A 57,671-nucleotide genomic window follows, 5' to 3' on the forward strand; every position below is an offset into this window, starting at 1 on the left:
TATTACTCTGGCATTTTGATATATACGCTGAATATCGGCGTGTATTACTTTACCTGGCAAGCCATTTATGGCAGCAGTGGTGAACTTGGCGGCTTTACGGCAGCACAGATGACAACCTACATCGCTGTATCCTGGATGGCACGTGCCTTTTACTTTAACAACCTGGACCGAGAGATTGCCGCAGACATACGGGATGGCTCCATTGCGATTCAATTCATCAGGCCAATCAATTACGTTATGGTCAAAATGATGCAGGGTCTTGGCGAAGGCATTTTCCGCTTCCTGCTCCTCATGATTCCGGGGATGCTCATTGCCATTCTGCTGTTCCCGGTTGAACTGCCTACGGCGCCGTCGGCGTGGATTGGCTTTCTCGTCATGCTGTTCTTCAGTTTCCTCATTAATTCCCAGATTAATGTGATCACGGGACTGGCGGCATTCTTTGTGGAAAATAATGAAGGCATGATGCGCATGAAACGCGTCGTGGTTGATTTGTTCTCCGGTCTCATCATCCCGATCAGCCTGTATCCAGGCTGGATGTCCGCGGTGATGAAGGTATTGCCTTTTCAGGCCATTACGTATCTGCCCGGTTCGGTCTTCACTGGAAGAGTGGAAGGTACCGCCATCTGGAATGTACTCGGTATTCAGGTGTTCTGGTTTGCCTTGCTGCTACTTCCGATGGTACTGATCTGGCGTAAGGCGCGCAAGCGTCTGTTCGTGCAAGGGGGATAACAGAATGTACTATATGGGTCTGATCTGGGAATATTTGAAGAACTACATGAAAACACGACTCACGTACCGTGCTGATTTCTGGGTGGAGATCCTATCGGATCTGCTGTTCCAGGCAACCAACCTGATCTTTATCTTTGTGGTCTTTCGCCATACGGATAACCTGGGCGGCTGGAGTGAGAGTGAAGTGCTCTTTGTTTATGGATATTTTATGGTGCCCTATGGCATCTTCAGTTGTTTTATCAATCTGTGGGGATTCAGTGAGCGGTATATCGTCAAAGGCGAGATGGATCGTATCCTGACACGCCCTGCACATAATCTGTTCCAGATCTTGCTTGAAAATGTAGACCCGCCTGCACTCGTGGGCTCGTTTATCGGCTTGATCATTATGATCTTCAGCGGAGCAGAGATGGGCCTGGTGCTGGAATGGTGGCATATTCCTGCCTTGATTATTTTGGCGCTTAGCTCAGTCATGATCTATGCCGGAATCTATACCACACTGACTTCGTTGTCCTTTTATTCGGACGCACCAACAGGTATTCTGCCATTGATGTATAACATCCAGGGATATGGGCGTTACCCGGTAACGATCTACAACCGTGCTATTCAGGTGCTGCTGACCTGGGTCATTCCGTTTGCCTTTGTTGGCATTTATCCAGCGGCACTGTTCCTGGAAAGGTCCGAGATGCATCGCATGGCACTGCTGACACCTGTGATGGGGTTGGTGTTTGGTTCCGTGGGTTTGCTTTTGTGGAATTATGGCGTGAAACGGTATCGTGGAGCAGGATCATAAAATGCCCTCAACGCAATTCGTGGGCCAGACTAGGGAGGAACTGACATGACGTTAACTGTAGGCGAATTGGCACCGGATTTTGAGCTGCCGTCCAGTACGGGGGAGACGGTGAAGCTTTCCGATTACCGCGGACAGCGGGTGCTGCTTTATTTTTATCCCAAGGATATGACCTCGTCCTGTACGCAACAGGCTTGTGATTTCCGGGATCGACATGCTGAATTTGAAGGGCTGAACACGGTCATTCTCGGGATTAGTGTTGATCCGATGAAACAGCATGACAAGTTTATCGCCAAATATGGACTGCCGTTCACCTTGTTGTCAGATGAAGAGCACGCTGTAGCCGAGCAATACGGTGTATGGCAACTCAAGAAAATGTATGGCAAGGAGTATATGGGTATGGTTCGCTCCACTTTTCTGATTGATGAAGAGGGGAGATTGATCCAGGAGTGGTCCAAAGTTCGGGTCAAAGGACATATTGAGGCTGCTCTTGACGCAGTGAAGGCGTTGTAATGTAATAACCGGGACATGTATGAATGAATACATCTTATCCGTTTCATCACCAAAGGCTGTGTTTCGCGGGATTTACCGTGAACACAGCCTTTTTAGGTGGGCAATCGTTTATGACTGGATGAATTGTTCTTACTCTTGCCAGAACGAAGCCGATGCACAAGCAGAAGGAATAGCGGAATAATAAAGCTTACAGTGATATCCCAATCCACCCAGGCGGGCATGATCGTATTGGTGTAGAAAATGACATTGGGAGATATCAATACAGCTAAAGCGAATAATAACATGGCTGATGGCAGGATGAGAGGCTTGTATGTTTTCAACCGAAATAGTTGTGCTATTCCAATGACAAAAGAAAACATGTACAGCAGGCTTTTGAAATAGGTGGCAATCAACCAGGCGGTCGCCATGAACGCCTCAATTCGCTCAAAAAAATTGCCAATATTAATTTTTTGAGACAGGGTATAGGAGATGTAGATGTCATGTTGGGTCAGAAAGGGACCAAAGATCATCAGGGAAATGAGCAGCAGAGTGGTTAACATTAAGCCTCCACATAAGGTAGCGAGTAACATGTCCCGTTTGATATGAGGTCCTGACACAACATACGGGAGAACCATGGTAATCACGATTAGTTCACCAAAGGAAGTGAAAGCCCCCCTAATGGTAGATTGAATCAGTTGGAGCCAGGGGGTGTTCAAGAAAGGCTGTAGATGTGAACTTTTCACTTGGGGTATCAGGCCCATGAATAACAGGATCATAAATGCAACAACGATCGGCGTCAGCATTTCACTGCTTCCTCCTATTGTATTCAAACCATGCATAACTCCCCAGATAAGAGCGCACATAAGTATAATCAGAATGACCCGGATGGGGGTCTGAAGATAGATCTGTGTGGTCATGAAGTCGCCAACTTCACGGATACATATGGCAGCACCTATGGCGAAATAGAACAGATAAGCAGATGACAAAACAGCTCCTACCCATCGGCCAAGTATTTTTTGGCAGATTTCAATAAGTGACAGATCAGGATGTGTCTGATGAAGTTTGTAAAGAACCCATATAATGAGTAAGCCGATCGGCTGACCGATAAGAGAACAGAACCATGCATCCTGCTTACCGGAAGCAGTAACCACGGAGGGATAGAGCAGAATCATGTCTCCGACCATGACCAGGAAGGTGAGCAGTGTAAATTGCCTAATGGTGATTTTCTCCTTAATTAACATAGACCGTATACTCCTTCACTAAATTCAGCATGGATGACATTCGTTGATGAACTTCAATTATTCATCTATACCAGGCTCCTTCCCGTAAAAAGTATTCATTCCTGTGAGGAGTTGTTGTGAGTAACCGATGATTTTCTGTTCGACTTGAGCAACTGGATCAGCAGGAGACAGCCGGGCAGAATGATCCCCAGCGTAGTATCCCAATCTACCCAATAGGGAACAACGGTAATTACGATAAAGGTTACGCTTGGTGAGACAAGATTGGCTAATCCAAAAACGAGTAGCGACGCTGGGAGCACAAGCATCCGATACTGCTTAAGCTTGAACAGTTCCGCACAACCAACAATAAAGGCGTATAAGTATATCATCGCTTTGAAGTAAGTGGAGATCAGCCAGGAAGAGGCCATAACAGCTTCAATACGTTCAAAGAAGCTTCCAATACTAATTTTCTGGGATAAAACAAAAGAAGCATATATGTTGTGTTGTGTGAGAAAGGCACCCAAGACCAGCAGGGATATGGTGACAAGTGTTGCCAATACCAGATTGCCTAGGCCTGCTGCGATAAGTACGTCCCTTGTTCGATGAGCCTGCTTGGCAACGTAGGGCAGAATCATCATGATGGGGACGACTTCACCAATTGGATATATAATGCTTACCAGAATGCCCTGTGAAATAGAGACCATATTCGTATCACTTACTGGTTTCAGATTGCTGGCATCAATCTGGGGAAGCAGGCAGAATGCAAGGACGACAATAAACACAATAACAACAGGCATCAGTAGTTCACTGCTTCGACCCATCGCCTCTAATCCGTGGAATACTCCCCAGCCGATCACGATGACAAACATCAGAATGATGATACGAATGGGAGTGTACTGGAAGATTTGAGAGGTCATGAAATCGCCGACTTCTCTCGTATGAGTGGAAGCACCAATAATAAAAAAGAACAGGTAGAAGCAGGAAAAGAGAGTACCTGGCCAGAACCCCAGAATGCTTCGTGCCATTTGTACCAGATTCTTTTCTGGGTGCAAACTGCACAACTTCAGGATCATGGCCAGTAGTGCCATTCCCAGAGGAATGCCTATGAAAGCACAGATCTAGGCGTCTTGTTTTGCGTAGGATGTGATGACTGAGGGGTAGATCAGCATCATATCTCCTACCACCATCAAAAAAGTGAGAGTGGTCAATTGTCTTGTTCCAAGGCGCCCGTGTTCAAGCATAATCGTCCTCTCCTTTTTCTAGGTTCCCGTCAGATGCGCCAAGAATTGATTAACAGGTTCATAGATCCACATGATGATATAGAGCGGACTCGGAAAATCCCACAGGTTTGCTGCGATCACACTAAACCCTGTGGCAATAATGAGCATGCCGCTATACACAGCTGTTTCCCTCCATTCCTTACGGCGGATAAGACCCGGCAGATCAAACAAGCCTATAAGGCCCGCTATGACAATGACAGTAATTGTAATCAACATCCGAGCTCACTCCTTCAAATCCTCCTTGAATGAATCATCCAGTGTACCGACCCGTTTGATCTGAACATTGGCTTCATACGTGACATCCAGGTTCTCAAAATATTGATCCCAATCCTTCTCAATCTTTTTGAAAAATCCAGGATCGGCATGATATACTTCCTGACCAAATCCAAAAATATCGGTATGGAATTTTCGCCGAACCGATTTCACTGATTTTTCCATCAGCTCGATCAGCCGCTCCTCACTGTCTTTTTCCAACTCTTTGAGCGTTTTCATTGAACCAATTCGGATTCCGCACTCAACTGCACCAATGGAAGACACATTTTTTATTTTGATATGAATTATTGGCTGGTCATGGATAACCTTCGCTTTTCGTTTCGTCTTGGTACGAAGGGTTTTGAAAGTCACATTACCGCCCTTTTGGCAAGGCAAGTGACCTATGGTAGATACCACGTTGTTGCGAATATAGTTGTATCCTTTGGATTCATCTTCAGTTAACCAGCCGATTAGTTTGTCCTTCTTGAAGACACTTAATCCCGTCGAATTGAGACGAGCGGGGGACGTGATTGTCGAGATATTATCTTTGCTTCCGCTTCTCGTAGTATTGCCTACAACCTCTACACCGGTGATTACGGGCTGTATTCCGGGAGCCAGCATATACTCCATCAACTGATCGCCAGTGACAGTAGTTGTGGGTGACCAGGTTTTGGCGGAGACGTCGAGGGAATTAAATATCTTCTCTGCAGGTAAATTCTCCAATGGAGTAAGTGTATCCAGTACCTTGGAAGCTGTTGTATTTCGAGCAACGATAACGTAATAATCGGGTCTCGCAGTAGGTTCTCTCATTAACGCTTCAATGACATCGTAGATGCCTTCTTTGCGGGCATATTCCTCACCGAACACCAGTATACGGATATGGGCCATGAATATGCGGCGCGGACTTGTCTCAGTCAGCTTTTGAATTGCTTCAAACAGTGTGGATGCGGAGGCTTCATACTGTGTGACAGGAGTACCATTCCCTCCGCCCGATTTGGAGGATACTTCATTCGGTACAACGACCTGAGCGCTCACTTTAATCAGATCACCATCCTTATCTACACCAAGACCCAGCATAATGCCAAGTTCATTCAATTCCTGGCGGTCCCAGCATCCGGTAAGGAGAGGGAGCAGGAATGTAATGCATAGGATTAATCGGAAGCACTTGTTCATACATTATTCTCCTTACCGAATTAACGCTTCGTTTTTTTGCTGGCTTGTCTTGTTTTGTTCGGTGTACCTGTAGAGAGTGGACGTGTTTTCATATGGGACCAAGGTACACGAAACAGAGTATCCTTCAGATCTTTCTGAATGAAAGGTGCAAAGGGAGACATATAAGGTACGCCAAAAGAACGCAAGCTGCATAGATGGGTAACCGTAATGAGCAGAACAATGAGAATACCGTAGAAACCAAATGCTGCCGCAAGTATCATCAATACAAATCGCAGAATTCGAACAGAGATGGATAGTCCATTCTCTGGAATGACATAACTGGATATAGCCGTAATTGAAACAATAATAACCATCGCAGCGGAGACAACCCCTGCATCAACGGCGGCTTGGCCGATAACCAGTGTCCCGACGATGGAGACGGCTTGACCAACGGTTTTCGGAATTCGTATGCCTGCTTCCCGCAAAATTTCATAGGTCAATTCCATAAGTATAGCTTCAATGAATGCGGGAAAAGGCACGCCTTCACGTTGAGCTGCCAGACTAATAAGCAGATTGGTGGGCAGCATCTCCTGGTGAAATGTGGTAATAGCGATATAGAAGGATGGGGCCAGCAGAGCGATGAAAAAGGACAGATAACGAATCATCCGAATCAATGTGCTAATATCGGCCCGTTGGTAGTAATCCTCAGGTGACTGGAAGAAATGTACGAACAATGCCGGAACCAGGAGCACAAAAGGCGTTCCGTCCACAATGATGGCTACTCTCCCCTCAAGCAAGGCAGCACAAACCGTATCCGGACGTTCACTGTTGTACACGGTAGGGAATAGCGTGCCTGTTTCATCTTGAACAAGTTCTTCGATATACCCGCTTTCCAGAATCCCATCAATATCGATCTCATCGAGCCTTCGCCTTAGTTCCTCCACCACACCTGCATCAACGGTATGTTTCAGATATAAGACAGCAACTCTTGTTTTGGTGATGCGACCAATCTCTCTTTCTTCGATCCAGAGATGAGGGTCCCGAATCCGTTTGCGGATCAAGGCTGTATTCGTACGCAGATTTTCATTGAATCCCTCCATGGGACCCCGGACAACGGTCTGTGAGATGGGTTCACCCACAGCACGGTCTTCCCAACCGGCGGCAGCAATTTTCAATCCACGTACACAACCTTCGATCAGCAGAATGGCCGATCCTGACAGGAGAGCATTGAGCACATCCTCCATGTCATCCACCAGAATGACATTGCTCGCGGCTAAAATATCATTCTGGATGTAGCTTAGATGCTCTTCATCTGCCGAGAACTCCGGGAGTTCATGTGTCTTTAACAGGGACTCCAGGATGGAATGATTCAGGATCTGCACATCCACTAATCCATCAATGTACAACATGACGGCAGGCCATTTATGGAGGCACTGGAGAGGACGCATCATTAAGTCATTGCTGTTCCCCATCACTTGCTTGCAGTAATCCATATTTTCGCTGAGATTCGGTGAGATTTGCCTCTGATCTTGATGCTCCACGTTTGGTTCACTCATACCTTCACCCCCTATACATCCTATATTTGCAAGTTAGTATGACCTGGATGATTTCGGATTATCACAAAAAATGAATGATAGTTCATCATTGTGTTTGAGGAAGTGTGTATTTTGGAGGGAGGAAGTGTTTACAGCGTTTTTTGAAAAAAGCGATAAAAAAAGAGCTGCGATTATTCGCAACTCCTTGATAACTTATTATCGATGGACGTTTGTCCCAATTTACTTTTGTCTTTGTCGTACAGGGGCTGGCTTGGATACGGCGGATCTTGATGCCCATGCTTTGCGGTAGCGGTAAAGCACGGCAACAATAAGCAATAATCCAACTCCTCCCACGATATATGCTGCATATTGATGAGCCAGATGGAATACGGCATTCCACTGGGGCCCGAATATTTTGCCAATGCCCAGAAACAGGACAACCCAGAACAGCGCACCTGAGTAGGCGTAGAGAGCGAACTTGCGAAAAGGAACAGCGGCTATACCCGCAAAATATCCGGTGAAATGCCGAACTCCCGGAATGAAATAACCGATGAAGATTAAAGCATTACCATATTTGGCGAACCATTTTTGCGTTTTATCGAGCTTGTCCTGCTTCAGCAGAAACCATTTTCCGTATCGTGTTATAAAGGGCAGTCCAGCTTTGGCTCCAATAAAATAAGTAATTGTCATGCCGATCGTTGTTCCCAGAAAAGCCAGTATGGTGAGGATTCCGAAGTCGAGATGACCCTTGTAAGAGAGAAACCCTGCGTAAGCCATCGTTGTTTCACCAGGAAAGGGAAGTGCGATGAATTCAAGCAACAAGCCAAAAAACAATACGCTATATCCGTAGGAACCAAACAGATGTTGGACCTTCTCAAGCAATTCCAATAGATTTCACTCTCCTGAAGACGGGGTGGGAGCATGAATCTCTCCAAGGTGTTGTGTATACGTTATACCTGTCCATTATGCTACCTAATCTGAAGCGAAGAATCAATCACACACCATACCAAATTGTGAAAAAATATTAAACAAAAAGGCGTCTTTTTTCAAGAAAGCCTCCATATAATTCTAACAAATCTGCTGAAGTCTATCAGCAAATTCACTAGAGACGGTGGAGGGCGATTCGTAAATGGTACAGAGACCGGAATTAAGAATCAAGGGAAAAGGGGAAATTCCCGTAACATCCATACATACGTTTTTATCTGGACAATGGTCTGTCATTCTCGTGCGAGTTGCGATATTGCTATGTGTGTTCGCTGTATACGCTGGCACCGCGTATGCATCTTCTGCTTCTGGCTCAGATGATTCGATCAGGGAAGATAAGAATACGCAAGACAAGGTCGTCTATCTGAGTTTTGACGACGGACCGGGTAACCATACCCGAGAAGTATTGGATATTTTGCGCAAAGAGCAGGTTCTGGCCACTTTTTTTGTGCTGGGTGAGCAGGCAGAGCGTTATCCCGAGTTAATCCGGTCGCTAGTGGAGGATGGACATGCTCTGGGCAATCATACGTTTAATCATCAATACAAACAGCTGTACAGTGATTTTAAAGTGTTCTGGAACCAGATCAAACAGACAGAAGACGTGCTGGAGCGTATAACTGGTTTCCGTCCGAATCTGGTGCGAGCGCCAGGAGGTACCTACGGACATTTTGACCAGAGTTATTTTGATCTGCTGCAATTGGGTGGATACACCGTCATGGACTGGAACGTCGATAGTGGGGATTCCAAACGAAAAGGTGTTCCGGCCAAAGAAATCCTTAAAAATTCCACTAAAGTACCTGCGGGAACACGTTCGGTGATTGTCCTGATGCATGATGGAGGTGCGCACGCTGAAACGGTAAAAGCACTTCCGGGTATTATCAAATATTATCGTGATCACGGATACCGTTTTGACATCATAAAGAGTTCGGATCAGCCGGTTCAATTCCGAGTTCATCCCGATGCTAAGTATAAGTCCCGCAAGGCTCCGGGAAAGGCATGGATCGCAGAGCATGTAGAAGGTAATGCTGCGTTGTGGCTCACAAGCAAGAAGCTGAAGATAGAGGTAGGATTGGCTGCGGCAACCTTACAACCTGGAGAATTCCGAATGGATGGGCAGCGAATCATGGTGCCTTTGCGTACATTCATGAAAAAGTTCGGGGGCAGCACGCGCTGGGACCCAGAGACAAGGACAGCCACAGCAGTATGGAAGGAAAGAACGATTCATGCAGACAGTGTGAGCGGAACACTGAGCTCAACAGGGGTAATTGAAACAGGAGCAGTACAGAGTCAGGGGGGAACCATCTGGGTTCCGTTACGTGAGTTACTGGAGCAGATGGGGTTAAAAGTGAATTCCTTAACCAGTAATAAGGCAGAGTGGACGGTAAAGGCGGGCGCTTCCAGGTCCATTTCGGCAATGAATCTCATATTTAAGTATAAAATGATCTGAAGAAAGTCATGCTTGCAGGACTATTCTCTCTACTTCCGGGCAACACTGAATCATAGATTACTATGGTTCAGAAATGCCGATGGACGGAAGGAGATCAGGAGAAATGTCTTATATCCGAATGGAACATGAACATGCGGTTGAATTGTTAAACAGGGTCATGAAGCGTGTTGAAAGTGTGATTGTTGGCAAAAAAACAGAGATTCGTTATGTTCTCACTGCAATGCTCAGTGGGGGGCATGTACTTCTGGAAGATGTGCCGGGTACCGGTAAAACCATGCTGGTTCGTGCCGTTGCTTCCGCGTTGGACTGCTCCATGGGCCGGATTCAATTCACGTCCGATGTCATGCCGGCAGATGTTACGGGCACTTCAATCTATCATCCACATACAGCTGAATTCAAGTTTCGCCCCGGACCTGTCATGTCCAACGTTGTCTTGGCGGATGAAATAAACCGGGCTTCACCCCGGACTCAGTCTGCCCTGCTGGAGGCAATGGAGGAACGACGTATTACGGTTGATGGAACAACCTATGCCTTGCCACGCCCCTTCTTTCTGCTGGCGACACAGAATCCGTTACAGTTTGAGGGTACGTACCGGCTGCCTGAAGCGCAGCTGGATCGATTTATCATGAGGATTGGACTGGGGTATCCCGATCCGGAACAGGAATTGGAATTGTTAAGTCGGATGCAAGGTAGAGAAGAGCTTGATGAACTTCGCCCTGTCCTGCTTGCTGAAGAAGTCGTAGCCATGCAGCGTGAAGTCAAACAGGTACATGTTGACCCGGTCGTCAAACAGTATCTGGTGGCCGTTGCTGTAGCCTCTCGCAGCCTTCCGGCGGTCAGATTGGGCATCAGCCCGCGTGGAACACTGGCCTGGATGGCTGCGGCGCAGTCGTTTGCCTACCTTCAAGGACGCAGTTATGTCATTCCCGATGACGTGAAAGAGTTGGCAGTGCCTGTTCTCTCACATCGAATTCAATTGAAGGCCCAGAACAGAGCGGAGGTTTGGGGACAAGTCCAAGTCATTGAAGAAGCCTTGTCATCGGTCCCTGTTCCTGTACAAATGGCATCACTGGGAAGGGGACGGAGGCAATGACTGCTCTGGGACAACGGATGTTGAGTGCTGTCCTGGTGGTGGCTTTGGCTTCCTTATATCAGTGGCATGGTGGCAAAGCGGCGTTGTTTCTATCCATTATGGCTTGCTTGATGTTCATAGGAGGTCTGCTTCTCCATTGGTTCGGACCACGGCGTATTCACATCCGTCGGAAAATACATGCGAATCGGATTGAGGCAGGCGAGCGGGTGCGGGTTCAAGTCGAACTGGAATTCGAATGTCGTATTCCACTGTTATGGATCGTTCTATGTGAAAATTCACCTGCAGGTGTTCATCGCAAATTAATTTTCCCGGGAACTCGGCGGCAATTTTCCTATCAATATGAATGTTCCGGTTTACGTAGAGGGGTCTACAGATGGGATACGGGCAGATTGTACTGGGGAGATCTGTTTGGCTGGAATACTCTCTCTGCAGAGACCGCAGGCGGCACCCCCTTGATTGTTGTTCCTCAAGCATCGGCTTGGGGGGAGGGGGATTCAGCAGAATTCGCAGCGATGATCGAAGGGACTCTGTCGGAGAGAAGAAATAGCCAGGGAAACCGTAGCCCCGAGTTCCGTGAATATCAGCAGGGTGACCCGCTGGGACGTATTCATTGGAAAAGCACAGCCAAAACGGGGCAACTTCAGACCTTTCTGCCCGATACCACAGATCTGGCTTCGCTGGGCATCCTTGTGTATGAAGGCGCATCGGGTTATGAGGTAAAACAGCCAGAGACTATGGAAGCACCTGCTTTTGAACGAGTGGTGGGTGCAGCCGCCCGCTGGATTCATACGGCTGAGCGGGACGACATTCCTTATCATCTGTGGATGGAAGGCGGAGATAAGAGTCGTAATGAACAAGATCAATGGCGACATGGGTCATTCCAGGCAGATGATGAGTGTCATGGTCTGGACAGACTAGCAGGAGCACGAATATCCACAGCCCAATCCGTGTCGGTTTCACTCCGAACGGAGATGCTGGATGGACTGGCGCGCGGTTCGCGAATTGTGGTTCTCACAGGCAAGATCGATCAGGTTCTGACCGAATGGATTATAACTGCAATGGGTTCAGGTTATCGTGTAGAGGTGCAATTGGCTGAAACGAACCAGCTAGGATCAAAGGATAGATTCATGACTGGAATTGAGCATGACAGCTCAAGTATAGAGCGGCTTCGTCACACCGGGGTATTGATTCAAGCGGTTACAGACGTTGCGTTATCTTCATTGGGAAAGGTGGAGGTAACGGATGTGGGAGCGTAATAAAAACCAGGAACCCAATTCCACTGTGGCGGCTGACAAAGCGTCAACAGCCCGTCTGAGATTAGAATCGGTCCATTCTGTAGTTAGGAATGTGAACCACACTTCTCTTACAGAGATAAAGGATGAGGGATCTGTTAGAGTGCCGGTTCTGTATAGGATATTTATTTCGGCCATTTTACTTATACTGTCTCTGGAGTGGATATATCCTGTTACGTCATCAGGTCAGCAGGGCAGTGAACGTTTCTTGTCCGTAATGGCGGGGTTAACTGGAGCATTGCTGCTCGCAGGGTTAATTCGTACAGGGTGGATCACCGGAATACTGATCCGATTATTTATTGCACTCGCTGCGCTATGTCTGATGTATGGAGGAAGTGATCCTGCCCGTTGGGCGGTTGCATACCCGGGAATACTTTCAGCGGATATGGACACCTTTATGGATAACTGGCGATTCCACTCGATTAGTACAGAAACGAGAGGACTGTTCATGATGTGCGGTTGGAGCATGCTCATGGCTTCTGTGCAATCCCTTGTATTGCTGCGTAGAAGCGTTATGCTGTTTGGCAGTGCAACGCTGGTATACTTGCTTCTGCTTGAATCCTTTGCGGGGTTGGATGTATATGCTTCAGTAATACGGTCTGTGTTATGGACTTTTCTAATTCAGGCTCTGCTTCAGCTAGTACGCCTCAACGGAGGAGTAACTACCCCGAGTTATCGTGGCAGTCCCTATGGCCGTTGGAGCGTTATAACCATTGTTGCTTCCACAGGTATGGTCCTTTTCTCTGCGTTACCTGGTCAGTTCGCTTCCATACCTCAACCGGAACGCATATCCCTGGAGCAGATGGGTGAACGCATAGCTCGCTGGGCAGGTTATACACAGCACAGTAGCATCCCTGCTGCAACGGCGGTAACGGGATATAGCACGGCAGATGCGCCCATGGGAGCACCTCTGGTGCAGGGGAATGCCCTCTTTTTTACAGCGAAGAGTCCGGAAGTGACGTATTGGCGAGGAGAGACTCGTTCATATTATAACGGTAGTACTTGGAGTGACCCAGAGCAAAGCTTTGAAACGGCCAGTCCTTACGGAGTCCTGCGTTCTGATGGTTGGGAGAATCAAACCTATTGGAAACGTATCCGCCAAACGGTCACGATGAAACGGGAATGGAAAGGGCCGAATCCGTTATTTACCGGGGGAATCCCGCTGAATGTATCGTTTCAAGATAAGAACAGCAATAATGAGGAGAACATGCTTACGTTGTTATCTAATCGAGATTCCGCAACGTTGTGGCTTGCAAACGCCGGCGAAGATCATATGGTTAAAAATTATACGGCAGACGTCATGTTTCCTGTGGCCTCGCCGGAACAGTTACGTCTGTTAGGGAATGTGAATAAAGGGAAAGATCCTGCCTCTATACGGAGGACATATCTGCAATTGCCCACCTCTCTCCCGGGTCGGGTGCAGACGCTCGCCAAGGAAATCATTCAAGGCAGTGAGACTCGGTATGACGCTGTACAAGCCGTCAAGACTTATCTGGCTGCTCATGCCGAGTATACGCTCGATACCCGTATGCCACCGCGTGGAACAGATTTTGTGGACGATTTTCTATTCGTCACACGGCAGGGGTATTGCAATCATTTCTCCACAGCCATGATTGTGTTGCTGCGTGCAGAGGGAATTCCGGCACGCTGGGTTAAAGGCTTCGGGTCTGGGATGGCTGACCCGAATATACCAGGTCAATATATCATTTCCCAAGGAGATGCACATTCTTGGGTAGAGGTGTATTTTCCGGGGGCAGGGTGGATGCCGTTCGAGGCTACGCCGGGCTTCACCATGGCGCAAGGCGCGGGCGAAGATGTGGCAGCGCTCGCCGGGCCGCAGCCTGTTGTAGAGACTCCGCCGTATATGAGCGGCGGATGGGCTAACGCGGGCGCATGGCTGCTCGCCCGCGCACGGGCCATTGCCGCGGAGCCGGGGCTCGCGGCAGCCCTTGTCGCAGCGGCCCTTGTCGCAGCGGCCCTGCTGGGCGCCGCTGCTGTGATCCGCATGCGACGGCTACGCCCCGCGCTGCGGATCAGGCTGCTGCTGGCATGGCCGCGCAGCAGCTTTCCAGACCGCGAGCGGCTGCTGGGCGCCGCCGCTCCGGTCTGGGCCGCGCTTGCGTGCCGGTACGGCCCGCGGCCGCCGGGGATGACGCTGCGAGAATATGCAGCATCACCGGCATTGGCCGCATGCGCGGACGGCGCGGACATCGCGCGGTTTGCAGCCGACTGGGAACGGCTGCTGTACGGGCCAGACCGTCCGCTGCGCGCAGACAGTCTGGACTTCCTGCGCCGGGCACTTCGTTTGGCCCGGCGATTGCAGGCGTTGTAACCCAAGGATGTTACAACAAGGGCGCACACAACCTGCCGGTGATTGAACTCTCGCTATCGCTTCCGATACAGCTTGGCAGGTTGCAGCAGCAGATGATCACCACTGGCGCATCTATTCTATTGTGCTTCGGTTGTCCATTGTTGCATGTTACACATAAGACGCCTTTCGCGCTCCGCTGCGAACGAGGCGTCTTTCCACGATCATACACTTGAACCAGCATCTTGCTGCCATGTTTTCTGATCGGAATTTCATATTTAGAGGTATTTGGTAATCCTGTTTTGATATGTCGAAAAAAGGAGTTTCGCCTTTCCTTGACGGTATGTTTTGTCGTTGCGTATAATTAGTTTCATTGAATTGAGGGAGGCACGGTTATGAATAAGCAGAATGAGATTGTGGTTGTCCTTGACTTTGGGGGCCAATACAACCAGTTAATCGCCAGAAGAATCCGGGATCTTGGCGTATACAGTGAGCTTTTGCCGTATAATACACCGGCGGAGAAGATCGCAGAATTGGCACCAAAAGGGATCGTATTTTCAGGTGGGCCGTCCAGCGTATACGCTGAGAATGCTCCACACGTGGACCCGGCTGTCTATGACCTGGGCTTGCCGATCTTCGGGATCTGTTACGGGATGCAGCTTATGGCTCAACAGCTCGAAGGTAAAGTAGAGCGTTCCGAGAAGCGTGAGTATGGTAAAGCAGACCTTGAATTTGCTGCTGGATCTGCACTTGCAAAAGGCATTGAAGGTGAACATACCGTATGGATGAGTCACGGTGACCACGTGGTTACACTTCCTCCAGGTTTCAAATTGGATGCAGGCACGGAAAGTGCGCCAATCGCTGCCATGAGCGACGATGAGCGTAAATTGTATGCTGTTCAGTTCCATCCGGAGGTACGTCACTCAGTTCGAGGTAACGACATGATTCGCAACTTCCTGTTCGAAATCTGTGGTTGTGAAGGCAACTGGACGATGGAAACATTCATCGATGACACGATCAAAGACATTCGTGAAAAAGTGGGCGACAGTAAAGTACTATGTGCTCTTAGCGGCGGCGTAGATTCTTCCGTTGTTGCTGCATTGCTTCACAAAGCCATTGGTGATCAACTGACATGTATGTTTATCGACCACGGTCTGTTGCGCAAAGGCGAAGCTGAAAGTGTAATGGAGACGTTTGTTGGCAAATTCGACATGAAAGTTGTCAAAATTGATGCTCAAGAACGCTTCATGTCCAAGCTGGCTGGCGTGGATGATCCAGAACAAAAACGTAAAATTATCGGTAACGAGTTTATTTACGTATTTGACGAAGAGTCCAAGCAGTTCGATGATTTTGCATTCCTGGCGCAAGGTACACTGTACACGGACATCGTGGAAAGTGGCACAGCGACTGCACAGACGATCAAATCCCACCACAACGTGGGCGGTCTGCCTGAGGACATGAACTTCAAACTCATCGAGCCACTGAGCACGTTGTTCAAGGATGAAGTACGTAAAGTCGGTACCGAGTGTGGCCTGCCGGACGAAATTGTACACCGTCAGCCATTCCCTGGTCCGGGTCTTGCGATCCGTGTTCTGGGTGAGGTTACTGAAGAGAAACTCAAAATTGTTCGTGATTCGGACTACATCCTGCGCGAAGAGATTGCCAAAGCCGGTCTCGACCGCGAAATCTGGCAGTACTTCACAGCCCTACCGAACATGAAGAGTGTAGGCGTTATGGGTGATGCTCGTACGTATTCCTACACTGTAGGTATCCGTGCCGTAACATCCATCGACGGTATGACTGCGGACTGGGCACGTATCCCTTGGGATGTGCTGGAGAAAATCTCCGTACGGATCGTTAACGAAGTCGATAACGTCAACCGTATCGTTTATGATGTAACATCCAAACCACCTGCAACGATTGAGTGGGAATAGGATATACGCCTTAACAATAGATTGAAAAAAGACTCTCTTTTATCTGCGGTGTTTAGCAAATAGAAGGGAGTCTTTTTTATTGCGTATCGTACCGTATGAGTAAACATTAATCCAGGCGCTGTTCCTTATTAATAATCTCTAGAATTTCATCCCATTTTAAAGTTCATTTCATGATTCTTTCAGGTCCAGGCTGTACAATAAGGATATACTAAGAGCTAATATGGCTACTGAAAGGAGATTGAATGTATGCGTAAAACCGACTATATGAGCAAATGGAAAATGGGCATTGGAAGTGCATTTCTGATGGTGATGTTGGCAGGGTGCGGTTCAGGTATGCAAGACCTGGCTTCCGGTTCAGGAGACTTTCCACTTGTGAACTTAGAGGCAGCGGATGCTTCTTCCGATCAGACCAGAAACCCGGACTTAACAACGAACACGAATCAGGAACAACAAGAGGGACAGGATGCTCCACAGACAGAGGTTTAACTAACATAGGACTGATCCGGTAAATAGCTCCGGAACATGTCGCCAATTGCTCCATATACCTAATTAACATTGACTATTCACCTGATTGCCAAAACGCATCAGAAACATAAGCTGGCCAGATTAGAGCGCTTTTCGCCCTTTGATCAGGCTAGCTTTTTTATGTTAAACTGCTGAACTTCCTAGTCTGACAGAATGAACATATTCCCTAGAGATTTCACCGAAAAAAGCGCATACAATTGGGTTGTAAACCGCTGAACTGGTTCAATCTGTTAAATAATACGAACGATATTATAGGATATCGATATTAACATTCGTTTTTATGATTGACAAAAACATACTGCCCTCCTAAAATAGTGATGGGAAACAAACAAATAGCGCATACTAATTCGTATAATCTCGGGAATTGGCCTGAGAGTCTCTACGAGATCACCCTAATGATCTGGCTACGAAGAGGAGAAGGCTGAGCACAGGAATTCTACATGATTGCGGGACATCACGCACATTAGAATTTTTTTTGTTCTTAGTAAATGGCATCGTGCCGCTCCTTGTCAGCTGAACCCTGGGTGAAGAATATTCATCAGGGTCATTTGTCGTTTTTCAATATGGCTTCAACATCTCTAAGGGGGAGTTAGTGAATTATGGATCGTTTTTTTAAATTAAAAGAAAACGGAACAAATGTTAGAACGGAGATTGTTGCGGGTCTTACTACCTTTATGACAATGGCTTACATTCTTTTCGTAAATACGTTGTTCTTGGGACAGGCCGGAGCGGGGATGTCGGATAATGCAGTATTCTTTGCAACAGCCGTCGGTGCCGGATTAATGACTATTATTATGGGATTGTTCGTGAATATTCCAATCGCGCTTGCACCAGGTATGGGATTGAATGCGTACTTCATGACTGTTGTTCTAAGTTCGAACGGGGCGATTACTTGGCAGGCTGCTCTCGGAGCGGTATTCCTTTCCGGTATCGTGTTCATTATTTTGACCGTGACAAAGATTCGGCAAATGCTGCTTGTGGCAGTTCCGCAGTCGATCAAAATGGCCATTACGGTGGGTATCGGTCTCTTTATTACCATCATCGGTTTCAAACTTGCTAATCTCGTGGCGGTAACCGTTAATGTCGCACCAGACGCAGACCTGAGTCAGCCGATTCCGGGTAGCAGTTTTAACCTGTCATTGGGCAACTTTGTAACACATCACGATGCATTGCTGGCTCTGATTGGTTTGCTCCTGATTGCTATACTGATGGTTATGCGTGTCAAAGGCGCTCTGCTGATCGGGATCGTAGTAACAACGCTGATTGGTATTCCAATGGGTGTTACGAATCTGAGTGGTCTTTCAGGCGCAAGCTGGTTGCCTAACTTCAGCGATCTGGCAGTTGGACAACTGGATTTGAAAGGTGCTATCAGTCTCGGATTGTTCGAGATCATCTTCATCTTCACCTTCGTTGAATTGTTCGACACGTTCGGTACGATGGTAGGTACGGCAACACGTATGGGGATTATGAAGGACAAGAAAAAAGGCGAGAAAACGATCGGTAAAGCGATGCTCGTCGATGCAGTTGGTGTCAGTGCAGGTGCTGCACTGGGTACAAGTACAATTACGGCATACGTTGAAAGTGCTTCAGGCGTTGAGGCGGGTGGACGTACAGGACTGACTTCGGTAACGACAGGTTTGTTGTTCATTTTGGCCCTGTTTATCGCTCCGCTTGCGCTGGTTGTTCCATCCGCTGCGACAGCTCCGGCATTGATCATCGTGGGTGTGCTTATGATGAGTCAAGTACGTAGCATCGAGTGGGATGATTTCCTGCAAGCTTTCCCAGCGTTCCTTACCATTGTATTGATGCCTTTCACAGGCGGAATTGCAAACGGGATCTCCGCAGGTATCGTATCTTATGTGATTCTGGCGGTGTTCAGTAACTTGGTTACAGAGCGTAAAGTTAAAATTCACTGGCTCATGTGGATCTTGGCAATCATTGTAGTCTGCCGATACGTATTTATTGGCGGGGAGTAAGCATACAATAGTTGTGAGGAAGAATACTGTATTAAGTATGTAGTCTTATATATGAAAGAAAAGCGGAAGCCACGGGATCTAAACCCGGAGCTTTCGCTTTTTTTGTTTTCTTTTCTTGAGTAAAATGAATTTCAAAATTGTTTTCCTTCTATAATAGAAGGAATGAGTATAATGCTCTATGATCTGTTGATTATTTATCCAATGAGATCATACAGTTAGCATGTTTCTATAAGTATGAAGATTCTATACTATTCTTTCTTTTACAATGAAGGATAATAGTGAAGTGAACTTCTCGTGATCTGAATGTCATTAGCGCAATTGTGGTAGCGTGTATACAAAAGGAGTTTTCTCTACAATAGGCTTGGATAATCATACGGGAGTTTTTTTTCATAAGTATTATACGTCCGACACTAAGGAAATGCTTGTTAAAGGACTATGGATAATATATTTGAAGAAACTAATCTTATTCGAAAAAAAGACTTGCATCCGATAACTGTACATGGTATATTCTAATTCCGGCCAAGAAAACACGAGATACACGGTGCGGCAAGCGAATGAAATGAGCTTCGAAAGAAACTTAAAAAAAGAGCTTGCAAAGTTGGTTCGGACATGATATTATATAAGAGTTGCTGAAGAGAACGGCATTCGGTAACGAAACAAGTTTGATCTTTGAAAACTGAACAACGAGTGAGTAAACATTCTGCTTGCAGAATGAACGCGAAAGTTTGAAACAAGCCTCGGCTTGAATCGACTGGAGCACAAATGAGATGTTTAATCTCGTCAGATTCAAAATGAGCTTATCGCTCTTTTCAATACTTTATTGGAGAGTTTGATCCTGGCTCAGGACGAACGCTGGCGGCATGCCTAATACATGCAAGTCGAGCGGAGTTGATAAGAAGCTTGCTTCTTTGATGCTTAGCGGCGGACGGGTGAGTAACACGTAGGCAACCTGCCCTCAAGTTTGGGACAACTACCGGAAACGGTAGCTAATACCGAATAGTTGTTTTCTTCGCCTGAAGGAAACTGGAAAGACGGAGCAATCTGTCACTTGGGGATGGGCCTGCGGCGCATTAGCTAGTTGGTGGGGTAACGGCTCACCAAGGCGACGATGCGTAGCCGACCTGAGAGGGTGATCGGCCACACTGGGACTGAGACACGGCCCAGACTCCTACGGGAGGCAGCAGTAGGGAATCTTCCGCAATGGGCGAAAGCCTGACGGAGCAATGCCGCGTGAGTGATGAAGGTTTTCGGATCGTAAAGCTCTGTTGCCAGGGAAGAACGCTTGGGAGAGTAACTGCTCTCAAGGTGACGGTACCTGAGAAGAAAGCCCCGGCTAACTACGTGCCAGCAGCCGCGGTAATACGTAGGGGGCAAGCGTTGTCCGGAATTATTGGGCGTAAAGCGCGCGCAGGCGGTCATTTAAGTCTGGTGTTTAATCCCGGGGCTCAACCCCGGATCGCACTGGAAACTGGGTGACTTGAGTGCAGAAGAGGAGAGTGGAATTCCACGTGTAGCGGTGAAATGCGTAGATATGTGGAGGAACACCAGTGGCGAAGGCGACTCTCTGGGCTGTAACTGACGCTGAGGCGCGAAAGCGTGGGGAGCAAACAGGATTAGATACCCTGGTAGTCCACGCCGTAAACGATGAGTGCTAGGTGTTAGGGGTTTCGATACCCTTGGTGCCGAAGTTAACACATTAAGCACTCCGCCTGGGGAGTACGGTCGCAAGACTGAAACTCAAAGGAATTGACGGGGACCCGCACAAGCAGTGGAGTATGTGGTTTAATTCGAAGCAACGCGAAGAACCTTACCAGGTCTTGACATCAGCATGACCGGGCTAGAGATAGTCCTTTCCTTCGGGACATGCTAGACAGGTGGTGCATGGTTGTCGTCAGCTCGTGTCGTGAGATGTTGGGTTAAGTCCCGCAACGAGCGCAACCCTTGATCTTAGTTGCCAGCATTTCGGATGGGCACTCTAAGGTGACTGCCGGTGACAAACCGGAGGAAGGTGGGGATGACGTCAAATCATCATGCCCCTTATGACCTGGGCTACACACGTACTACAATGGCCGGTACAACGGGCTGTGAAGCCGCGAGGTGGAACGAATCCTAAAAAGCCGGTCTCAGTTCGGATTGCAGGCTGCAACTCGCCTGCATGAAGTCGGAATTGCTAGTAATCGCGGATCAGCATGCCGCGGTGAATACGTTCCCGGGTCTTGTACACACCGCCCGTCACACCACGAGAGTTTATAACACCCGAAGTCGGTGGGGTAACCGCAAGGAGCCAGCCGCCGAAGGTGGGATAGATGATTGGGGTGAAGTCGTAACAAGGTAGCCGTATCGGAAGGTGCGGCTGGATCACCTCCTTTCTATGGAGAATCGTTTCCCGTAGCGGAAACATTCAAATATGCAGCTTAGCTGCAAACTACTCACTCGTTGCTCAGTTTTGAGAGCTCAAACTCTCAAACAGCTTGCTTTTGCATGGAGCTTGTTCTTTGAAAACTAGATATCGAAACGAAAGTAAATGCGAATTAGAACATTCCTTTTTAGCTGAACTTGTGTTAAACAAGTTTCAATAAAAACGGTAGATTGCTGGAGCGAGTGATCGAAATGGAGCGACTTTTGGATTTGCGCAAGCAAACCAAGCGGAGCGACAGCTCGAACACGAGCGCAATGGTTAAGCTACTAAGAGCACACGGAGGATGCCTAGGCGCTAGGAGCCGATGAAGGACGTGGCGAACAACGAAACTGCCTCGGGGAGCTGTAAGCAAGCTTTGATCCGGGGGTGTCCGAATGGGGAAACCCAGCTGGGGTAATTTCCAGTTACTCACAACTGAATACATAGGTTGTGTAGAGGCATACCAGGGGAACTGAAACATCTAAGTACCCTGAGGAAGAGAAAACAATAGTGATTCCGTCAGTAGCGGCGAGCGAACGCGGAGAAGCCCAAACCAGAGAGCTTGCTCTTTGGGGTTGTGGGACGTCTCACATGGAGTTACAAAGGAACCGGTTAAGCGAAGAGGTCTGGAAAGGCCCGCCAAAGAAGGTAAAAGCCCTGTAATTGAAAGTCTGTTCCCTCCGAGACGGATCCCGAGTAGTGCGGGGCACGTGAAACCCCGTATGAATCCGGCAGGACCATCTGCCAAGGCTAAATACTTCCTAGCGACCGATAGTGAAGCAGTACCGTGAGGGAAAGGTGAAAAGCACCCCGGAAGGGGAGTGAAATAGAACCTGAAACCGTGTGCTTACAAAAAGTCAGAGCCCGTTTTAGGGGTGATGGCGTGCCTTTTGTAGAATGAACCGGCGAGTTACGTTCCCGTGCAAGGTTAAGGTGAAGAGCCGGAGCCGCAGCGAAAGCGAGTCTGAATAGGGCGACATAGTACGTGGACGTAGACCCGAAACCGGGTGATCTACCCCTGTCCAGGGTGAAGGTGCGGTAACACGCACTGGAGGCCCGAACCCACGCACGTTGAAAAGTGCGGGGATGAGGTGGGGGTAGCGGAGAAATTCCAATCGAACTCGGAGATAGCTGGTTCTCCCCGAAATAGCTTTAGGGCTAGCCTCGGAAAACAGAGTCGTGGAGGTAGAGCACTGATTGGGTGCGGGGCCCGCAAGGGTTACCAAGCTCAGTCAAACTCCGAATGCCATAGACTTACTTCCGGGAGTCAGACAGTGAGTGCTAAGATCCATTGTCAAAAGGGAAACAGCCCAGACCATCAGCTAAGGTCCCCAAGTGTGTGTTAAGTGGGAAAGGATGTGGAGTTGCACAGACAACCAGGATGTTGGCTTAGAAGCAGCCACCATTGAAAGAGTGCGTAATAGCTCACTGGTCGAGTGACTCTGCGCCGAAAATGTAACGGGGCTAAACACACCACCGAAGCTATGGCTTGATGCTTGCATCAGGGGTAGGGGAGCGTTGTATAAGGGTTGAAGGTGTACCGTAAGGAGCGCTGGACATTATACAAGTGAGAATGCCGGTATGAGTAACGAAAAGATCAGTGAGAATCTGATCCGCCGAAAGCCTAAGGGTTCCTGAGGAAGGCTCGTCCGCTCAGGGTAAGTCGGGACCTAAGGCGAGGCCGAAAGGCGTAGTCGAAGGACAACAGGTCGAAATTCCTGTACCACCGTAAGCCGTTATGAGCAATGGGGGGACGCAGTAGGGTAGTGACGCGGACTGATGGATGTCCGTCTAAGCAGTGAGGCTGATGTGTAGGCAAATCCGCACATCGTAAGGCTGAGCTGTGATGGGGAGCGAAAATTGTAGTAGCGAAGGTCATGATCTCACACTGCCAAGAAAAGCCTCTAGCCAGGTGAAGGTGCCCGTACCGCAAACCGACACAGGTAGGCGAGAAGAGTATTCTAAGGCGCGCGGAAGAACTCTCGTTAAGGAACTCGGCAAAATGACCCCGTAACTTCGGGAGAAGGGGTGCCCCGGTAGTGTGAATAGCACGAGGGGGCCGCAGTGAAAAGGCCCAAGCGACTGTTTAGCAAAAACACAGGTCTGTGCGAAGCCGTAAGGCGAAGTATACGGGCTGACGCCTGCCCGGTGCTGGAAGGTTAAGGGGAGTGGTTAGGAGCAATCCGAAGCTGTGAACCGAAGCCCCAGTAAACGGCGGCCGTAACTATAACGGTCCTAAGGTAGCGAAATTCCTTGTCAGGTAAATTCTGACCCGCACGAATGGCGTAACGACTTGGGCGCTGTCTCAACGAGAGATCCGGTGAAATTTTAATACCTGTGAAGATGCAGGTTACCCGCGACAAGACGGAAAGACCCCATGGAGCTTTACTGCAGCTTGATATTGAATTTGGGTACGATCTGTACAGGATAGGTGGGAGCCTTTGAAACGTGAGCGCCAGCTTGCGTGGAGGCAACGTTGGGATACCACCCTGATCGTATCTAGGTTCTAACCTGGTACCGTAATCCGGTGCGGGGACAGTGTCAGGTGGGCAGTTTGACTGGGGCGGTCGCCTCCTAAAGAGTAACGGAGGCGCCCAAAGGTTCCCTCAGAATGGTTGGAAATCATTCGAAGAGTGCAAAGGCATAAGGGAGCTTGACTGCGAGACCTACAAGTCGAGCAGGGACGAAAGTCGGGCTTAGTGATCCGGTGGTACCGCATGGAAGGGCCATCGCTCAACGGATAAAAGCTACCCTGGGGATAACAGGCTTATCTCCCCCAAGAGTCCACATCGACGGGGAGGTTTGGCACCTCGATGTCGGCTCATCGCATCCTGGGGCTGAAGTAGGTCCCAAGGGTTGGGCTGTTCGCCCATTAAAGCGGTACGCGAGCTGGGTTCAGAACGTCGTGAGACAGTTCGGTCCCTATCTGTCGTGGGCGTAGGAAATTTGAGAGGAGCTGTCCTTAGTACGAGAGGACCGGGATGGACGTACCGCTGGTGTACCAGTTGTTCCGCCAGGAGCACCGCTGGGTAGCTATGTACGGACGGGATAAACGCTGAAAGCATCTAAGCGTGAAGCCCCCCTCAAGATGAGATTTCCCAGTATGTAAGACCCCTTGAAGACGACGAGGTAGATAGGCTGGGGGTGGAAGTGCAGCAATGCATGGAGCTGACCAGTACTAATCGGTCGAGGGCTTATCCAATAGCAAGTGATAGTTCGCATGTTTCGTTTCGAATCTAGTTTTCAGAGAACGATCTCTGAAATGAAAATTGGTACATCACAGAATGTGTGTATGATTTTCAGTTCCATATCTGATTTCAAGAAGCTATGCTTCGACAAATCGCGTTTGGTGGCGATGGCGGAGGGGTTCCACACGTACCCATCCCGAACACGACCGTTAAGCCCTCTAGCGCCGATGGTACTTGGACCGCAGGGTCCTGGGAGAGTAGGACGCCGCCAAGCAATCGAAGGACACACTTGATCATATCGAGTGTGTCTTTTTTTATTTTAATCCTAAATACTTATATAAACCTTAACAGCCCTGGTAAATAACCAAGGCTGTTTTTTATTTCAATATTTATGAGAATGATAAATAACTTTAAAAGGATCATTTCTCTATCAGAGATTTAAGTACAACATTTGTCTAGCTTTTCATTTGATTGCAAGCATTCTCAAGGATTGAAAGGGAGTTCTGCAATGCATGCTGGGTTTCCGAATCAATGATGACGCCTTGTTTGTTCATTTTCAATGTAATATGAGGAATGGTTAAACAGCCCTCCTGTAGAACTTGTGCATTGATCATGTTTAGTGTCAGCAATAAGGAAGCATGGGCTTTGTCACCTCCCATGGGGCTTGGGGAAGCAGCGATGGCAATAGTGGGTTTATTGAGCCATTCTCCAGAAGATACAACCCAATCTAGTGCGTTTTTTAAGACCCCGGGAACGCCATTTCCATACTCTGGCGTGCAGATAAGGACACCGTCCGAATGCTTAAGTTGGGCTCTCAAGTTCTGTATGTACACTGGACCCTCCTCGACATCGAGATCAGGGTTAAAATGTGGCAGATCATTTAATCCATCATATACTTCAAACTTAAGGTTAGTGTGAGCCAGCTTAATTATGGCGTGCATTAGTAACGTATTGGAGGACTGATTACGCAGACTTCCGGAAATGGCAAGGATATTTAATTCTTTCATGGGTATAGGTCATCTCTATTCTTTAGTAATGTAGGGTAATCTGTTTATTTTCCCCCTGTTGGAATGAACTGTCTATAAAAAACGCATTTAATTAAGACATTCTTCATGTTAGTCAGGGGATATTCACAATTCTTCATCAAAAATGCATGCCATCGTTTGTATTGCTCTGGGTAATAAATGAAGAGATCATTTTAAAATAAACAACTAACGAAAGAATCATAATAAATTTTTTATAAAATTAGTACCAAGTACTAAGACTTAGTGCTATAATGGTGAAAAACCAAATGAGGTGAATGCCGATATGAATCATCAATCAAAGGCAACGATCACGGCAATGGGAGCATATGTACCGGATCGAATATTAACGAATGCTGATCTGGAGAAATTAGTCGAGACAAGTGACGAATGGATTGTGCAACGTACAGGCATGAGAGAGCGGCGAATTGCAGCTGAAGATCAATATGTATCTGACCTGGCTACGAAGGCTGTAGAAGATATGATAACTCGTTATGGAGTTAGTGTAGAAGATGTGGATATGATTCTTGTGGCTACCAGCACACCTGAATATGCTTTCCCAAGTACGGCATCCAGAGTACAGGCTAATCTTAAGATCCACCACACGGGTGTACTTGATCTAAATGCGGCATGCGCTGGTTTTTCCTACGGGCTGCAGCTTGCTGACAGTCTGGTGACCAGTGGAATGTACCGCAAAGTGCTAGTTATCGGCGCAGAGACGTTATCCAAAATTACGGATTACACAGACCGCACGACTTGTGTCCTGTTTGGGGACGGAGCTGGAGCCTTCTTGGTGGAGAGAGCTGCACATGATGAAGGTGACTTTATGGCAGCGATATCCGGTACGCATGGAGAAGGCGGTATCCATCTTTATAAGAGTGGTCTGTCTTCAGAGATGGATGGAGTGCCTTTACAGGGCGAAGGTTGTTTGGTTCAGAATGGACGAGAGGTATATAAGTGGGCTGTACGGACGATTCCAGAGCAATTGGATAAGCTTATAGCAAAAGCTGAATTAAGACCTGAACAGATTGACTGGTTTGTCCCGCATAGTGCCAACATGAGAATGATTGAGGCTGTTTGCGAACGTGGCCCGGTTCCTTTGGAACGTACTTTAACCAGCGTCGAGTATCGTGGAAACACATCTGCTGCCTCCATTCCGCTTGCTTTACAGCTTGCAGTGGATGAGGGGAAATTGAAAGAAGGACAGACTGTAGCTCTATTTGGTTTTGGCGGTGGTCTGACTTACGCAGGTCTGGTGCTGAAGTGGGGCGTACCGGACAAAGTTTAGTAATGGATAACATACGACTGTATGTAACACAAAAATAAATAGAGAAAATAAAAGAGACCACCCGGACTCCATGCAGTCATGAAGAGGGTGGTCTCTTTAGTGAGAACTTGTTTAAATAAAATGATATGAATGCATCTGTTTTTTGTGTTAAAAGGAAATGCTTAATCCCATAAATATTTTACGGCGTAAGCTTAGGCGCTTGGCGGTGATGTGTACCTTGTTCGTAGCTGTAAGCCAGCTTGATCAAAGTTCCTTCATCAAAGGCACGACCCAGGAACTCCATGCCTACAGGCAGACCATCGGTTGTGAAACCAGCAGGAACCGTGATCGCCGGGAAGCCGGAGAATGGACTCAAACGGTTGTTACCACCAGAGTTTTGTCCTTCGCCAATAACACCAGCGGCTTGTGTGGACGTAGGATAGATGATGGCATCCAGATTATTATCTGCCATTACTTTCAGCAAGGATTCACGTGTAACTTGGGTACGTTTCAGGACGATATCCTTATATTCGGTAGTCTCCAGGGTTTGGCGTGCATCCCGAGTCTTCATGGATTGTTCTTGGGACTTATCAAACTCTCCGGAAGCGATGATCTCGGACAGACTATGGTATGGAGCATCTGCACCCAATGATTCCAAATAGTCATTCAGCTGGAACTTGAATTCATATCCACTAAGGCTTGGGTATTTGTTGATCTCGGCCAAGTTCGGGATAGAAATTGGAACTGCGGTAGCGCCAAGTGATTTCAATTCTTCAACAGCTGTGTTGATTACGTCAGCAACGGCTTTTTCTTCAGCTTTGGTACTTGGGATGAGTTCGGTGGCCACACCGATGCGCGCACCTTTCAGTCCATTTACATCCAAGAAGTCAGTGTAGCTGGAAGGGATTTTCCCAACCGCGTAAGCTGTAGCGACATCTTTTTTGTCATAGCCGGCTGTAGCATCCAGCATGATTGCGGCATCACTTACGGTACGAGCCATTGGTCCACCGACATCCTGTGTCAAAGCCAATGGGATAATGCCTTCACGGCTGGATAGTCCGATGGTTGGGCGGATACCCACAAGGCTGTTGAAGCTGGAAGGGATTCGGATGGAACCGCCAGTGTCTGTACCCATGCCGGCTGCGGCAAAGTTAGATGCAATGGCAGCGCCTGTTCCACCGCTTGAGCCACCTGGATAGTGATCCAAGGCGTAAGGATTCAGCGTTTGTCCACCCAATGAGCTGGATGTTGTGATGCCAAATGCGAATTCATGCAGGTTTGTTTTGCCCAAGATAATGGCGCCAGCTGCTTTGAGTTTCTTCACTTGTTCAGCATCGTGAGCAGGAATGGAATCCTTAAGACAGATACAACCTGCAGTTGTCGGCATGTCATTGGTATCGAAATTGTCTTTCACCAGAATTGGAACGCCATGTAGAGGTCCGCGAGCACCTTGAGCTGCACGTTCTTCATCCAATTGCTCCGCAATTTGGAGTGCATCCGGGTTCAGGGTTAATACCGCGTTGATGCTTACACCCTGATCATCGTATTTTTCAATGCGGTCCAGATATTTCTGAACCAATTCTTTTGATGTCAGTTTTCCTTGCGTCATAGCGGCCTGGAGATCCATGATGGTTGCTTCCTCCAGGACAAACGGTTTTATGTAATTATAGATGCGATCTTTCAGTATGGAGAGGTCATTCTCGGTAAGTACAGCATTTGGAAGGAAGAGGGATTCCGTATAGCCTTTCATCAACCCCGCAGTGTTCAATGCACCGACAGCACCTGCAAAGGTGGATTCATCCGGGACATCCTTGAATGATTCGGTAGTCGAATCCAGCTTGAGCCATTGTTGCAAGGCAACCGCAGCATCTTTACGTTGTACGGTTGTTCCGGAGAGCTTGTCCATGGTAAAAGGAACACCTGCAAGTGTAGCGGCTTCTTCCATGGCTTGAACAAATGCTGCCGGCGTAGCAGGCGCTTTCCCTTTGGAGACAGCTGCTACTGTTGTTTTGCTTGTAGGCGTTGCCGTTGCGGCTGATGCCGAAGGTACTGTTCCTCCCCATGTTGTGGCAATGACAGCTCCCGCCAGTAACAAAGCCCCACTTTTTTTCAATACAGATCCATGATAAGTCATGCATCCACGCTCCCTTCCTGTGTCTCATTGATGTGTGTTAACAGCGATTCTGTTTCTATGCTTTTGACACATTGTATAGTTATGTTAGGTAATCTTACAAGGTTTATATTTATCCAAAAAAACGTATACATCAATATCGATCGGTATAAAACCTTATCCATGCTTCTATTTACTTGATCACAGTAAAACTATTAATTATTCTTATGTAAACAAATGTGACATGAATTCGATATATTGATTAAACATTAGATACAGAATAGCGAGTAAGATTAGGGAATGGAGATCACAGAGCATACCTTTAGTGCGAAATGATATAATGAAAAGATAGGAATAAAAGAGACATAACGTTCTACCAGAGAGGAAGAGATATGAAGTGAAGACATTGGTACTCGCAGAAAAACCATCTGTAGCACGCGAAATAGCCAGAGTTATGGGCGCACGTGATAAACATAAAAGTTATATGGAAGGCCCGAAATATATCGTTACCTGGGCGCTGGGGCATCTGGTTGGATTAGCTGAGCCAGAGGATTACGATAAGAAGTATGCCACATGGAATCTGGAGGATTTGCCGATTCTGCCAGAGCGTACGAAACTGAAGGTACTGAAAGAGACCAACCATCAATATAAAGCCGTACAGCAGTTGATGAAACGTCAGGATGTCGGCGAGTTGGTCATTGCCACAGATGCGGCCCGTGAGGGTGAATTGCTGGCCCGTTGGATCATGCAGATGGCGGGGTGGAAAAAATCATTCAAACGTCTATGGATTTCATCTCAGACAGATAAGGCGATCAAAGACGGATTTGCTTCACTAAAGCCAGGCAGTCAGTTCGACCGTCTCTATGAATCAGCACGTTGCCGGGCAGAGGCCGACTGGATGATTGGACTTAACGTGACTCGTGCGCTAACTGTTCGTTTCAATGCGCAGTTGTCTGCTGGACGGGTGCAAACGCCGACCTTGGGCATGATTATGGATAGAGAAAATGAAATTAATGGGTTTCGCTCTCAGGAATATGAGACGTTAACGGCAGATTTAGGCGATTTTCAGGCTGTGTGGCGGGCAGCAGGGGGAGATTCACGCATATTCAACCCTCAAGAAATGCAAGAATTGAAGAAGCGGGTAGACGGGCGCAAGGGCACGATTGCCCAGGTGAAGAAAAGTGAGAAAGTAGAGCCACATCCACTGGCATATGACCTGACGGAACTGCAGCGGGATGCCAACCGGAAATATGGTTTCTCGGCAAAGCAAACCTCAAATGTCCTGCAACGTCTATATGAACAGCACAAACTTGTGACGTACCCACGTACGGACAGCCGATATCTGACTGCCGACATGACAGCTACTTTGAAAGAACGTCTGGACAGTGTAGCCATTGGACCTTATGCGTCTCTGGCACGTCCTTTGCTGCGTAAAAATCTGAATATCACCAAACGTATTGTGGATGACAGCAAAGTGACCGATCACCATGCCATTATTCCCACGGAGCAAACGGTACTTCTGAATCAATTGAACCCGGAGGAACGCAAATTGTACGATCTGATTGTACGTCGTTTTATCAGCCTGTTCTATCCGGCAGCGAAGTACGATTCGGTTGCAATCACGGTTCAAGTGGGGAATGATTCCTTCCATGTCAAAGGTACAACGGTGAAAGAAAGTGGATGGCGCGAAGTATACGGCGGTGATTACAGCGATGACGACGATGACCGTGCTGACGATGCAGCAGGCCATGAGCGCACTCTTTTGCCAGATGTGCAGCAAGGACAGTCCGTGACGGTTCAGCGTTGCCATATTAAAAGTGGACGGACGATGCCGCCCAAACGGTATACCGAAGCCGCTTTACTTTCCCAGATGGAAAAGCATGGACTCGGCACTCCGGCTACACGGGCGGATATTATTGAGAAACTGGTCAGTTCCGACACGATAGATCGTCAAGGCAACAGCATGCATCCAACCGGCAAAGGAAAACAGTTGATTGAACTGGCTGCTCCACAGCTGCGTACACCGGATCTGACTGCCCGCTGGGAAGCTGAACTGGAGCGCATCGCTCGTGGGCAAGGACAGCCAGGCCCTTTCCTGGACAGCATTCGTTCTATGGCCAAAGAGCTGGTGTCAACGGTGAAAGGCAGCAAAGCAGAATACAAGCCGCATAATGTGTCCAATAGCCACTGCCCTGACTGCAATGCGCGATTGTTGGAGAAGAAAGGCAAGCGCGGCAAGTTTCTGGTATGTCCTACGGAGGACTGTGGATATCGTCGTTCGGCCGAGAAAAGATTGTCCAATCGTCGTTGTGCGCAGTGCCACAAAAAGATGGAAATCAAAGAAGGCAAAGCGGGGCTATACGTGCAATGTCTGCCTTGTGGTATTACAGAAACATTGAATAAGGACAAACAGCATGTGAACAAACGCGATCAGCAAAAACTCGTGAAACAATATGCGAAGCAGGAGTCCATTGGGTCTAACCTTGGAGAGCTGTTGAAGGCGGCTATGGAGAAAAAGGGAGAGTAGAGCAAGCTCTGAGTTAGGGCAGATCGCATCCTCATGTAACGCTAGTTGCGAATAACTGGCGCTATGGAAAGTGATTGCTGCGTGTGTACCTAATCAACCATGTGATGGGGTATAAGATCCTCCGTTTTCAGGCAACGTAAGCCAAGGAGGTGATACCCATATGCCGCACAACAAACCCGAAAAGATCCATAACCAGCAGAACAAAGATAGCATTAGGGAAGAAAACATCGATGTTCGTCCAGCCAAAGCAGCCAAAAGAGTACCCAGCCTGAACGGTATTCCTAAGCAGGAGTCCTAAAATTATCTAAACTGTCGATCTTAACGCGTGCCTCGCAAAATACTTGCGGTTCCCCACCGGTGCGTTGAACATGTCTCTAATGAGGACTATAATGGAGACAGGGAGATGTCCCGGGACAGGGGGATCGCTAGAATTATATGCAAACCGGACTTATATTGTGGTTTTTATTTATTAATGTAGTTGGTTATCTGGTGATGTCGGATGATAAGAGGCGTGCACAACAGCGTCGTGATCGTACACCCGAACGGACGTTATTCTTATTAGCATTTATAGGCGGTGCTTTGGGAGTCTGGATCGCGATGTATCGGAAAAGGCATAAGACCAAACATCCCAGCTTCACCATTGGCATTCCGTTGTTATTGTTCCTGAATGCGGTAATCTATGGTTATTTTATTCAATGAACACTTGGAACAAATGCGTAATCGTTCATCGTCACCGTAAGGATTTATATGTAAATTCATTCGTATAAATGGTTCATTGTGGCTCCGGTACGTTTAAGGAGTTATATGGTTATATTAGTTTAATGGATGTCAGACCGAAGCTTGCTTCGCGTGCTCTACATATAAAGGAAGGGACGGGATTCACATGTTATTCTCCAAAATATTAGTGGCTTATGATGGTTCCAAAGCTTCAAATAAAGCACTTGATCGTGCAATTGAGCTAGCCAAAGTGTCCCCGAATGCTGTACTGGATGTCATTCATGCTTTTGATTTCCCGCGTGTATTCATCGGTGAGGGATTGGCGCCTCTGCCACCTTCACTTAATAATGACTACTACAATTTGGCGGTACAAACAACAGATGAAGCGAAAGAACGACTTCAGGCTGCTAGTGTAACGGCCAATGTAGATCTGATTCAAGGAGCGGCTGCGGAAGTGTTGCTTGATTTTGCCAAAGAAAATGATTCGGATATCATTATTATTGGCAGCCGCGGACTCGGTGGAATTCGGGAATTTGTCCTGGGGAGTGTCAGTCACAATGTGGTGCAGCATGCTCAGGTTCCAGTACTGATTGTAAAATAATGGATGCAGTGTGTACGCACTGAAAAGCAGGAAGCCGGTTGCCTTCGAGAGATTGAAGAGGAGCCGGCTTTCTTTTATGGGATGAAATGGATGTCTAACCGATTTTAATGAAGCAATTCCCGAACATTATATTTGTCAATATGTTAAATGTTCGTCTTTAAGTTGACATTAGCTGTAGGGGATTGTTAAAATGTTAGATGTGTCGATCAGGTAAGAATAAGGTCGAGTAGGAACGAAATGTGTAATAAGAGATTACAAAAATGAACGAAGATAGTTTGATAGATATTTGCTCGTATAACGCCGGGAATAGGGCCCGGAAGTATCTACCCGGGAACCGTAAATTTCCGGACTACGAGGAGATACGGCTGAGAGTCGCATGCAACCAGATGCGGACAGCAAGCCCCCTTTTGGCATGCCCAAATGAGGGATACGTATTTCTTGGAGTCCGGTGTCCGAAGAAAATGTGATGTTTTCGCGGGTAGCGGATTTTTTCATTTCACATGTAATAAGAGTTTCTTATTGGTCAGATGTAATCAAAAAAGCTCAGACGGGAGTTGGATGTATTCATGTCACTGCAAGTCGCTGTAATTATGGGCAGTAAGTCGGATTGGGAAACGATGAAACATGCGTGCGAGGTGTTGGACGAACTGGAAATTGGATATGAGAAAAAAGTGGTCTCCGCCCATCGTACACCGGATTTGATGTTCGAATACGCAGAGCAAGCAATTGATCGAGGATTCAAGGTGATCATTGCAGGCGCAGGCGGGGCAGCACATCTACCCGGTATGGTTGCAGCCAAAACGATGCTTCCAGTCATTGGCGTACCGGTTCAATCCAAAGCATTGAACGGTCTCGATTCCCTGTTGTCCATTGTTCAGATGCCAGGTGGTATTCCCGTCGCAACTGTAGCGATTGGGAAGGCAGGGGCAACGAATGCAGGATTGCTGGCAGCTCAAATAATCGGTGCTTTTGACCCGGATGTCCAACGTCGCTCTGAAGCTCGAAGAGAGCGCATCAAACAAGAAGTACTCGAAAGCAGTGAAGAACTATGAGTAGAGCCGCGAACCAATCCGGCATAGCAGGAGAACTGAAAAATGTTCTGCTACCGGGGAAAACAACCATCGGCATTCTTGGAGGCGGACAGCTGGGACGTATGATGACGCTCGCAGGAACGGCAATGGGGTATCGATTTGTTACCCTTGATCCCGCTTCGGATGCGCCTTGTGGTCAAGTTGCTCGTCAGATTGAAGCGGGATATGACGATGCCAAAGCTGCGCTTGAACTGGCTCGGCAATGCGATGTTATTACGTATGAATTCGAAAATGTGGATGCAGAAGTCGCTGGACTGCTCGAGCGTGAGTCCTACGTTCCGCAAGGAAGTGCGTTGCTGTACACCACACAACATCGATTACGTGAAAAACGTGCAATTGAAGCCGCTGGAGTAAGAGTTGCGCCTTATCGTGAGATCACTAGTGCGGATACGATGCTTGCTGCAGTAAGTGAACTTGGCGTGCCTTGTGTACTGAAGACGGTGACTGGAGGTTACGATGGCAAAGGCCAGCGCGTAATCCGAGAGGTGAAGGAGGCTGTGGCTGCGTATGAAGAGCTCGCAGCTACAGGTGCGGAACTTGTGCTGGAACAATTCATCAAGTTTGAATGCGAGATTTCGGTTGTCGTAGCGCGCAGTACCAATGGAGAGATCAAAACGTTCCCGCCAGCGGAGAACATTCATGTGAATAACATTTTGCATGCTTCCATTGTACCGGCTAGAGTTGCTGCAGACATCCAGATTGAAGCGCAAAAGCTGGCAGCAGCGGTGGCAGAATCAATGAAGGCTGTCGGGTTGCTTGCTGTGGAACTGTTTGTAGCGGCGGATGGAAGACTGTATGTCAACGAACTGGCGCCAAGACCACATAATTCCGGTCACTATACGATGGAAGCTTGTGCCACTTCTCAGTTCGAACAACATATCCGTGCGATCTGCGGACTACCACTTGGGGACACTTCATTATTGAGCCCAGTCGTCATGGTCAATGTGCTTGGAGAACATCTGGAAGGCATTATCGCCAGAACAGGGCAACCTGATGCAGAAGCGATAGAACTTGGTGTGATTCCCAAGCTTCACATATATGGTAAAACCGAAGCGAAAACAGGACGTAAGATGGGGCATGTGAATCTGCTTTGTCAGGATGTTGAAGAAGGATTGCAATGGATTGAACAAACTAACCTCTGGAGGAATACAAATTCATGATTGAACGTTATAGCAGACCCGAAATGAGAGCCATCTGGACCGAAGAGAACAAATTCCAATCGTGGCTGGAAGTTGAAATATGTGCATGTGAGGCGTGGGCCGAACTGGGTGTAATCCCTAAGGAAGAAGCAGCATTGCTTCGTCAGAACGCATCTTTTGACATCGACCGCATCTATGAGATTGAAAAGGAAACACGTCATGACGTAATCGCATTTACACGTACGGTATCTGAAAGTCTGGGTGCGGAGCGGAAATGGGTGCACTACGGACTGACTTCCACAGATGTCGTGGATACGGCTTTGGGTTATGTACTGCGTCAAGCGAATGAGATTCTGGAGAAGGATATCGTGAATTTCATTGAAATTCTTCGTGAAAAAGCACTGACTTATCAGCACACACCAATGATGGGACGTACGCACGGGGTACATGCAGAGCCAACAACATTTGGACTGAAAATGGCGTTGTGGCATGAAGAGATGAAACGGAACCTGGAGCGTTTCCGTCATGCAGCAGACAATGTACAATACGGCAAAATCTCAGGCGCAGTAGGAACGTACGCGAACATCGATCCATTTGTTGAAGAGTTTGTCTGCGAGAAGTTGGGTACGAAACCGGCGCCGATCTCCACTCAAACACTGCAACGTGACCGTCACGCGGAGTATATGGCTACACTGGCATTGATCGCAACGTCCCTGGACAAGTTCGCAACAGAGGTACGTGCACTGCAGAAGAGTGAATTCCGTGAAGTGGAAGAAGCTTTTGCTAAAGGTCAAAAAGGATCTTCCGCGATGCCGCACAAGCGTAACCCGATTGGTAGTGAAAACATCTCTGGCTTGTCCCGCGTCATTCGCGGACATATGGTATCGGCATACGAGAACGTAACGCTCTGGCATGAACGCGACATCTCGCACTCTTCTGTAGAACGTATCATTCTGCCGGATGCAACGATGTTGCTGAACTACATGTTGAACCGTTTTGGTAACATCGTGAAGAACCTGACGGTATTCCCTGAGAACATGAAACGCAACATGGAGCGCACCTTCGGCGTGCCATTCTCTGGCCGTGTAATGACGAAGCTGATCGACAAAGGCTTCAGCCGTGAGCAAGCATACGATACCGTTCAACCACGTGCGATGCAAGCATGGGAAGAACAACGTCAGTTCCAGGATATCGTGAAATCCACTCCGGAAATCACGGAAGTACTGAACGAAGAGGAAATCGCAGATGCGTTCAACCCGTCATGGCACTTGAAGCACGTAGACACCATCTTCAAAAAACTAGGTTTGAACGACTAATATATTAAGGCTTTGAATTAGTCTACTCCCTAAAAGTATAGGTTAATTATGTGTTCACGCTGGAACGGAGAAGGCAGAAAAAACCTGAAGAAGCAAAGCGCTCGCCTTTATCACAGGATTTTCCCCTTGAGAAAGGGGATCAGAAAAATCCGGGGATAACAGCGATCGGAAGGTTGTTCTGTATTCGGAGTGGCCCCGCGTGATGAGGGGAATTGGACGTATACTTTACATCTCCTGAAAGAAGGTGAACCCATGGCACTGTCCACTGCGGCAGATCTCGTTAAAGCACCTCTGTTATATAAAGGAAAAGTACGTGAATTGTACGATCTGGGTGAACATTTTCTGATCGTGGTTACCGACCGAATCTCGGCATTTGATTATGTGCTGGACCCGGCAGTTCCCGAGAAAGGAAACGTACTGAACAAGCTCAGCAGTTTCTGGTTTGAACTGACAGGCAGCATGATGGAGAATCACGTGATTCATACCGATGTGAACAAATTGGGTGATCTCGTCACAGACCCAGAATTGCTCAAAGACCGCATCATGGTAACCCGCAAAGCAGAACGCATTGATATTGAATGTGTCGTGCGTGGATACATCACTGGTGGTGGATGGAGACAATACGAGACGAGCGGTGAAGTAAATGGCATTAAACTGCCTGAAGGGCTGCGCAAGAACGCCAAACTCGAAGTTCCCATTTTCACCCCGGCAGCCAAAAATGATGTAGGGCATGACGAGGACATTTCGATGGATCGCATGAAAGAACTGGTGGGCGACGGACTTGCAATGGAGCTTCAGGAAAAAAGCCTGCGCCTGTACGAATTCGCTCGTGATTACTGTGATCAGCGTGGCATCATTCTGGCAGACTGCAAATTCGAGTTCGGCATTGTGGATGGCAAGGTCATCCTGATTGACGAAATCTTCACCCCAGATGCTTCACGCTTCTGGGCCAAAGAGAATTATGAACTCGACATCGAGATCGATAGCATGGATAAAGAACCAGTACGCACCTATCTCGCCGGAACGGATTGGGATAAGAACAGCAAACCTGATCCGCTCCCACAATCGGTAGTTGAAGCAACAACCGCCAGATACGTCGATATTTATAACCGTCTAACGGCACAATAAATTTAATTGTTTTCACGTAATGGTCAGTCTCGACCATTACACACCGTGCAACGTAAAAGGTTTAGGCCTTTAAAAAACATCGCATGGACTAGCGTAGGGGCGGAATTGTTCTTAAAGGAGCGATAGCGTTCGCCTTTGTCCCCGGGTTTTGACCGCAGAGCGGGCCAAAACAATCCAAAAAACCTGGGGACAACAAGCGACCGAAAAGAACAATCCGCCCCGGAGCAAGCACTAGACCATTACACACCGTGAGACGTAAAAGGTTTAGGCCTTTAAAAAACGTCGCATGGACTAGCGTAGGGGCGGAATTGTTCTTAAAGGAGCGATAGCGTTCGCCTTTGTCCCCGGGTTTTGACCGCACAGCGGGCCAAAACAATCAAAAAAAACCTGGGGACAACAAGCGACCGGAAAGAACAACTCGCCTGGGAGCAAGCACTAGACCATTACCCACCGTGCAACGTAAAAGGTTTAAGCCTTTAAAAAACATCGCATGGACTAGCGTAGGGGCGGAATTGTTCTTAAAGGAGCGAAGCGTTCGCCTTTGTCCCTGGGTTTTGACCGCAGAGCGGGCTAAAACAATCCAAAAAACCTGGGGACAACCAGCGACCGGAAAGAATAATCCGTCCCGGAGCAAGATCCAAAATTTACTTTTTTAACAGCATAAAGCATTTATCCCGTTCATTACTGAGGAGGAACATAAGGATCATGATCAAAGCAACCGTATATGTCACTATTAAGCAAAGCGTACTCGACCCGCAAGGCGTAGCTGTTCAAGGAGCCCTGCATTCCATGGGATTCAACGAAGTGGAAAGTGTACGGATCGGTAAAGTCATGGAACTCAACCTGGATACAACAGATCGTGCGGAAGCGGAGAAACGATTGAAAGTCATGTGTGAAAAGCTGCTGGCCAACACCGTTGTTGAAGATTACCGCTACGAATTGGAGGGTTAATCTCATGAAATTTGCAGTTCTTGTGTTCCCTGGCTCCAACTGCGACATCGACTGTTACAAGGCAGTGGAAGATGCGATTGGACAAGAGGTTGATTATGTATGGCACACGGCTACAGATCTTTCGGCTTATGATTGTATTTTGGTTCCGGGTGGTTTTTCTTACGGGGACTACCTGCGTTGCGGAGCGATTTCTCGCTTTGCACCGGTAATGAACGAGGTAGCGAAAGCTGCTGAACAAGGTAAATATATTTTGGGCATTTGCAACGGATTCCAGATCCTGACGGAAGCGGGATTGCTTCCAGGTGCATTGATTCGTAATACTTCCCTGAAATTCCGTTGTCACGATACGGTATTGAAAGTGGCAAACGCAGATACACCATTTACACGTGACTATGCACCGGGCGAAGAGATTGTCATCCCAATTGCTCACGGTGAAGGTAACTATTATTGCGACGAGGAGACGCTCGCGAGTCTGCAAGCGAACAACCAGATCGTATTTACGTATGGTACCAACCCGAATGGTTCCCTGGGTGATATCGCGGGAATCTGCAACGAGGGTGGAAACGTAGTCGGCATGATGCCGCACCCAGAGCGTGCAGTGGATTCACTGTTTGGTTCGGAAGACGGCAAACGTATGTTTACATCTATTTTGAAAGCATGGAGGGATCGGCATGACGCAGCAGCTATCCGCTAAGGAACCGACAGCAGAACAGGTCGCAGAACATAAACTTTACGCACAGATGGGCGTGTCTGACAGCGAGTATGAGCTGATCTGTGAGTTCATGGGCCGCAAGCCAAATTACACGGAAATCGGTGTATTCAGTGTCATGTGGTCTGAGCACTGCGCATACAAAAACTCCAAGCCGCTCTTGCGTCGTTTCCCGACAAGTGGCCCTCGTGTCCTGATGGGACCAGGTGAAGGTGCCGGAATCGTGGATATCGGTGACAACCAGGCCGTTGTATTCAAAATTGAAAGCCATAACCACCCTTCCGCAGTAGAGCCTTATCAAGGCGCGGCAACAGGTGTGGGCGGCATTATCCGTGATATTTTCTCCATGGGCGCAAGACCGGTAGCACTTCTGAACTCTCTTCGTTTCGGTAAGTTGGAGAGCGATCGTGTTAAATATTTGTTTGAGCATATTGTAGCAGGTATTGCGGGATATGGTAACTGTATCGGTATTCCTACCGTTGCAGGTGAAGTGATGTTTGACGAGAGCTACGAAGGCAATCCGCTGGTTAACGCCATGTGTGTGGGTCTGATTGATCATGACAAGATTCAGCGCGGTGTAGCCAAAGGTGTAGGTAACCCGGTGTATTACGTGGGCCCACCAACAGGTCGTGACGGTATCCACGGTGCAACGTTTGCATCCGTTGAGCTGACAGAAGAATCCGAGTCCCAACGGACAGCGGTTCAGGTTGGTGATCCGTTCATGGAGAAACTGGTCATGGAATCCTGTCTGGAATTGATCGACACGGGAATTGTGCTCGGAATTCAGGATATGGGCGCTGCGGGTCTGACATGCTCAAGTGCAGAGATGGCAAGTAAAGCGGGTAACGGTCTGGAATTGTATCTGGATCAGGTGCCACAACGTGAAGAAGGTATGACACCTTACGAGATGATGTTGTCCGAGTCCCAGGAACGCATGTTGTTCGTCGTTGAGCCCAAGGATGAGGCGCAGGCGATGGAAATCTTTGAACGTTGGGGTGTCATCTGTGCCAAAGTTGGTAAAGTTACAGACGATGGTCGTCTGAAACTGATTCACCACGGCGAAGTGGTTGGCGATATGCCAGTAACAGCACTAGTTGACGAGTGCCCAGTGTATGACAAACCATCTTCTGTGCCTGCGTACTATGAGCAAAGTGCTTCCATCGACACGCTTCGTTACGACGAAGTGTCGGATCTCGGCGGAGCGCTGAAACAAGTACTGGCTTCGCCAACGGTTGCAAGTAAGAAATGGGTTTATGATCAATATGATTACATGGTGCGTACAAGCACTGCCGTTCGTCCAGGTTCGGATGCAGCCGTAGTTACCATTCGTGGAACACGCAAAGGTCTTGCGATGACAACGGACTGTAATGGACGTTATGTATACCTTGATCCTGAAGTTGGCGGACGGATTGCCGTGAGTGAAGCTGCGCGTAACATTGTATGTTCTGGTGCAGAGCCCCTGGCAATTACGGACAACCTGAACTTCGGTAACCCGGAGAAGCCGGATATTTTCTGGCAAATGGAGAAAGCGGTAGATGGTATGGCAGAAGCTTGCCGTGTGCTGGATACGCCGGTCATCGGTGGTAACGTAAGTCTGTACAATGAAAACGCCAAAGGCTCCATCTATCCAACGCCAGTGGTCGGTATGGTAGGTCTCGTTCATGATACGGATCATATCACGACACAAGCTTTCAAATCCGAAGGAGATGTCATCATTCTCCTCGGTGAAACCAAAGCTGAACTCGGCGGCAGCGAGCTGCAATACGCCGTTCATGGTCAGACGGAAGGCCGTCCGCCAGAACTGAACTTGCAAACGGAAAAAGCGTTGCTCAGCACGGTGCTTGAAGCTATTCAATCCGGTCTCGTTCGCTCGGCACATGACTTGTCTGAAGGTGGCCTGGCTGTAGCACTCGCAGAATCTTGTATCAGCGGTAACGTAGGCGCACAGGTGAATGTGGAGACTGCACTGCGTGCAGATCACGCCCTGTTCAGTGAGAGCCAATCCCGTATCTTGTTGTCGGCTACGCCAGAGCAAGCGGGTAAACTTGAAGCATTTGTACGTGAGCGTGGTGTACCTGTAGCTGTGATTGGACGTGTAGAAGGAAGTAACCTGACGATTGAACTGAACGGAACATCAGCCGTGAGCGAACCTGTAGGAGGTTTGGCTCAGGTCTGGGAGGATGCGATTCCATGTCTCATGAACTGATGACAGGACCGTTGTGGACAGGCGATTATTATAATGAAGGGTCCGGCAAGGAAGGACTCGACAAATTGAAGGAAGAATGCGGCGTGTTCGGGGTGTTCAGACACCCTGACGCGGCTTCACTCTCCTATTATGGACTGCATGCGCTACAACATCGGGGAGAAGAAAGTGCGGGCATGTGTGTGAGTGATGGCAGCCAGTTTAACTATCATCGTGGCATGGGTCTGGTGAAAGAAGTATTCACCAAAGATCTGATGCAGACGTTAACCGGGGATATTTCCATTGGACATGTCCGGTATTCAACAAGCGGTGACAGTAAACTGACGAACGCACAGCCACTGGTATTTAAATACCGTGATGGCGATCTGGCAGTAGCGACCAACGGTAACATTGTAAATGCACCAACGATCCGGCGTGAGCTGGAGCAGAGCGGTTCCATTTTCCAAACAACAAGTGATACCGAGGTTATTGCGCATCTGATTGCACGTTCCTCCAAAGGGCTTGTGGAAGCGGCCAAAGAGGCATTCCAGCGCATTGTCGGCGGTTATGCGTTTCTGATCATGACCAACGACAAGTTGCTCGTGGCTTCCGATCCACACGGACTACGTCCGCTGACGATGGGTAAGCTGGGAGATGCGTATCTGTTTGCATCCGAGACTTGTGCACTGGAAACAATCGGTGCAGAGTTAATTCGTGATATTGAACCCGGTGAACTGCTTGTGCTGGATGCAGATGGTCTGCACGAAGATCGCTTCGATCATCACAAGCACCGGAAGGCTTTATGCGCGATGGAATATATATATTTTGCTCGTCCAGATAGTGATATGAACGGTGCGAACCAACATGCTGCCCGTAAACGGATGGGAAGCCGGATGGCGATTGAGTCGTTTGTAGATGCGGACTTGGTTACGGGGGTACCAGATTCCAGTATCTCAGCGGCCATTGGTTATGCGGAGCAAACGGGTATTCCGTATGAGATGGGTATGATCAAGAACAAATACACCGGACGTACGTTTATCCAACCAAGCCAGGAATTGCGGGAGCAGGGCGTGAAGATGAAGCTGAGCGCTGTGCGTCGTGTTGTCGAAGGCAAACGTGTGGTCATGATTGACGACTCGATTGTACGGGGAACGACCTCCCGGCGGATCGTGAACATGCTGCGTGATGCAGGAGCAACGGAAGTTCATGTACGCATTACATCGCCACCTTTCAAAAACCCTTGTTTCTATGGCATCGATACACCGGACAGCCGCGAATTGATCGCTTCACAGCTGTCGGTGGAAGAGATCTGCCGTGAAATTAATGCGGATTCTCTGTCGTTCCTCAGTCCGGATGGACTGATTGCATCCATTCAGGGAGATAATCAGGATGATCCCAAGGGCGGGCTTTGCCTTGCATGTTTTGATAATGATTACCCAACCCGCCTCGACTTTGGCGGCGAAGAAAAATTCGGCTGCAGCTGTTAATCCATGCAGATGAGAAAGAGTTATAACGAAGGCGATATATTCCTGATTCCTATGAAGGACGGCCGATTTGCGGTATGCCAGGTGGTATGCGCACTTAAAGGCCGTTTCAAAAAGGCATTTTCGTTCGGCGTGATGAGCATTCAGCGTGACGAAACCGTAAGTTTGGAAGATGGCGAATTTCTCTTCTATTCCTTTGGAAAGCGTAGAAGCAACATCATATTTACTTCTCCGGCCAATATCCGAAACGGATCGTGGAGGATCGTGGGTAACACACCTTTGACGCCCGAAAAGGAAAAGCTGAAAGTGTTTCAGTGTGCCGGACATTTATACTGCGGTGATGAGTACATTCGTAACCTCCCGATAGAAGAGTATAGTCAGTTTAATACGCTCGGCGTAGCCGGATTTGAATTGGTACAAAACCATCTGTTAGAGATGGAGCAAGGATAGGTAGGTTGGACTTAACATTGACACGATAAAATCTGGAGATAACGGCAATCGAAAGGTTGTCCAGCCATCGAAGGGGTACGTGTTAATACGCTGGTTCAATTTTTAGAAGATATGAAGGGTGTGATGGTTGTGTCCGAAGCATATAAAAAGGCCGGCGTCGATATCGCGGCAGGTAATGAAGCGGTTGAACGGATGAAAAAACACGTGAAGCGTACCTTCCGTCCGGAAGTGATGACAGATCTGGGTGGATTCGGTGCCCTGTTCGGTTTGAACAAAGATAAATACGATGAGCCAGTGCTTGTATCCGGTACGGATGGCGTAGGCACCAAGCTGAAGATTGCATTTGCGATGGATCGTCATGACACGATCGGAATCGACGCGGTAGCCATGTGTGTGAACGACATTGTGGTACAGGGTGCAGAACCACTCTTCTTCCTTGACTATCTGGCTTGTGACAAAGTTATCCCTGAGAAGATCGAAGCTATTGTTGCGGGTATCGCTGAAGGCTGTCATCAATCGGGTTGTGCGCTGATTGGTGGCGAGACGGCAGAGATGCCGGGCATGTACAGTGAAGGCGAATACGATATTGCCGGATTCACGGTAGGCATCGTGGACAAAGCGAAGATCATCAACGGCACAACCATCGCCCCTGGCGACACTGTGATTGGATTGGCCTCTAGCGGTGTACACAGTAACGGATTCTCGCTGGTACGCAGACTTTTGTTGGAAGATGCGGGACTTGATCTGCATGATGAAGTAGCGGAACTGGGCGGTAAGCTGGGGGATTCCCTGCTGGAACCTACGAAGATCTATGTTAAACCCCTGTTGTCCCTGCTGGAAAAGGTAAAAGTAAAAGGCATGGCACACATTACAGGTGGTGGCTTCATCGAGAATATCCCACGTATGTTGCCGAGCAACGTGAATGTGGATATTAACTACGGCTCTTGGCCGATCCTGCCGATTTTCAACCTGTTACAGGAAAAAGGATCTGTCTCGAACCGTGACATGTTCACCACCTTTAACATGGGTGTTGGGCTTGTACTGGTCGTTAATGAAGCAGATGCAACGGAAGCACTGCAACAACTGAAAGCATCTGGTGAAGAAGCGTACATCATTGGACGTGTTACTGAAGGAGACGCGCGAGTAACCTTCACGGGAGCGGATGTTTAATGGCGAACTACCGCATAGCTGTATTTGCCTCGGGTGAAGGGACTAACTTTCAGTCATTGGTCGATGCAGTACGGAACGGTGGGCTGAATGCATCCGTAGATCTGCTCGTGTGTGATAAACCGTCTGCACGTGTTGTGCAGCGGGCACAGGATGCAGGCGTGGATTGTCATCTGTTTACTCCGAAAAATTATGCTTCCCGTGAAGCCTATGAGGCTGAGATCGTGGAAGTGCTAGAATCCAAAGAGATCGACTTGGTCGTTCTTGCCGGATATATGAGATTGTTGACTTCGGTTGTGGTGGATCGTTACGCAGGGCGGTTGATTAACATTCATCCGTCCTTACTGCCGGCGTTTGCAGGCAAGGATGCGATTGGACAAGCACTTGAGTATGGTGTGAAAGTGACTGGTGTGACTGTGCATTTCGTAGACGGAGGTATGGATACTGGCCCGATTATTGCCCAGCATCCGGTTCCCATTCTGCCAGAGGATACGCCTGAAACGATCAGCAAAGCCATTCATGCAGCCGAACAGCAGCTATATCCTGAAGTGGTATCTTGGTTCGCTCAAGGGCTGGTTCAATTGGATGGGCGTCACGTCACTGTTAACAAACCGGTTTGATATAGTTCTAAACTGGTTCACACAATAACGTAGAGGACAGAAATAAGCTGGAGAAGCGGAGCGCTCGCCTTTATTAATGGATTTTTACCATTGAGAAATTGTTCAAAAAAATCTAGGAATAACAGCGATCGAAAGATTGTTCTGAACTCGTAGTGTTTAAGTGTGAAAATCCATTTATAGACTATATAACAGAAGTCGAAAATTGGTACGCATTTTGTGATATTTCTCGGGAAATAAATCGGCTGTGTTTCGTCAGGAAACGCGAAGCCATGGGACATTAAAGGAGGAGCATATTGTGAGTATCAAAAGAGCGCTGGTCAGCGTATGGGATAAAACAGGCATCGTGGACTTTTGCCGCGAGCTGTCACAAATGGGTGTGGAGATTATTTCGACAGGAGGTACAAGCAGCCTATTGTCGAAGGAAGGCGTACCTGTCATCGGAATTTCGGATGTGACCGGATTCCCGGAAATTATGGACGGACGTGTCAAAACATTGCATCCGGCAGTACATGGTGGGTTGCTGGCTGTTCGTGACAGCGAAGAGCATAAGCGCCAGATGGAAGAGAACGGACTGGATTATATCGACCTCGTTGTCGTGAACCTGTATCCCTTCCAAGATACTATCGCCAAGCCGGACGTAACATACGAAGACGCGATCGAGAACATTGATATCGGTGGTCCTACCATGCTTCGTTCTGCTGCCAAAAACCATGCTTTTGTTAGTGTCGTTGTTGACACAGCAGATTATGGGCAGGTGCTTGAAGAAGTTCGCAGCAATGGAGATACCACTCTCGAAACACGCAAACGGCTTGCGGCAAAAGTGTTCCGCCATACAGCGGCTTACGATGCAGTTATTTCTGACTATCTCTCCAACCTGAATGGTGATCCACTGCCAGAGCGTCTGACGGTTACTTACGAAAAACTCCAGGATTTGCGTTACGGCGAAAATCCACACCAGCAGGCGGCATTCTACCGCAAACCGCTGGCTGCTCAAGATACGTTGACAACAGCCGAGCAATTGCATGGCAAAGAGTTGTCTTACAATAACATCAACGATGCAAACGCAGCATTGCAGATTGTAAAAGAATTTGAAGAGCCTGCGGTTGTCGCGGTTAAACATATGAACCCATGCGGCGTAGGCATTGGCGCAAGTATCTATGAAGCTTACAGCAAGGCATATGCTGCAGATCCAACGTCCATCTTTGGTGGAATTGTGGCAGCCAACCGCATTATAGATAGCGATACAGCGGGCAAATTGAGCGAGATTTTCCTGGAAATCGTGCTTGCTCCTGACTTTACGCAAGAGGCACTCGATATCCTGACGAAGAAGAAAAACATTCGTTTGCTCAAAACGGGTGAACTGAACGCTGCTCGTAAACGGGAGAGCCAATTCGTGGTAACTTCCATCGACGGTGGTATGATCGTACAACAGTCCGATGTACATTCCATCGAAGCGAGCGAACTGAACGTGGTAACGGATCGTGCACCATCGGAAGAAGAACTGAAACAGCTGTTGTTTGGCTGGAAAGTAGTTAAACACGTGAAATCCAACGCGATTGTACTAGCTTCGAATGACATGACAGTAGGTGTGGGCGCTGGACAAATGAATCGTGTGGGTGCAGCCAAAATTGCGATTGAGCAAGCTGGCGAGCAAGCAAAAGGCGCTATTCTGGCATCAGATGCATTCTTCCCAATGGGGGATACGCTGGAACTGGCAGCAAAAGCCGGCATTACAGCGGTAATTCAACCTGGCGGTTCGATCAAAGATGAAGAATCCATCAAAGTAGCCAATGAATACGGAATTGCCATGGTCTTCACAGGCGTTCGTCACTTCAAACACTAGAGCGTAAAAGGTTCAAATAAGGGGTGTCGCCAGTCATACTTATGACTTATGGTACACCCCCTATTTTTTAGGTTGTTCAATACGCAGTAGCGTAACAAATACTGTTATGCACGGAGGGGGAACAGAGCGAATGGATATTCTGGTAGTAGGCGGCGGTGGCCGGGAGCACGCAATCATCTGGGCGCTGGCGAAGAGTCCAAAGGTAGGCAAGATTCACTGTGCACCGGGAAATGCAGGTATTGCTCAGCTCGCTGAGTGTCATGCGATTGCGGTGAATGAATTCGATCAACTAACGGCTCTTGCTGTAGAGCTTCAAGTAGGATTAGTGGTTATTGGTCCGGATGATCCGCTGGCGGATGGGATCGTGGATGCATTTGACTCCACTGGTATTCCGGTATTCGGACCTCGTCGCAATGCAGCAGAGATCGAGGGAAGTAAAACGTTCATGAAGGATCTGCTGCACAAATACAACATTCCAACGGCAGCCTATGAGAAATTCGATAACTACGAACAGGCTCAAGCATACCTGAATGAACAAACCATTCCGGTTGTCATCAAGGCAGATGGACTGGCAGCGGGCAAAGGTGTGACGGTAGCTTATTCCCGTGCTGAGGCTGATCAGGCACTTCGCAGCATCATGGTGGATAAAGTGTTTGGTGAAGCGGGAGCGAAAGTGATCATCGAGGAATTCCTGGCAGGTCAAGAAATGTCCATTCTGGCCTTTGTTGATGGGGAAACGGTTCGTCCGATGGCCGCAGCACAGGATCACAAACCCGTGTTCGATAATGATCAGGGGCCAAACACAGGCGGTATGGGGACATATTCACCATTGCCACATATCCCGGCTTCCATTATTGAGGAGGCTGTGGAAACGATCATCAAACCAACGGCTAAAGCAATGGTGTCCGAGGGACGTCCATTCCAGGGTGTATTGTTTGCCGGATTGATGATCTCGCCCGATGGTAGACCCAAAACGATTGAGTTCAACGCACGTTTCGGTGATCCGGAAACACAGGTTGTATTGCCGCGTCTGAAGAGTGATTTGTTTGAGATCTTCTGGGCAACTGTCCATGGCAAGCTGGCTGACATTGAGATTGAATGGAGCGATGAAGCTGCTGTATGTGTGGTACTTGCTTCAGGCGGATATCCGGGTCCTTATGCCAAAGGTGTAGTCATTGAAGGACTGGATCATGTGGAAGATGCGGTGGTATTCCACGCAGGTACATCGCGTAATGAAGCAGGAGACTGGGTCACCAACGGTGGACGGATTCTGGGCGTTGTGGGCCTTGGTGCTGATATTGCCGAAGCTAGAAACAAAGCCTATGCACAGGCGGAGCATATCCAATTCGATGGCAAACATCAGCGGACGGATATTGCTGCTAAAGCACTGGTATAGAATGAACAAAGAGTCCGTAAAGATGTGTACCGGAAAGGTATTTGCATCCTGCGGGCTCTTTGCTTCGTATATAGATGTATCTTGTGTAAACGATCGGACTTGTTCATAGGTGAAAGATAGGGGAAAGAGACGAAACAGGATTAAACCTGGATGTTCAGGATGTTTAATGCCCAGAGGTACAGGGTAGTATTTTTAGAAATCGGACTATACTAAACTTGTGAACAATATCACATTATAAGGCCATATTATTCATATTATATAAAGTACGTAACATACATAGAGACTAATTTGTGAACATTATACTGTAACCTTGTTCCAAACCATAACGTGCAACTGGATGGTTGAGAGGGAAACATGGTATACTTTTCGGAAACAGGAATGAGTACGAGGGGAGGTGGATATCTATTGGGTAGGCGATATTGTAAATTGTCCAAATGGCGAATCTAGGTGGAGTTAAGCGAGGAACAATTGACAGCATGAGGGGTAACCCGATTTGAATGAAGAAGTTTCTGCAAGTCATTGACTTCATCTTGAATTCCTGTTTTGTAATTTTACAAGGTCAAAACGTAAGACTTATACAAAAATTATCATTGAAATCGATTTTATATAAGGCAGACGTCGTGTTGAAAGACTAACAGCGGATGAATGGTTAACACAGTTAACGGATCACGCTGTAACTATCTCTGGAGGTGAATCCCTGAGAATCGGGGAAATCATTGGACATAATTACCATATTGAATATCGCTTTACTTATTATCTTGATTGCATTGACTGCATTTTTCGTAGCATCGGAGTTCGCTGTAGTCAAAATTCGTACATCAAGAGTGGATCAACTGGTTGCCGAGGGCAATAAAAAGGCCGTACTCGCCAAAAAAGTTGTCTCGGACCTGGATTATTATCTGTCAGCCTGTCAGCTCGGTATTACAGTCACCGCTCTGGGACTGGGAGCACTCGGAAAACCGACGGTTGAGAGATTGTTATACCCGGTATTCAATTATTTAGATGTGCCTGCTTCAATCTCATCCATTGCCTCATATGCAATTGCCTTTATCCTCGTCACATTCTTGCATGTGGTTGTTGGTGAGATGGCACCCAAAACATTGGCGATTCAGTTTTCGGAAAAACTGACGTTATTGCTCTCGCCGCCTTTATATTGGTTTGGTAAAATCATGTATCCGTTCATCTGGGCACTTAATGGAGCCTCACGTGTTATTCTGCGGGGATTCGGTGTGAAGCCTGCCGAACATGATCAAGCCTACTCGGAAGACGAGATCAAGATCATCATGAACCAGAGTTATGAAGGTGACGAGAACAACAAGACCAAGCTTTCTTATCTGGAAAATGTATTTGTATTCGACGAACGTGATGCCAAAGACATCATGGTACCACGTACGGAACTGGTGACATTAGATCAGGATATGACCTATGACGATATTATTCCTATATTGGATGAACATAACTATTCACGTTACCCTGTCATCGAGGATGGGGACAAGGACCGCATTATCGGCGTCGTGAATGTGAAGAAGATTTTGCCGGATATGGTTGCTGCAAGATCGTATCAACTGAGCGAGTTCGTTCGCGAGATCCCATTCGTTTCTGAAGTTACACGTATCCAGGATGCGATGATTAAAATGCAGCAGGAACGTGTACACATGGCCGTGGTTGTGGATGAATACGGCGGTACTTCGGGAATCATTACGATGGAGGATATTCTGGAGGAGCTGGTCGGTGAGATTCGTGATGAATTCGATGCCGATGAGGTGGCTGATATTCAGGAGACCGGAGAGAATCAATATCTCATTAATGGTCGGGTCCTTTTGGATGAAGTGGAGCGGCAGTTCGGGCTTAGCTTTGAAGGAAATGAAGAGATGGATACCGTAGCCGGATGGATTCAGTACCAGAAGGGTGTGGGTGTGGAAAAAGGCGACACGGTAGAACACGGTGATTATGTCTGGACCGTTGTGGACGCCGAGAACTATCACATCAAGCAAGTTCTTCTGGAACGAGTGAACGGCGCTGAAGTTGAGGAAGGTGCAAGCGATCTGGCGTGATCTTACCCGGAAATTTTTAAAATTTAAATGTTTTTGCGATAACGGAGAGGACAGAATAGACTGAAGAAGCGAAGCGTCCGCCTTTATCCCCGGATTTTCCCCTTTTATATAAGGATCAAAAAAATCTGGGGATAACAGCGGTCGGAAGGTTATTCTGTCATCGGAGTGGTCTGAGCAACCTTAATATAAATTTTACTTGGAGGTGAATCCCTCAACCTGAGGGAAATCATTGGACGGAATAATAGCCTTGAATTTATTTTTAGTAGCCGTATTTATAGGTCTGACAGCCTTTTTCGTTGGAGCCGAATTTGCAATTCTTAAAGTACGGATGTCCCGAATCGATCAATTGATCTCGGAAGGTAACAAAAAGGCAGTACTGGCCAAAAAAGTGGCACACAACCTGGATTATTATCTGTCGGCATGTCAGTTGGGGATTACCATTACGGCGCTCGTATTGGGAGCCTTGGGTGAACCTACCGTTGAGAAAATGCTGCACCCGCTATTTGAGCGCATGGAAGTGCCGGCGGCATTGTCTACAGTGCTTTCCTATGGTATTGCTCTCGCGATTATTACGTTCCTGCACGTGGTTATTGGTGAATTGGCACCGAAAACACTGGCGATTCAGTTTGCAGAGAGAATGACGCTGCTGCTGGCACCACCACTGTACTGGTTCGGTAAAATCATGAATCCGTTCATCTACGCGCTGAATGGAGCTGCTCGTCTGTTGCTTGGCATATTTGGTGTAAAACCTGCTGGGCATGATACCGTTCACTCGGAAGAAGAACTGAAGCTGATTATGGCACAGAGCTATGAGAGTGGTGAGATCAACCAGACGGAGCTGGACTATCTGAAGAACATTTTTGCTTTTGATGAGCGTTTGCTTCAGGAGATTATGATTCCAAGAGATAAAATCGTTACCTTGAATAAAGAAATGCCGCTTGATCAGATCATTGAGACGCTGAATCGACACGAATACACGAGATATCCTGTTATTGCAAATGGAGATCAGACGCATTTTGTTGGTTTCATCAACACCAAAGAAATGCTGACAAGTGTGGCTGCAGGCCGTGCCTTTAATATGGAGACATTTGTCCATAATACGCCGAGTTTCTCTGAGCGTTCTCCGATCAAGGACGTGCTGATTCAGATGCAGCAAAGCCGTGTACACATTGCAACCGTGAAAAACGAGGCAGGTGTTACGGTAGGTATGGTTACGATGGAGGATATCCTTGAAGAGATTGTCGGAGATATCAAGGATGAATACGAGCACAAAGATTTGGTGAATCCTCCCAAAAGAATGAAATTGGTTTAAGCAGCAGTGTTAAAAAGAAATTACAGCATTAACGAAGTATCTAAGTGAAGCAACGTAATTCTTCTAACGATAAAAGCAGGTTCCCGATGTGATCGGGGCCTGCTTTTTGGTTTACATCTTAATTTTAAAATAAAAGCTTGCATATTGAGGTGTAATGGATTAATATAAATTTAAAGAATCTTAACTTAAAGATAAATAACAAAAGCAATACAATAAATAAAAGAAGCGCATCTAACTTATGATATTACTAAAACCAAGGGAGTGGAGATTATGTTCAGAACTTCAGGCATTCATCACATTACAGCTTTTGTAGACGATGCACAGAAAAACGTTGATTTTTACGCAGGTGTGTTGGGTCTTAGATTGGTAAAAAAAACAATTAACTTTGATGCACCAGACGTGTATCACTTGTATTATGGGAATGAGCAGGGTGCACCGGGCACAATCATCACCTTTTTCCCACAGCAGAATTCAAGAAGAGGTGTTATTGGTTCAGGTCAGACTGGAGTTACCGTATATGCGGTACCTGTAGGAAGCTTGCCTTTCTGGAAAGAACGTCTTACTTCCTTCGACATTCCGTATGAAGATAAAACGAGATTCGGTGAGCAGTACATTCGTTTCTTCGATAAAGGTGGCTTGTTGCTTGAACTGGTTGAGCGCGAAGGTGGTCAGCCAAGCAGCTGGAGTTTCAACGGTGTGACGCCGGAGCATGCCATCAAAGGATTCGGCGGTGCTGTATTGTTCAGCCACGTTCCTGAGAAAACCATGGATGTATTGGTGAGCAAACTCGGTCTGGAGCAGGTCGGCGAAGAAAACGGGCTCCTTCGTCTACAGGCAAGCGGCGATATTGGCCAGATCATTGACATTCAGTCTACAGGCATTCAACGCGGGATTGGCGGAGCCGGAACAGTTCACCATATTGCATGGCGTGCCAAAGACTACACGGAGCATGAGCAGATTCAGCAGGATCTTGAACAGTCCGGGTATCATCCAACACCAGTCATTGACCGTCAATACTTCAACGCTGTGTATTTCCGGGAGCCGGGAGGCATACTGTTCGAATTGGCTACCGATCCTCCGGGATTTGCACGGGATGAACCCGCAGAGAGCATGGGTGAGAAACTGATGTTGCCTGAATGGTATGAACCACAGCGCGAACAGATCGAACAATTGTTGCCACGAATTGAAGTACGTGAATGGAAAGGAGAGTTCAAATCATGACCACAACTAATACAATGAAACATATCTATAAAGCAGGTGCTCAGCCGGATGCGCCAACAATCCTGTTGCTTCATGGCACAGGCGGAACCGAGAACGATCTGATCGGTCTTGCCGAGATGATCGCGCCAGAAGCTGGCATACTTGGGGTGCGAGGTAACGTATCGGAGAACGGGATGCCCCGTTTCTTCCGCCGCTTGGCCGAAGGTATTTTTGATGAAGAAGATCTGATTGCTCGTACGGCAGAGCTGGGATCTTTTGTAGATGCAGCTGCGGTGGAGTATGGTTTCGATCGGTCCAACGTGTATGCACTGGGCTACTCTAACGGTGCCAACATTGCGGCAAGCCTGATCTTCCATCAAGCGGATGTATTCAAAGGTGCAATTCTGCATCATCCAATGGTACCGCTGCGTGGTCTGGAATTGCCAGATCTGAAAGGTCTGCCTGTGTTCATCGGTGCAGGCGAGAACGATCCGATTGTACCAAGACGTGAAACTGAGGAACTTGCTTCGCTGCTCAGTGGTGCAGGTGCCGATGTAAACACGTATTGGGAGCGTCAGGGTCATCAGTTGACTCGTACCGAGGCAGAAGCTGCGGCAGCTTGGTTTAAGACACAGGCGTAAGTTGGGTGTATAGACACACTAGATGGTAAGCTAATTAAAATTAAACAAATTTGCACAAGTCAAAAGAACACCGGTACTTATAAAGTACGGTGTTCTTTTGATTCACTTTTTCTACTGTCTTTGAGAATTTAAAATGAGTGATGGTTTACTATTTATTTGTAGCTACCAGTTACAAAGATGGACTGTGGTGTGAAACCTATATTTGGTATATCTGTAGTGAATTTAAGTTTTTTAACTCCACCGATATCAAATGAAGCTGTCTGTTTTCCGCTGGAAGCATTGACTTCGAATTCTTTAAGTAACACATCACCATCGAATACTTTTAGACTAACTGTATTGTTCATTTTAACGGGAAATACGGAAAGTTCGATTGTTTGGTATTTACCTTCAGGTAGTAGAGTGAATTCTTGATCTATAAAAATTTCTTTGATAACAACTCCTGATTCATAATCTTTGTCTTGTTGCACTGTAAACTGTTTATCTTTTGTTACAAAGGAATCATATTTTACTTCAATTTTCTCGGATGTAATAGGTGTTGTATCTGATTTCTCACCAAGCGTAAGAGTTTGGCTACTACCGTTATAATCTACTGCTACTCCAAGTGCTTCGCCTACTGAACGAACAGGTAGGTATGTCGTATTGTTATATGTAATTGCAGCTAATTTCTTACCATTTTGATCTACGGGACTCCATGCTTTGCCTGAAATGTTGTAATTGATTCCCCAATTCAGATTGGCCGTGATTTTCTCGAGGACAGGTGCTGCTCCGGCGCCGATAGCCATACCTCCAAGAAGTGTAAAACTAGATAACGCAATAATAAACTTTTTCTTCACAAATTCTTCCTCCTAAAGTAAATATATGATTTCATTGTAATTATATTACTTAAGACAGGGTATGACAATGATTTTAATAGTCTTAAAGTAATGGCAATCTGAGTTATTAGTAATATATACCTAATATTATGAGGGTTTGTGTTATGTAAACGGTACGAACCGGGTAAACATTTGAATGTGTTGTAGACAACCTTGTATGCTTGTTTATGTAGCTATGCATCAACATCATGAACTGGAGGGGTTAATGTGGAACGTAACATCAAGGAACTGGTACAGCGGATGACACTGGAGGAGAAAGCGGGTATGTGCTCGGGGCTGGACTTTTGGCATCTGAAAGGGGTGGAGCGTCTTGGCATTCCTTCCATCATGGTGACGGACGGACCTCATGGGCTACGCAAGCAGGATGGCAGTACAGATCATCTCGGTCTGACGTCGAGCGTGCCCGCAACCTGTTTCCCGTCTGCGGCAGGACTGGCTAGTTCATGGGACAAGGATCTGGCGCGTCAGGTCGGAGTAGCCTTGGGTGAGGAATGTCAGGCTGAGGATGTAGCGGTATTGCTTGGGCCGGGTGTGAATATTAAACGTTCCCCACTGGGCGGACGTAATTTTGAATACTTTTCCGAAGATCCGTTGTTATCCACGCAGATGGCTACAGGTCATATTCAGGGTGTACAGAGTCAGGGCGTGGGTACGTCTCTGAAACACTTTGCAGTCAATAATCAGGAAGAACGGCGCATGTCGATTGATGCGGTAGTAGATGAACGGACGCTACGCGAGATTTATCTGGCGAGCTTCGAAGGCGCGGTGAAGGATGGACAGCCGTGGACGGTGATGTGTTCCTACAATAAGGTGAACGGTACGTATGCTGGGGAGAACAAATGGTTGCTGACAGATATCCTGAAAGACGAATGGGGACACGAAGGTCTTGTGGTATCCGACTGGGGCGCGGTCAATGAACGTGCAGACGCCCTTGCAGCAGGACTGGAACTGGAGATGCCAACAAGTGGTGGAATCGGTGAGCGTAAAGTGATCGATGCCGTAGAGAGCGGACAATTGCCGCTGGACAAGCTGGATCGGGCGGTGGAGCGTCTGCTTACGCTGATCTTCAATGCTGTTGAGCAAAAGCAAGAAGGGGCTACATATAACAAGGATGAGCATCACCAACTTGCGCGCAAGGTGGCAGCCGAGAGTATGGTTTTGCTGAAAAATGAAGAAGGTCTCCTGCCGCTGGGACGTGAAGGCGAAGTGGCGTTAATCGGGGCATTTGCGCGTAAACCCCGCTTCCAGGGCGGTGGCAGTTCCCACATTAATCCGACCAAAGTGGATGATATTGTGGAAGAGATGACACGGGTGGCTGGCGAAGGTGTAACCTTCTCTTATGCCCCTGGTTATCGGATTGAAGCGGATGATGTGGATGAGACATTGATGCATGAGGCTGTCCAGGCAGCGCAATCAGCGGATACCGCTGTAGTGTTCGTTGGATTGCCGGATCGTTATGAATCCGAAGGGTATGATCGTTCCCACCTGCGCCTGCCTGACAATCATATCCGGCTGATTGAAGAGATTGCGAAGGTTCAATCACGCGTCGTCGTTGTGCTGAGCAACGGATCTCCAGTGGAGATGCCTTGGCTGCCGAAGGTGCAAGCGGTGCTCGAAGCGTATCTTGGTGGACAGGCGGTTGGTGGAGCGATAGCTGATCTGTTGTACGGAGAGGTGAATCCGTCCGGTAAACTGGCAGAGACATTCCCTGCCAAACTCAGCCATAATCCATCTTATCTGAACTTCCCGGGCGAAGGGGATCGTGTCGATTATCGGGAAGGTATCTTTGTGGGTTACCGCTATTATGACAAAAAAGAGCTGGAGCCCCTGTTCCCGTTTGGTTATGGACTGAGTTATACCACATTTGAATATGCCGACCTGAAGGTAGATCGCACGGAACTGACCGATCAGGATGAGGTGAATGTGCAAGTTCGGGTCACTAATACCGGAGACAGAGCGGGCAAGGAGATTGTACAACTATATGTCAGCGACGTAGAGAGCACAGTTATTCGTCCAGTCAAAGAACTGAAGGCTTTTGCCAAAGTAGCGCTTGAACCGGGAGAGTCAAAAGTAGTGAGCTTTACACTAAACAAGCGTTCATTCGCCTATTACAATGTAGATATGAAGGACTGGCATGTTGAGACTGGAGAGTTCGAGATTCAAGTGGGCAGTTCCTCACGGGACATCCATGTGCAAACACGGGTGAATGTAGAGTCTACAGCGACATTCCTTCCAACCTATACGCGTAACAGCACATTGGGGGATATCCAGCGTGATCCGGCCCATAAAAAGCTGCTCGAACAGGCTTTGCAACAATTCCAGGAAGCCAGCGGGTTCGGTGGCGAGGATGCGGGTGATCATGCAGATATGATGGATGCAATGATGAAATATATGCCACTGCGTGCACTGGTTGCGTTTAGCGGTGGGGCCATGACGGAAGAAGCGATGAACGAGCTTCTGGAGCAGCTGAACAACAAGGATCATGGTATTCGGGGATAAGGGGCAATAGCCTTAAACCGAGTATTCAACCATCCTTGGATTAAGCGAATGTGCAATCCGTGCAGGAACTGCGCACGAAGCAACAAGAAGGTGTATGTGAGGACCAGCCGCATAGTGGCTGGTACAGTTACCCGATCCGATTGTGGATCGGGTTTTCTTTTTGCATAAGGGAAAAGAGGGAGAAAGGAACGGTGGGATAGGGGATAATCCATGCAACGCAACAGAAGGTGATAGAAACGACAGGACGGCTGTAACATTGATGAATCAACATGGTTGTGGTAAAGGATGGAGTATTCTATAATGGAGTAATTGATAATGATTTTCAATTAGATCGGTGAAAGATGATTATGCTTGTAATCAGGAGGGGAATATGAATCCTAACTCTAGCTCACATACGTTTGGCTCAAGTGCGTTTGTTCAGACCCGCGATGGTCGCAAATTACATTATATGTCCAGGGGAACAGGAGAACTTACGGTTGTATTTGAATCCGGCATGGGTGCCTCCAGATCGAACTGGGGATTAGTTGCACCAGCCATTGCTGAGCATGCACGCGCCGTCGTGTATGACAGGGCAGGGGCGGGACGAAGTGATGTAGACGCGGCTCCCCGTAGCCTTGAACGCATTGCAGGGGATCTTGGGGAACTGCTGACTGCGCTGGGTCCGGGGCCTTTCATTCTGGTTGGACATAGCTGGGGAGGTCCGATCGTACGGGCTGCGGCGGCTGCACATCTGTCTCGATTACGTGGCATTATTCTGGTGGACCCATCAGACGAGCATTGC

43 protein-coding genes, 3 rRNA genes and 2 riboswitches (2 of these 48 running past the window's edge) are annotated in these 57,671 nt (G+C 47.8%); of the genes, 37 read left to right on the forward strand and 9 right to left on the reverse strand.

The window, feature by feature from the left end; genetic code table 11:
• The 3 genes in view from MKZ12_RS03505 to bcp are tightly spaced (at most 45 nt apart) and all read left to right on the forward strand, a layout consistent with a single transcriptional unit that may run on beyond the window.
• On the forward strand, window positions 1-729 hold the 3' portion of the coding sequence (locus MKZ12_RS03505; RefSeq protein ID WP_339239450.1) for an ABC-2 family transporter protein. It extends 66 nt beyond the left edge of the window; only the last 729 of its 795 coding nucleotides appear in the window; its start codon lies off the left edge, out of view; its stop codon occupies window positions 727-729.
• 4 nt (window positions 730-733) lie between these two features.
• Window positions 734-1,519 carry an ABC-2 family transporter protein gene (locus MKZ12_RS03510; protein WP_339239452.1) on the forward strand — a complete coding sequence of 262 codons (786 nt, stop codon included), beginning with the start codon at window positions 734-736 and terminating at the stop codon, window positions 1,517-1,519.
• Window positions 1,520-1,564: 45 nt separating this feature from the next.
• On the forward strand, window positions 1,565-2,029 hold the full coding sequence (gene bcp, locus MKZ12_RS03515) for a thioredoxin-dependent thiol peroxidase (protein ID WP_339258744.1): 465 nt from the start codon (window positions 1,565-1,567) through the stop codon (window positions 2,027-2,029).
• A 92-nt stretch (window positions 2,030-2,121) separates the two neighbouring features.
• Here bcp and MKZ12_RS03520 read toward each other — a convergent pair whose 3' ends face one another.
• The 6 genes from MKZ12_RS03520 to MKZ12_RS03545 all read right to left on the reverse strand — a co-directional run bounded on the left by MKZ12_RS03520 (window position 2,122) and on the right by MKZ12_RS03545 (window position 8,335).
• The gene (locus MKZ12_RS03520) at window positions 2,122-3,249 is read right to left on the reverse strand and encodes an endospore germination permease (protein ID WP_339258746.1); all 1,128 of its coding nucleotides are present in this window, start codon (window positions 3,247-3,249) and stop codon (window positions 2,122-2,124) included.
• Window positions 3,250-3,344: 95 nt separating this feature from the next.
• Entirely contained in the window at window positions 3,345-4,346 is a 1,002-nt protein-coding gene (locus MKZ12_RS03525; RefSeq protein WP_339261301.1) for an endospore germination permease, read from the reverse strand.
• Between the two features lie 141 nt (window positions 4,347-4,487).
• Window positions 4,488-4,724 carry a hypothetical protein gene (locus tag MKZ12_RS03530; RefSeq protein ID WP_339258748.1) on the reverse strand — a complete coding sequence of 79 codons (237 nt, stop codon included), beginning with the start codon at window positions 4,722-4,724 and terminating at the stop codon, window positions 4,488-4,490.
• A 6-nt stretch (window positions 4,725-4,730) separates the two neighbouring features.
• Window positions 4,731-5,933: a Ger(x)C family spore germination protein gene (locus MKZ12_RS03535; RefSeq protein ID WP_339239459.1), complete on the reverse strand. Its 1,203-nt coding sequence runs from the start codon at window positions 5,931-5,933 to the stop codon at window positions 4,731-4,733.
• Between the two features lie 20 nt (window positions 5,934-5,953).
• The gene (locus MKZ12_RS03540) at window positions 5,954-7,468 is read right to left on the reverse strand and encodes a spore germination protein (protein ID WP_339239460.1); all 1,515 of its coding nucleotides are present in this window, start codon (window positions 7,466-7,468) and stop codon (window positions 5,954-5,956) included.
• A 219-nt stretch (window positions 7,469-7,687) separates the two neighbouring features.
• Window positions 7,688-8,335, reverse strand: coding sequence for a DedA family protein (locus MKZ12_RS03545; protein WP_339239462.1), 648 nt, complete (start codon window positions 8,333-8,335; stop codon window positions 7,688-7,690).
• A 241-nt stretch (window positions 8,336-8,576) separates the two neighbouring features.
• Here MKZ12_RS03545 and MKZ12_RS03550 point away from each other — a divergent pair, with 241 nt between their 5' ends.
• The 10 genes from MKZ12_RS03550 (at window position 8,577) to rrf (ending at window position 24,866) form a co-directional block, all read left to right on the forward strand.
• Window positions 8,577-9,878 (forward strand): polysaccharide deacetylase, encoded by a 1,302-nt coding sequence (locus tag MKZ12_RS03550; protein WP_339258750.1) that lies wholly within the window; start codon window positions 8,577-8,579, stop codon window positions 9,876-9,878.
• A gap of 103 nt (window positions 9,879-9,981) precedes the next feature.
• The gene (locus tag MKZ12_RS03555) at window positions 9,982-10,971 is read left to right on the forward strand and encodes a MoxR family ATPase (protein WP_253429990.1); all 990 of its coding nucleotides are present in this window, start codon (window positions 9,982-9,984) and stop codon (window positions 10,969-10,971) included.
• Window positions 10,968-12,227 carry a DUF58 domain-containing protein gene (locus MKZ12_RS03560; protein WP_339258752.1) on the forward strand — a complete coding sequence of 420 codons (1,260 nt, stop codon included), beginning with the start codon at window positions 10,968-10,970 and terminating at the stop codon, window positions 12,225-12,227. Before MKZ12_RS03555 ends, MKZ12_RS03560 begins: the two co-directional genes overlap by 4 nt.
• Window positions 12,214-14,595: a transglutaminase domain-containing protein gene (locus tag MKZ12_RS03565; RefSeq protein ID WP_339258754.1), complete on the forward strand. Its 2,382-nt coding sequence runs from the start codon at window positions 12,214-12,216 to the stop codon at window positions 14,593-14,595. Before MKZ12_RS03560 ends, MKZ12_RS03565 begins: the two co-directional genes overlap by 14 nt.
• 371 nt (window positions 14,596-14,966) lie before the next feature.
• On the forward strand, window positions 14,967-16,505 hold the full coding sequence (gene guaA / locus MKZ12_RS03570) for a glutamine-hydrolyzing GMP synthase (protein ID WP_339239472.1): 1,539 nt from the start codon (window positions 14,967-14,969) through the stop codon (window positions 16,503-16,505).
• Window positions 16,506-16,751: 246 nt separating this feature from the next.
• The gene (locus MKZ12_RS03575) at window positions 16,752-16,991 is read left to right on the forward strand and encodes a hypothetical protein (RefSeq protein ID WP_339258756.1); all 240 of its coding nucleotides are present in this window, start codon (window positions 16,752-16,754) and stop codon (window positions 16,989-16,991) included.
• Window positions 16,992-17,357: 366 nt separating this feature from the next.
• Window positions 17,358-17,457: riboswitch (purine riboswitch) on the forward strand.
• Window positions 17,458-17,629: 172 nt separating this feature from the next.
• Window positions 17,630-19,006, forward strand: coding sequence for an NCS2 family permease (locus MKZ12_RS03580; protein ID WP_253430011.1), 1,377 nt, complete (start codon window positions 17,630-17,632; stop codon window positions 19,004-19,006).
• 817 nt (window positions 19,007-19,823) lie between these two features.
• Window positions 19,824-21,375: ribosomal RNA gene (locus MKZ12_RS03585) — 16S ribosomal RNA — on the forward strand.
• 306 nt (window positions 21,376-21,681) lie between these two features.
• Window positions 21,682-24,606, forward strand: a 23S ribosomal RNA gene (locus tag MKZ12_RS03590).
• Window positions 24,607-24,749: 143 nt separating this feature from the next.
• Window positions 24,750-24,866 (forward strand): 5S ribosomal RNA (gene rrf / locus MKZ12_RS03595).
• Together the 16S, 23S and 5S rRNA genes form the textbook arrangement of a ribosomal RNA operon.
• A 181-nt stretch (window positions 24,867-25,047) precedes the next feature.
• On the opposite strand, the gene MKZ12_RS03600 is transcribed toward rrf, so the two are convergent.
• Window positions 25,048-25,599, reverse strand: coding sequence for an NAD(P)H-dependent oxidoreductase (locus tag MKZ12_RS03600; protein ID WP_339239474.1), 552 nt, complete (start codon window positions 25,597-25,599; stop codon window positions 25,048-25,050).
• Window positions 25,600-25,900: 301 nt separating this feature from the next.
• Between MKZ12_RS03600 and MKZ12_RS03605 the strand changes: the two genes are divergently transcribed.
• Entirely contained in the window at window positions 25,901-26,902 is a 1,002-nt protein-coding gene (locus MKZ12_RS03605; protein ID WP_339239475.1) for a ketoacyl-ACP synthase III, read from the forward strand.
• Between the two features lie 178 nt (window positions 26,903-27,080).
• Here the strand turns inward: MKZ12_RS03605 and MKZ12_RS03610 are convergent, their stop codons facing one another.
• Complete coding sequence (locus MKZ12_RS03610) at window positions 27,081-29,015, reverse strand: amidase family protein (RefSeq protein WP_339258758.1); 1,935 nt, start codon at window positions 29,013-29,015, stop codon at window positions 27,081-27,083.
• A gap of 373 nt (window positions 29,016-29,388) precedes the next feature.
• On the opposite strand from MKZ12_RS03610, the gene MKZ12_RS03615 reads away from it, so the two are divergent.
• The 21 genes from MKZ12_RS03615 to MKZ12_RS03715 all read left to right on the forward strand — a co-directional run bounded on the left by MKZ12_RS03615 (window position 29,389) and on the right by MKZ12_RS03715 (window position 53,519).
• The gene (locus MKZ12_RS03615; RefSeq protein ID WP_339258760.1) at window positions 29,389-31,518 is read left to right on the forward strand and encodes a DNA topoisomerase III; all 2,130 of its coding nucleotides are present in this window, start codon (window positions 29,389-29,391) and stop codon (window positions 31,516-31,518) included.
• Between the two features lie 160 nt (window positions 31,519-31,678).
• Complete coding sequence (locus tag MKZ12_RS03620; RefSeq protein ID WP_278296959.1) at window positions 31,679-31,816, forward strand: hypothetical protein; 138 nt, start codon at window positions 31,679-31,681, stop codon at window positions 31,814-31,816.
• Between the two features lie 137 nt (window positions 31,817-31,953).
• Window positions 31,954-32,217, forward strand: a complete 264-nt coding sequence (locus tag MKZ12_RS03625) for a DUF1294 domain-containing protein (protein ID WP_017690702.1) — start codon at window positions 31,954-31,956, stop codon at window positions 32,215-32,217.
• A 184-nt stretch (window positions 32,218-32,401) separates the two neighbouring features.
• Window positions 32,402-32,836 carry a universal stress protein gene (locus MKZ12_RS03630; RefSeq protein ID WP_339258762.1) on the forward strand — a complete coding sequence of 145 codons (435 nt, stop codon included), beginning with the start codon at window positions 32,402-32,404 and terminating at the stop codon, window positions 32,834-32,836.
• A gap of 270 nt (window positions 32,837-33,106) precedes the next feature.
• Window positions 33,107-33,208, forward strand: a riboswitch (purine riboswitch).
• Window positions 33,209-33,402: 194 nt separating this feature from the next.
• Window positions 33,403-33,888, forward strand: a complete 486-nt coding sequence (gene purE, locus MKZ12_RS03635; protein ID WP_339258764.1) for a 5-(carboxyamino)imidazole ribonucleotide mutase — start codon at window positions 33,403-33,405, stop codon at window positions 33,886-33,888.
• On the forward strand, window positions 33,885-35,087 hold the full coding sequence (gene purK / locus MKZ12_RS03640; RefSeq protein WP_339258767.1) for a 5-(carboxyamino)imidazole ribonucleotide synthase: 1,203 nt from the start codon (window positions 33,885-33,887) through the stop codon (window positions 35,085-35,087). The genes purE and purK overlap by 4 nt, the downstream gene beginning before the upstream one ends.
• Entirely contained in the window at window positions 35,084-36,382 is a 1,299-nt protein-coding gene (gene purB / locus MKZ12_RS03645) for an adenylosuccinate lyase (RefSeq protein ID WP_339239480.1), read from the forward strand. The genes purK and purB overlap by 4 nt, the downstream gene beginning before the upstream one ends.
• A 252-nt stretch (window positions 36,383-36,634) precedes the next feature.
• Window positions 36,635-37,510, forward strand: coding sequence for a phosphoribosylaminoimidazolesuccinocarboxamide synthase (locus tag MKZ12_RS03650; protein WP_339258769.1), 876 nt, complete (start codon window positions 36,635-36,637; stop codon window positions 37,508-37,510).
• Between the two features lie 705 nt (window positions 37,511-38,215).
• A complete protein-coding gene (gene purS, locus MKZ12_RS03655) occupies window positions 38,216-38,461 on the forward strand; it encodes a phosphoribosylformylglycinamidine synthase subunit PurS (RefSeq protein WP_017690695.1) in 246 nt (81 codons plus the stop codon).
• A 4-nt stretch (window positions 38,462-38,465) separates the two neighbouring features.
• The gene (gene purQ / locus MKZ12_RS03660; protein WP_339258771.1) at window positions 38,466-39,155 is read left to right on the forward strand and encodes a phosphoribosylformylglycinamidine synthase subunit PurQ; all 690 of its coding nucleotides are present in this window, start codon (window positions 38,466-38,468) and stop codon (window positions 39,153-39,155) included.
• Entirely contained in the window at window positions 39,133-41,376 is a 2,244-nt protein-coding gene (purL, locus tag MKZ12_RS03665; RefSeq protein ID WP_339258773.1) for a phosphoribosylformylglycinamidine synthase subunit PurL, read from the forward strand. Before purQ ends, purL begins: the two co-directional genes overlap by 23 nt.
• On the forward strand, window positions 41,361-42,839 hold the full coding sequence (purF, locus tag MKZ12_RS03670) for an amidophosphoribosyltransferase (RefSeq protein ID WP_339239482.1): 1,479 nt from the start codon (window positions 41,361-41,363) through the stop codon (window positions 42,837-42,839). Before purL ends, purF begins: the two co-directional genes overlap by 16 nt.
• A 3-nt stretch (window positions 42,840-42,842) precedes the next feature.
• Window positions 42,843-43,286, forward strand: coding sequence for an immunity 26/phosphotriesterase HocA family protein (locus MKZ12_RS03675; RefSeq protein ID WP_339258775.1), 444 nt, complete (start codon window positions 42,843-42,845; stop codon window positions 43,284-43,286).
• Between the two features lie 129 nt (window positions 43,287-43,415).
• Window positions 43,416-44,456 carry a phosphoribosylformylglycinamidine cyclo-ligase gene (gene purM / locus MKZ12_RS03680; RefSeq protein ID WP_105602187.1) on the forward strand — a complete coding sequence of 347 codons (1,041 nt, stop codon included), beginning with the start codon at window positions 43,416-43,418 and terminating at the stop codon, window positions 44,454-44,456.
• Window positions 44,456-45,073 (forward strand): phosphoribosylglycinamide formyltransferase, encoded by a 618-nt coding sequence (gene purN / locus MKZ12_RS03685; RefSeq protein ID WP_339258778.1) that lies wholly within the window; start codon window positions 44,456-44,458, stop codon window positions 45,071-45,073. The genes purM and purN overlap by 1 nt, the downstream gene beginning before the upstream one ends.
• Before the next feature lie 295 nt (window positions 45,074-45,368).
• Window positions 45,369-46,916, forward strand: coding sequence for a bifunctional phosphoribosylaminoimidazolecarboxamide formyltransferase/IMP cyclohydrolase (gene purH, locus MKZ12_RS03690; RefSeq protein WP_339239487.1), 1,548 nt, complete (start codon window positions 45,369-45,371; stop codon window positions 46,914-46,916).
• Between the two features lie 130 nt (window positions 46,917-47,046).
• Window positions 47,047-48,312: a phosphoribosylamine--glycine ligase gene (purD, locus tag MKZ12_RS03695; protein ID WP_339258780.1), complete on the forward strand. Its 1,266-nt coding sequence runs from the start codon at window positions 47,047-47,049 to the stop codon at window positions 48,310-48,312.
• A 716-nt stretch (window positions 48,313-49,028) separates the two neighbouring features.
• The gene (locus tag MKZ12_RS03700) at window positions 49,029-50,366 is read left to right on the forward strand and encodes a hemolysin family protein (RefSeq protein ID WP_339239489.1); all 1,338 of its coding nucleotides are present in this window, start codon (window positions 49,029-49,031) and stop codon (window positions 50,364-50,366) included.
• A gap of 229 nt (window positions 50,367-50,595) precedes the next feature.
• Window positions 50,596-51,678, forward strand: coding sequence for a hemolysin family protein (locus tag MKZ12_RS03705; RefSeq protein WP_339258782.1), 1,083 nt, complete (start codon window positions 50,596-50,598; stop codon window positions 51,676-51,678).
• A 267-nt stretch (window positions 51,679-51,945) separates the two neighbouring features.
• A complete protein-coding gene (locus MKZ12_RS03710; protein ID WP_339261303.1) occupies window positions 51,946-52,899 on the forward strand; it encodes a ring-cleaving dioxygenase in 954 nt (317 codons plus the stop codon).
• A 14-nt stretch (window positions 52,900-52,913) separates the two neighbouring features.
• A complete protein-coding gene (locus MKZ12_RS03715) occupies window positions 52,914-53,519 on the forward strand; it encodes an alpha/beta hydrolase (RefSeq protein WP_339261305.1) in 606 nt (201 codons plus the stop codon).
• A 152-nt stretch (window positions 53,520-53,671) separates the two neighbouring features.
• On the opposite strand, the gene MKZ12_RS03720 is transcribed toward MKZ12_RS03715, so the two are convergent.
• Window positions 53,672-54,352 (reverse strand): stalk domain-containing protein, encoded by a 681-nt coding sequence (locus MKZ12_RS03720; RefSeq protein WP_339258784.1) that lies wholly within the window; start codon window positions 54,350-54,352, stop codon window positions 53,672-53,674.
• A gap of 246 nt (window positions 54,353-54,598) precedes the next feature.
• Between MKZ12_RS03720 and MKZ12_RS03725 the strand changes: the two genes are divergently transcribed.
• A complete protein-coding gene (locus MKZ12_RS03725; protein WP_339258786.1) occupies window positions 54,599-56,890 on the forward strand; it encodes a glycoside hydrolase family 3 C-terminal domain-containing protein in 2,292 nt (763 codons plus the stop codon).
• Between the two features lie 370 nt (window positions 56,891-57,260).
• A protein-coding gene (locus MKZ12_RS03730; RefSeq protein ID WP_339258788.1) for an alpha/beta hydrolase crosses the window boundary here: on the forward strand, window positions 57,261-57,671 show its 5' portion. It continues 480 nt past the right edge of the window; only the first 411 of its 891 coding nucleotides appear in the window; the start codon lies at window positions 57,261-57,263; its stop codon lies off the right edge, out of view.

Origin of the sequence: Paenibacillus sp. FSL R5-0713 (assembly GCF_037973325.1) — a bacterium.
Taxonomy (GTDB): Bacteria; Bacillota; Bacilli; order Paenibacillales; family Paenibacillaceae; genus Paenibacillus.

What these genes read in the sequence shown, in the direction of transcription:
- MKZ12_RS03510 (WP_339239452.1), top strand. Translation starts at nt 734, where the DNA reads ATGTACTATATGGGTCTGATCTGGGAATATTTGAAGAACTACATGAAA.
- bcp (WP_339258744.1), top strand. Translation starts at nt 1,565, where the DNA reads ATGACGTTAACTGTAGGCGAATTGGCACCGGATTTTGAGCTGCCGTCC.
- MKZ12_RS03520 (WP_339258746.1), bottom strand. Translation starts at nt 3,249, where the DNA reads ATGTTAATTAAGGAGAAAATCACCATTAGGCAATTTACACTGCTCACC.
- MKZ12_RS03530 (WP_339258748.1), bottom strand. Translation starts at nt 4,724, where the DNA reads ATGTTGATTACAATTACTGTCATTGTCATAGCGGGCCTTATAGGCTTG.
- MKZ12_RS03535 (WP_339239459.1), bottom strand. Translation starts at nt 5,933, where the DNA reads ATGAACAAGTGCTTCCGATTAATCCTATGCATTACATTCCTGCTCCCT.
- MKZ12_RS03540 (WP_339239460.1), bottom strand. Translation starts at nt 7,468, where the DNA reads ATGAGTGAACCAAACGTGGAGCATCAAGATCAGAGGCAAATCTCACCG.
- MKZ12_RS03550 (WP_339258750.1), top strand. Translation starts at nt 8,577, where the DNA reads ATGGTACAGAGACCGGAATTAAGAATCAAGGGAAAAGGGGAAATTCCC.
- MKZ12_RS03555 (WP_253429990.1), top strand. Translation starts at nt 9,982, where the DNA reads ATGTCTTATATCCGAATGGAACATGAACATGCGGTTGAATTGTTAAAC.
- MKZ12_RS03560 (WP_339258752.1), top strand. Translation starts at nt 10,968, where the DNA reads ATGACTGCTCTGGGACAACGGATGTTGAGTGCTGTCCTGGTGGTGGCT.
- MKZ12_RS03565 (WP_339258754.1), top strand. Translation starts at nt 12,214, where the DNA reads ATGTGGGAGCGTAATAAAAACCAGGAACCCAATTCCACTGTGGCGGCT.
- guaA (WP_339239472.1), top strand. Translation starts at nt 14,967, where the DNA reads ATGAATAAGCAGAATGAGATTGTGGTTGTCCTTGACTTTGGGGGCCAA.
- MKZ12_RS03575 (WP_339258756.1), top strand. Translation starts at nt 16,752, where the DNA reads ATGCGTAAAACCGACTATATGAGCAAATGGAAAATGGGCATTGGAAGT.
- MKZ12_RS03580 (WP_253430011.1), top strand. Translation starts at nt 17,630, where the DNA reads ATGGATCGTTTTTTTAAATTAAAAGAAAACGGAACAAATGTTAGAACG.
- MKZ12_RS03600 (WP_339239474.1), bottom strand. Translation starts at nt 25,599, where the DNA reads ATGAAAGAATTAAATATCCTTGCCATTTCCGGAAGTCTGCGTAATCAG.
- MKZ12_RS03605 (WP_339239475.1), top strand. Translation starts at nt 25,901, where the DNA reads ATGAATCATCAATCAAAGGCAACGATCACGGCAATGGGAGCATATGTA.
- MKZ12_RS03610 (WP_339258758.1), bottom strand. Translation starts at nt 29,015, where the DNA reads ATGACTTATCATGGATCTGTATTGAAAAAAAGTGGGGCTTTGTTACTG.
- MKZ12_RS03620 (WP_278296959.1), top strand. Translation starts at nt 31,679, where the DNA reads ATGCCGCACAACAAACCCGAAAAGATCCATAACCAGCAGAACAAAGAT.
- MKZ12_RS03625 (WP_017690702.1), top strand. Translation starts at nt 31,954, where the DNA reads ATGCAAACCGGACTTATATTGTGGTTTTTATTTATTAATGTAGTTGGT.
- MKZ12_RS03630 (WP_339258762.1), top strand. Translation starts at nt 32,402, where the DNA reads ATGTTATTCTCCAAAATATTAGTGGCTTATGATGGTTCCAAAGCTTCA.
- purE (WP_339258764.1), top strand. Translation starts at nt 33,403, where the DNA reads ATGTCACTGCAAGTCGCTGTAATTATGGGCAGTAAGTCGGATTGGGAA.
- purK (WP_339258767.1), top strand. Translation starts at nt 33,885, where the DNA reads ATGAGTAGAGCCGCGAACCAATCCGGCATAGCAGGAGAACTGAAAAAT.
- purB (WP_339239480.1), top strand. Translation starts at nt 35,084, where the DNA reads ATGATTGAACGTTATAGCAGACCCGAAATGAGAGCCATCTGGACCGAA.
- MKZ12_RS03650 (WP_339258769.1), top strand. Translation starts at nt 36,635, where the DNA reads ATGGCACTGTCCACTGCGGCAGATCTCGTTAAAGCACCTCTGTTATAT.
- purS (WP_017690695.1), top strand. Translation starts at nt 38,216, where the DNA reads ATGATCAAAGCAACCGTATATGTCACTATTAAGCAAAGCGTACTCGAC.
- purQ (WP_339258771.1), top strand. Translation starts at nt 38,466, where the DNA reads ATGAAATTTGCAGTTCTTGTGTTCCCTGGCTCCAACTGCGACATCGAC.
- purL (WP_339258773.1), top strand. Translation starts at nt 39,133, where the DNA reads ATGACGCAGCAGCTATCCGCTAAGGAACCGACAGCAGAACAGGTCGCA.
- purF (WP_339239482.1), top strand. Translation starts at nt 41,361, where the DNA reads ATGTCTCATGAACTGATGACAGGACCGTTGTGGACAGGCGATTATTAT.
- MKZ12_RS03675 (WP_339258775.1), top strand. Translation starts at nt 42,843, where the DNA reads ATGCAGATGAGAAAGAGTTATAACGAAGGCGATATATTCCTGATTCCT.
- purN (WP_339258778.1), top strand. Translation starts at nt 44,456, where the DNA reads ATGGCGAACTACCGCATAGCTGTATTTGCCTCGGGTGAAGGGACTAAC.
- purD (WP_339258780.1), top strand. Translation starts at nt 47,047, where the DNA reads ATGGATATTCTGGTAGTAGGCGGCGGTGGCCGGGAGCACGCAATCATC.
- MKZ12_RS03715 (WP_339261305.1), top strand. Translation starts at nt 52,914, where the DNA reads ATGAAACATATCTATAAAGCAGGTGCTCAGCCGGATGCGCCAACAATC.